A 57389-nucleotide genomic window follows, 5' to 3' on the forward strand; every position below is an offset into this window, starting at 1 on the left:
CCTGACGATGCCGAGCCCGGCCAGCGCCGCGCCGCGCTCGCCGTGCCGGGGCGTGTCGATCACCAGCGCCTGGATGCCGGCATCGCGCAGCACGAAAGCCTGATCCTCGGCGGAGCCGAGCGGGTGCAGCGCCGTGTAGCGCAAGCCAAGGAGCTGGGCGGCGATGATCGCGGCCATGGCATCGACACGATTGCCGGCCAGCATGGCGATGCCATCCTGGCGGCGCAGGCCGATCGACAGGAAGAGCCGCGCTATCTGGTGGCAGCGGGCCTCGAGTTCGCCGTAGGTCAGGCGAATGTCCTGCCCGACCAGCGCCTCGCGGTCGGCAAACGTCTTGAATGCCGAACGGTACAGCGCGGCGACGGTGGTGCAGCCGTAGAGTTGTCCTGTGTCCCCCATCTCACATCTCCTTACTGCTTTTCAATATGGGTGGCGTCGGCAAGTTCAGCGAAGCGGTCGGAATCCGATTTCATCTCCTTGAAGAAGGCTTCCGGGGTGCTGCCTTCCACGCCGAAGTCCAGCTTCTCCAGGCGCGACTTGACCTCGGGGTCGGCCAGCGCGGTGTTCAGGGCGCCGTTGAGCTTGCGCACCACGCCGTCGGGCGTGCCCTTCGGCACCAGCATGCCGACGTAGGACTGGTCATCGAAGCCCTTCAGGCCGAGTTCCGCCAGCGTGGGCACATCGGGAAGGGAGGGCAGCCGCTTCGGGCCGAATACCGCGAGCGGCTTGGTGGCACCGCTGGCGATAAAGGGCTTCTGCGCGGCCACGGTGTCGATCAGCATGTCCACGCGGTCGCCCTGGATGTCGTTCATCGCGGCGGGCACGCCGTTGTAGGGCACCTTGACGATGCGGGTGTTGGCGAGCCGGTTGAGGCGCGCGTAGTAAAGCTCGAAGACGCCGGCAGTGACCGCCATGGTGGAGCTTCCCGGCTGCTTCTTCTCCAGGTCCATGGCCTGCTTGAAGGTGTCAGCCGGATAGGACTTGCGGGCAACCAGCACCAGATTGAGGTTGACCGCCTTGCCCACGGGCGAAAAACTCTTCTCGAAGTCCACCGGAGGGTTCTTATATAGCGCGCGGGCGACCACGAGCGGCGCACCGCCCATCAGCACCGTGTAGCCGTCTGGCTGGCTGCCGGCCACGAACTGCGCGCCGATCGCCCCGGAGGCCCCCGGCTTGTTGACCACCATGACCGACTGGCCGAGCACGCGCGTCATGCGGTCGGCCAGGACGCGGGCTACGATGTCGTTTGCACCGCCCGCCTGATAGACCACCACCAGCTTGACCGGCTGCGTCGGATACGTGGCGTCCCGCTGGGCGTGAGCGGTGCCGCCGATCAGCGTCGAGGCCAGCAAGGTGGCTGTTGCCGCCAGCCACGCACGGCGCGGGGAGGGGGTTCTCGTGGGCAGGTGCATTGTCGTCATCGTCGTCTCCTTTAGCCTTATCATTGGCGTGCCATAATGGCTTAATGGTTGAACCATTCTATCGGCAAACGATGACTACAAAACTAGACCCTCGGGTAAATCCTGACGATGTGGCGCAGACGCCATTTCGGCCGATTGCGGTCCGGCGTGCGGCGGACGAGATCGCGAACCAGATCCGCAAGGAGATCGCCGGGGGACGCCTGAAGCCGGGCACGCGCCTGCCGGCGGAGCGGCAACTGGCTGCGGAGCTCGGGGTATCGCGCAATACCCTTCGCGAGGCGGTGCGCTCGCTTGAGCAGTCCGGGCTGGTGGAGACCAAGAAGGGCGCGCATGGCGGGATCTTCATTACCCGCGCCGATGGCTCAGTGGTGATCGAGGGGCTGATGGACCTCTACCGCCTCGGCGGCATTACGCCGCGCCAGCTCATCCAGGCCCATATCTCGATCGAGCCCGCCATCGTGCGCGAGGCCTGCCGGCTGGCGACGGAAGACGACGTGGCCCGGCTCTATCGCAATATCGATGCCGCCGAGGCCGCCACGGCGGCTGGCGAATTCGAGAAGCGGTTCACCTTGAACCATGAGTTCCACAAGATGCTGGCGCGCATCGCCGGCAACCCGATCCTGGTCGTCTTCATGGACGGGCTGATTTCGCTACTGGTGGAGTTCATCCTGCGGATCGGCACCTACGAGAACGAAGAAATTTTCGCGTCGCGGCGCCGATTCATGGCGCATTTCGCGCGTGGCGACGCCGAGGCTGCCGAGCAGGAGATGCTGCGATCGCTGGAGCGGTTCCTGGAGGGGTATTTCCCGCACGACTAGCGGCCGGCCAGCTTCCGCACTTCGGCATCGTGGGGCATCAGCGTGCTGCCATCGTGCGCGCGCGGCACCATGCGCGGAATCGGCTTGCCCGAGGTCCGCTCCACCAGATCCGAGTGCGGCTCTCCCTGTGTGAACAGATGACTCTCGGCCCATTGCCGCAGCGCCACCACCACGGGGAAGAGTTCCTCGCCCCGGGGCGTGAGCACGTATTCCTGATAGGCGCTGCCGTCTGAGGCGGGTTGCTGGTCGAGGATGCCGGCTTCCACCAGCCGGCGCAGCCGGTCCGCCAGCACGTTGCGCGCCATGCCCAGATTGCGCTGAAAATCGCTGAAGCGGCGCATGCCGTCGAAGGCATCGCGCACGATCAGCAGCGACCAGCGGTCGCCAATCACATTGACGCTTCTCGCCACCGGACAGGCTTCGGCTTCGGCGTGGGCTTCAGCCGCTTTGTCATCACGCATCTCATTGTCCCTCGATCGCCGCAAGTGGTTGCATTTTAAAACCACTTCCGCTAGCCTTCAACTGGTTTTAATTTGCAACTAGTTATGGGGGGGTAGATTGCGTATGCGTCGGAGCCTGATGCTGCTGTTTGCCTGCGCCAGTGGCCTGAGCGTGGCCAATGTCTACTATGCGCAGCCGCTGCTGGACGCCCTGGCGCGCGACTTCGCCATTCCGGCCTTCGCCATTGGCGGGGTGGTCACCGTCACGCAAGTTGGCTGCGCGCTGGCCCTGGTGCTGCTGGTGCCATTGGGCGATGTCTTCGCGCGGCGGCACCTGATGCTGGCGCAGGCGCTGGCTCTGGTGCTCGCGCTGGTGGCGGTGGGGCTGTCGTCCTCCACGGTTGGCCTGTTCGGCGCGATGTGCCTCACCGGCATGCTCGGTACGGCCATGACGCAGGGGCTGATTGCCTACGCCGCAGCCGCTGCGCCGGCGCAGGAACGTGGCCGCGTGGTCGGCGCGGCCCAGAGTGGCGTCTTCCTCGGCTTGCTGCTCGCCCGCGTGGTGGCAGGCGTGGTCAGCGACCTGGCCGGATGGCGCGCGGTGTACTTCGGCTCGGCCAGCGCCATGCTGTTGCTGGCGGCGGGGCTCTGGGCGCGACTGCCCAGCTTGCCGGCCGCTGCCCAGCGCATCGGCTACCCGGCGCTGCTCGTGTCGATGTTCGGGCTGCTGCGCCATAACCGGGTCTTGCAGGTACGCGGCATGCTTGCGCTGCTGATGTTCGCGGCGTTCAACATCTTCTGGAGCGCGCTGGTGCTGCCGCTGAGCGCGCCGCCCTATGCGTTCTCGCACACGGCCATCGGCGCGTTCGGGCTGGTGGGGGCGCTCGGCGCGCTGGCCGGCGCCGGCGCGGGGCGGCAGGTGGATCGGGGGTTTGGCGAGCGCACCACGCTGCTGGCGCTGCTGTGCCTGATCGCGGCATGGCTGCCACTGGCCGGCATGACGGTATCGCTGTGGGCGCTCGTGCCGGGAATCCTGCTGCTCGACCTCGGCGGCCAGGCGCTGCACGTGACCAATCAGAGCCTGATCCTCAATACCCAGCCGGACGCCCAGGGCCGGCTCGTGGGCGTCTACATGCTGTTCTACGCGGTGGGCAGCGCGCTGGGCGCTTTCGGTACCTCGGTGGCCTACGCGGTGGCGGGGTGGGGCGGGGTTTGCACGCTCGGCGCGCTGGTCAGCCTGGTGGCGCTGGTGTTCTGGGCGAGGGCGCGATAGTGATTCGCATTTGCAAGTGACGAACGTTGGGTCGGTCCCACACCCCCGGGGGCTGCAATCCGCCAAAATTCGTCCACACTGCATGTTCGAGGAGCGCCGTCTCCCCTATAAAAGGAAGCCTGCCGATGCGCCACGTTCATGGAAGAGCCCGGACCACGTGGTATGTGCTGCTTGCCGTCATCCTCACGGCGGTCTTTGGCCTGCTGGCCTATAACCTGTTCGGCGGGGAGAAGCGCATCGAGCACCGGCTGGAGCGGCTCTACGCGACCGAAGACCCGCAGTTTTCCCGGGAACTGGGCGTCCTGCTGGGGCCGCCAGTGGTTGGCGGCAACGCCTATCGCGTGCTGAAGAATGGCGACGAGATCTTCCCCGCGATGCTCGGCGCCATTCGCGCTGCGCAGCAGACCATTACCTTCGAGTCATACATCTACTGGTCTGGCGAGATTGGCCGGGAGTTCGCGCAGGCGCTGGCCGAACGCGCGAAGGCCGGCGTGAAGGTGCATGTCCTGCTGGACTGGGTGGGAAGCCAGAAGGTGGACGACGCCGTGCTGCACATCATGTCGGACGCCGGCGTTGCCTTGCAGCGCTATCACCCGGTGCACTGGTACACGCTTGGCAAGCTCAACAACCGTACCCACCGGAAGCTCCTGATCGTCGACGGCAGGATCGGCTTCACCGGCGGCGTGGGCATTGCGCCGGAATGGACCGGCCACGCCCAGGACCCCCAGCATTGGCGCGACACGCATTTCCAGGTCGAAGGCCCCGTGGTGGCCCAGATGCAGTCGGTCTTCCTCGACAACTGGATCAAGGTGAGCGGCGAAGTCCCCCACGGCCCGGGGTATTTCCCGGCATTGCCGGAGGTGGGCAAGGGCATGGCGCAGATGTTCAGCAGTTCCCCCACCGGCGGCAGCGAGAACATGGCGCTGATGTACCTGCTCGCCATCACCGCCGCCACGCGCACCATTGACTTGTCGGCGGCGTACTTCGTGCCGGACGACCTGACGCGGAAGGCACTGGTCGCCGCGCTCAAGCGCGGCGTCAGGGTCCGGATCATCGTGCCGGGCGAGCATATCGACTCGGAAACCTCCCGTTCGGCGTCGCGGGCCCAATGGGGCGAGCCGCTGGCGGCCGGCGCGCTGATCGCCGAGTACGCGCCCACGATGTATCACTGCAAGGTGATGATCGTGGACGGGTTCCTGGTGTCGGTTGGCTCGACCAACTTCGACAATCGCTCCTTCCGCCTGAACGACGAGGCCACGCTCAATATTCTCGATCGGGACTTCGCGGCCGAACAGACGCGCATATTCGAGGACGACCTGGCCTTGTCCCGGCCGATCTCGCTGGCAGCATGGTCCAACCGGCCGTGGCGCGAGAAGCTTGCCGATCGGCTGAGTTCGCTGCTGGCCTCGCAGCTATAGGGCTTCAGGACTTCAGTGTCTTGCCTTCGAGGTTCCAGAGCTTGCGGTCGCTGGTCGAGACCGCCACCGCGCCATGCGCGAGCGCGCTGCGGATGTCGGTCTCGTTGCAGACAAAGCCGGACGTGACGATGGGCGGCAGCGCCTTGCGGTCCGCCTCGGGCAGGTGGGACAGCATCGGCGCCGGCATCAGCTGCACCAGGTTGGGGTCGCTCTGCTCCAGCGCCTTCACGCTGCGTGGCCATGTCGAGCGGTCGGTCACGAAGACCTTCTGCATCGTCACCATGCCGGCGCGGTTGGCGCGCTGGATGGTGGCCACGCGCGTGGACACCAGACTGGTCACCCCGATGTCCGCCAGGTAATCCACGCCACCCTTGTCCTGCGACAGCCCTTCGCAGCTGTCGATGTTGACGATGACGTACTTGCCGGCGCGGGTCAGCGTGGCAATCACGGGCTGCAGCTTGCGCAGCTCCACGTTCGCCACGATCGAGACTTCGGCCTCGCTGTCGACAAACGCATCGACCTGCTCCGCGCCGTAGAGCGTGGCGATGACCGGGTGGCGCGTCAGGCGGGCGCCGAGGGACCTGTCCATGGTGTTACTTCGCTTCGTGGGAAAGCACGTCGCTCAGGCCGAGCTTCCCGGGGTTGAGGATGTTCTGCGGATCGAGTGCCTGCTTGACCGCCACCAGCACCGGGAACGCCGTGTCCAGCGACGGCGCCATGTACGGCGCGCGCAGCAGCCCGATGCCATGATGGTGGCTCAGGGCCGCATTGTATTGGATCAGCACGGCGTTGGCGGCGTCCCAGGCGGCGCGATACCACCTCTGGCGGTCTTCCACGGCGACCTCGCCGCGCAGCGAAAAGTACAGGCAGGCGCCGTCCACGTAGGCGTGCGACTGGTGCGCGGAGCCGGCCAGCGTGCCGGGCACCGCGTTGATGGCGGCCACCACGTCGTCGTAGATCGCGGGCAGGTCCGCCCACGGCCCGGACATCTCCAGCGTATCGGCGACGAAGCCGGGGCTGCGCTTGAAGCCTTCGGCGCTCTTGCCGGTCAGGTAGCGCGTGTCGAGCCAGCGTTCGAAGATGGCCTTGTCGTCGAGCTTGTCGCCCAGTTCCGCGCAGACCCGCTCGCCGATCGCCATCACCGCATCGACCATATCCCGGGCGCCTTCGTCAGCCACCAGCAGCACGTTGGTGTCCGGCAGGCCGAACTGCACGCCGCTCTCCAGGGCGTCATAGAGCCGCAGGGCCGCCGGGTTTGCGCCGCGCTGCATGATTTCCCGGCACGCCTCCAGGCCGATGGCGAAGGTCTTGAAGCCATAGGCGATGGCGCGGCCGTAGTCGGGCAGGCGGTGCAGCTTCAGCCGCACGCGCACGATCACCCCCAGCGTGCCTTCCGAGCCGATGAACAGCTGCTGCAGGTCCGGGCCCAGCGCCGCGCGCGAGTAGCCGCCCACGGTGATGAGGCGGCCGTCGGCCAGCACCACGTCCATGCCGAAGACCATGTCCTCGATCTTGCCGTAGCGTGTGGAGAGCTGCCCGGCGCCCCGGCAGGCCACCCAGCCGCCCACCGTGCTGATGGCGTATGACGACGGCCAGTGGCCCATCGTCATGCCGTATTCCTGCTGGATGGTCTGCTCGAAGATGTCGCCGAACATGCCGGCCTCGACTTCCACGATCTGGCTGTCCTTGTCGAAGCCCAGCAGCTTGTTCAACTCGCAGACGTCGAGCACGATGCCGCCGCGTACCGGCAGCGCGGCGCCGGTGACGTTGCTGCGGCCGGCGGAAACCGTGACCGGCACCGCACTGGCGTGGGCGATGCGCATCACGGCCTGCACCTGGTCCACGGTGGACACGCGCACGATCACGCCGCGCGGCGTGGCCGGCTTGCCGCCGGTCTCGGTCATCATCGAGCCCGCCCACCAGTCGCGCGTCCACGTCACCACGTCGCCGGTGCTGGTCAGGACCGCATCCGCCACCTGGCGCAGCGCGGCCAGCGTGGCGTCGCTGAGCGGCACGGCGTCGCGCTGCAGGCCGGGGGCGTCTGGCGTCTCGGTGATGGTGGCTGCGTAGCCCGGCGGCGTGTGCGCGCCCACGACGTAGTTGCCGCGGTTGTAACCGCGCTTGATGGCTTCCTTGCTGATCATGCTGCTTCTCCCATGAGGACGGATTTTTCGAGTGCCACGGCGGCCAGGTAGTCGCTGACCTGCCGGGCGACGGCCGACTCGGACAATCCGAGTTCGGCCTGGAGGATCTGGCCCACGCGCGGTGCGGCGTGGGCGGAGGCATCGCGCGCCATCAGGCGGGCACGCATGCGGCGCGACAGCACGTCGTCCACGGTGCCGGCCAGCTCGTGGCGCACCGCGTAGACGACTTCCGCTTCGGTGTGGGGCAGGCCTTCGACAATGGGCCGGCCGAGCGCGGCATCGGCCTGGAGGATGTCGCTGACAAAGCGCGCCTCCGTGCCGTACCGCTCGCCCAGGTGCGCCGACATGCCGCCTGACGCCACGATGGCCTGTGCGTCATAGCCGGCGGCGCCGAGCAGGTAGGCGCTCTTCGTGCGGCACTTGCCGCGCTTGCCGATCACGCGCTGCGCGGCGTCGATGGTCTGCTCGGCCATATGGCGCGAGGTGGTCAGCTTGCCGCCGACGATGGTCACCAGGCCGTCATCGGCAACATGGATTTCATGGTTGCGCTTGATCTCGAGCGTCTTGCCGCCCGGCGGCGCCACCAGCGGCCGGCATCCGGCGATGCTGCCCACCACGTCTTCCGGCTGGAGGTCCGTCTTCAGCGCCGACCGTGCGCCTTCGAGCAGGAAGTCGAGTTCCTGGCGGGTGCACATCACGTTGTCGAGGTCGCCTTCGTAGTCCTCGTCAGTGGTGCCGAGGTAGGACACATTGCCCCAGCGCGTGATGGTGGCGCGGCGGCTGCGCCCCGGTACGGGAATCGTCACCGTGCAGTCGTTGCGGATCTTGAGCCAGGGAATGGCCACGTGCACGCCCTTGGCGGGGCGGATGTGCAGCGTCTTCTGTTCGCCGCGCTTGCGGCCGGTCCAGTCGCGCAGCCACACGCCGGTGGCCATGATGACCACGCCCGCACGCACGCGGATTTCCTGCTCGCCCGCGTGGACGATGGCGCCATCGACCTTGCCGTGGCCGTCGCGGGTGATCTCCATGACCTGCGCGTGGTTGGCCACGGCCGCGCCATGGAAGGCGGCGGTGCGCGCGATGTTCAGCGTCAGCCGCGCGTCATCCACCCGCGCATCGAAATACAGGAAGCCCCCGGTCAGGTGCTCCGGATTGAAGGTGGGGCAGTGCGAGAGGACCTCCGCCTTGGTCAGCTTCTGGTGCAGGATGCCTTCGCGCCAGCCGCCGGCCAGGTCGTAGGTCCAGAGCAGGCTCTCGAATGCCTTGGCGAGCCGCTTGTCGAACACGCCGTCGCGCTCCATCACGGGAAACAGGAATGGCAGGCGTTGCACCAGATGGCGCGCGTTGCGGCGCAGGCGCTGGCGCTCAAGCAGGGAATGGCGCACCAGGCTCAGGTTGCCCTGCTCGATGTAGCGCAGGCCGCCGTGCACCATCTTCGACGACTTGGACGAGGTGCCCGAGGCAAAGTCGTTCTTCTCGACCAGCGCCACACGGTAGCCGCGCAGGCTGGCGTCCAGCGCCGCGTAGGCGCCGGTGACCCCGCCGCCGACGATGAGGATGTCGAAGGCCTCGCTGCCCAGGCGGTCCAGTTGCGACCGGCGGTCGAGCCGCAGCGGTTCGGTGCTGGTCATGGCGGCGCGTTCGCGGCTCGCGCTTCGGGATGGCAGACCCATCATGTTGATCGCTTCTCCTGATTAATGCGACGCAAACGCGTCCACGTGATTGAGTTCCGACGCCACGCGGGCGTGCCAGAGCGTGCGCCGCGCGGCGCGCTCGTCCTCGCCGATGGCCGGGGTAAACACGGCGTCCGGCGCGGTGGTGGTGCGGGCTTGCTGCAGGGAGTCCCACAGCAGGCCCGACGCGCCGGCCAGATAGGCGATGCCGCGCAGGCTGGCGCGGTCCGTCTCCTGCATGCGATGGATCGGCAGGCCGGTGAGGTCGGCCTGCATCTGGAGCAGCGCGTCGCTGCCGGAGAGGCCGCCGCCCACTACGAGGCCGGAGACGGCCACGCCGGCGATGTCGCGGTTGGCCTCGATGCAGGAGGCCACGGAATGGGCGATGCCGGCGAGGATGGCGTGGGCGATCTCCGCCTGCGTGGTGGCCATCGACACGCCGTTCAGCGCGGCGCGGGCCTCGGGCTGCATCTGCGGCACGCGCAGGCCGGTGAGCGCCGGGATGAACGTGACGCCGCCCGACGAGGGCACCGTGGCCGCCAGTGCGCTGATCTGCCGGGCGTCCTGGAACCAGTGCAGTTTGTTGCAGACCCAGTTGAGCGCGGAGCCGGTGGTGGCCACGAAGGTCTCCACCGAGTAGTGGGAGACGCCCTGATGGCGCCGCGCGGTCATCGTCAGCGTGCTGTCCGATTCGCCGCTGCGCGCGGGCAGGGCGGGGCCGACCATCAGGTCCACGAAGCTGCCGGTGCCGTGCAGGCACATCGACTGCCCGGCGTCGAGGCAGCCCAGCCCGATGGCGCCGGCAAGCTGGTCGCCGGCGCAGGCGAGGATGGGCACGTCGATGCCGAGCAGGTCGGTGCGCGTGCGGCCGAAGTCATCGGCGTCCTGCCGCAACTCGGGCAGCAGCTCACGCGGAAAGTCGAGTGCATCGATCCAATCCGTGAGGTAGCGGTGCTCGCCGAGCATGTAGGCGCTGCATGACGTGGCATTCGTCGGCGTGGTCACGCAGGCGCGCTCGGTGGAGAGGTGCCAGAGCAGCCAGCTGTCCACGGTGCCAAACGCCAGGCGGCGCGCGGCCCATGCCTCGGCCACGACGGGCGTCTCGCGCAGGTGCCGTGCCGCCCACAGGTAGGGCGACCGCACGCCGGCAGGCCGGCCGACGGCGGGGCGCAGGCGCGCATCCCATGTGCCCGCCAACGCGTGCAGGTCCGGCGCGTAGCGCGTGTCCTGCCAGACCATGGCCGGCACCAGCGCGCGGCCGGTTTGCGTGTCCCACAGCACGGCCGTGGCGCGCTGCGTGGCGATGGCGAGCGCCACCACGTTGAGGTTATCGCGCGCGGCCTGCGCCAACGTGGCCCGGCACACGGCCAGCGTCTTCTCCAGCAGGACGTTGGCGTCCTGCTCGACCACGCCGGGGCGCGGTGAATCCACTTGCAGCGTGGTGTATTCCAGGCATGAGACGTGGCCATCGGCGGCCACCACGGCGGCGCGGGTGCCGGACGTGCCCTCGTCGATGGCGAGGATGACGTTCCTGTTCTGGGTCATGACTGCGATTTCTCGATCACGGGTTGCAGGAAGCCGGCCGCCTCGCGCGCATCGCGTGCGAACTGCGGGGCATCGGCTTCGTTGTCAGGGTTGATGGTGGTGCGCGTGGGGTCCCAGCGGATCGTGAAGCAGATGATGCTGGCGATGAGGGGCACCACGGAGAGGATCAGGAAGGTGGTTTCCAGCCCGTACTGGGCGCGGAACAGCGGAAACACCAGCAGGCCCAGCGCCGCGCCGATGGAGCCGAGCGCGCCGATGATGCCGTTGGCGCCCGCGCGCAGTTCGCTGCGGAACGACAGCGAGGACAGGCTCTTGCCGTTCGCGCCGGGGCCGCCCGAGTGGAACAGGATGAACAGCGACGGCACGACCACGGCGACCCACATCGGCATCTTGCCGTTGAACAGGCCGAGCACCAGCAGCATCACGAAGACGGCGGCGAAGCCGAACGCCGAGGCGCGGCGCAGCCCAAGCTTGCGGCCGATCAGCGGGGACAGGAAGCCGCCGAAGATGCCGCACACATTGAACACCAGCGCGCCGATGGTGGCGTAGACAAAGTCCTTGCCGAACAGTGCGGCGCTGATCAGCGGCAGGTACCAGCCAATCGCGAAGTACTGGATCGACTGGCCGATCTGCACCGTGGAGGCGAGGATGGTGCGGGGCAGGTAGACGCCACGGAAGATCAGCAGCACGTTGGCCAGGCCGCGACGGGCCTGGTTGGTCACGGGAACGCGCTCGGACGGCGGGGCGGCCATGAAGGCGCGGCCATAGATGCGCGTCATGGCGCGCGCGGCGGCGTCCAGCCGCTCCTTGCGGGCCAGCCAGATCGGGCTTTCGACCAGGAACAGCAGTTGCAGCACCAGGATGACGACGCCAAAGATTGCCGTGGCGGCCACCGAGTAGCGCCAGATCGTGTCGCCCACATGCCACGAGTGGAACAGCAGCGCCAGCAGCAGGTTGGAACAGACTGCCGTGTACCACATGCCCTGCCAGGTATTGAGGCGGCTCTTGAGCTTGACCGGCGTGAATTCGGCCAGCACGGCCATGGCGATGGCGAAGTCGATGCCGTACGCTGCGCCGACGAAGAAGCGGCCGACCAGGATCACATCGAAGCCGGGCGCGAACACCACCAGCAGCGCGCCGACCACGGCCAGCACCTTGGCCAGGATCAGCGGGCGCACGCGGCCCCAACGGTCGGCCATCCAGCCGCCCAGCGGGTTGAAGACGATGGCGACCCACGAGGCGAACGAGGTCAGCAGCGCCACCTGCGCGGGGGCCAGCTGCAAATTGCGCGTCATCGGCCCAAGGCCGGCGCTCAGTGCGGAATTGGAGAAAGCGTCAAGGAAGAGTCCGCCGAGGGCGAGCCACCACACCACGCCGGCGCGGCCACGTATGCCAGGACAGGAATCTATGAAGGCGATGACATCGTCGATGCCACGAAGCTTGATGGCAGAGGTTTGCACGGCGGTCTCCTTTTTTTGGTTCTGTAAGAGGCCGCAGCAAACTGCACGCGCTAAGAGACCATCTTACAGATGGTCTCTTATCTAGATCTGCCCGGCCAATGTATGTCGCCGGGCAGGGCATGTCAACGGGGAAAACCCGATAGGTGGGGCGAAGCCGGGTGCGACTAGCGCGCGTCGCGCGGCTTGAAGATCAGCCCCTGCTGCGCGACGCCGATGACGCCCTGCTCGTCATGCAGCGTGGTACGGGCCAGGCCGATGCCGCTTTCCTGCACCGTGGTCGTCGATTCAGCCGCGACCCATTCCCCGCATGGCAGCCGGTGCAGGTACATCGTCAGGTCGGCATTCGCAAACGCGAAGCGATCCAGCGGCACGGCCCAGCTGATGCCATTGCCGAAGTCCGCGGCGGCCACTGCGCGTGCCGCCGCGGTCACCGGCCAGTCGGCCACCAGCGGCACCGCCAGGCGGAACCACACGGCCGCGGGGCCGGGTGCCGTGACCGTGCCGGTCGCCACGCGGCTCTCCATGGCGGTGTAGTGGAACGAGGTCTGCGGCTCCATGCCCGGGATGAGGATCGGCGTGTGGCACGCATCGGGTGGGGGGAGGGACGGGGACTGGGGGGAGGACTGGAGATCGAGCGCGCGCTCGCGGATGTAGACCGCCGTCCCGTAGACGACCGGCACGCCTTCGTGGGACAGCTCCAGGCGCACGCGCCGTACCGATCCCCCCGGCTGCGGTTCGACCACCGCGCGCAACGGTGCCACGGGCACCGGCCGCACGAATTCGAGGGTGAGGCGAACCATCGACCAACCCGGCTCATGTGCCATGGCGCGGTCCGCCATCGAGGCCAGCAAGCCGCCGGGCGCGCCGCCGTGCTGGGCGCCGGGATGCCAGGGGCCGCGTGACAGCTCGGTGGGGATGACGGTATCGCCCGAGACTTCGAAAATGCTGTGGGGAATGGGCACAGAAGCAGTAGCCAAGACGGTCTCCGTGAGGCGCGGTGCGCGCCCCGGACGCCGGGGCGCTATGGCCGCCAACGATACACCACGACATGGCTGGCCCGCAGGCCGCACCGTTCTGTGCGGATACCGGCCATGAACCTTTCAGCCGTGAAAGTCGGTTGGTGCATTGCAATAAGCGAAGCGGCTTCGCGCAGGCCGCAACGGCCTGCCAATCGGCAATGCGGATCTGCTGCGTTGCAATATCGAATTGTTGCAAGATGAGGTGGTAATTGACGCCTTCATTGCGTTGACATTGCCGAAGGCAAGGTCTTACCCTCCGATCCACGCTAACTAGACGTTCGCATATAGAACGCAAGTTCGATATGTGGTCATTTCGGATTTCAGGAGACTTGCCTTGAACAAGGTTGCTGGGTTCTTTACGGAACTGATGCGCCGGTATTTGCCGGACCCCTTCGTGTTTGCCATTGGCCTGACGCTGCTCTCCATGGTGATGGCGATGCTGGTCGAGGGGCAGGCCGCCAACACGATCATCCTGAACTGGGGCAAGGGGTTCTGGAACCTGCTCGCGTTCACCACGCAAATGGCCGTGATCCTGGCGATGGGCTATGTGCTGGCCACCGCGCCACTGGTCGATCGTTTCCTGAACAGCATCGTCGCGCGTGTGCATTCGCCGCGCGGGGCCATCATCGTGGCGACGCTGGTCGGTGGTATCGGCAGCTATCTGAACTGGGGCTTCGGCCTCGTGATCGGTGGCATCATCGCCCGCAAGCTGGCGATGAAGGTGAAGGGCGTGCACTACCCGCTGATCATCGCATCTGCCTATAGCGGCTTCACGATGTACGGGCTGGGCCTGTCCGCCAGCATTCCCGTGCTGATCTCCACGCCGGGCCACCCGATGGAAAAGCTCATGGGCGTGGTGGCGCTCAAGGACACGATCTTCTCCCTGCCGATGCTGCTCACCAGCCTGGCCGTGATCGTCACGCTGCCGCTGCTCAACGCCATGCTGCATCCGCGCGATGCCAAGGATGTGGTGGAGATCAAGGAAGAAGCGGAGGAGGGCCGCGCCGCCGCCGCCGGTGGCCATAGCATGGGCATCGAGAACACGCTGGCCGCGCGCATGAACAACAGCCGCCTGCTGAGCCTGCTCATCGGCCTGTGCGGCTTGGCCTACGCGGTGCTGTACTTCACGCAGGGCGGCACGCTGGATCTGAACCTGATCAACTTCCTGATCCTGTTTATCGGGGTGCTGCTCCTGGGCACGCCGGCTCAGTACGTGGCTAAGCTCAACGAGGGCATCAAGACGATTTCAGGCATCATCCTGCAATATCCGTTCTATGCCGGCATCATGGCGATCATGGCGGGCTCGGGGCTGGTGGATACCATTTCGCGCGTGTTCGTGGATATCGCCACGCCGCAGACGCTGCCGTTCTGGGGCCTGGTGAGCTCGTTCGTGATCAATTTCTTCGCGCCGTCGGGTGGTGGCCACTGGGTGATTCAGGGGCCATTCATGATCGACGCGGCGAAAGCCATCGGCAGCTCGGTGGCGCAGACCTCGATGTCGGTGATGCTGGGCAACGCGTGGAATGACCTCGTGCAGCCGTTCTGGATCCTGCCGGCGCTGGCGCTGTCCAAGCTCAAGCTCAAGGACGTGATGGGTTATACGGTGATCATGATGTTCTGGGTTGGCGCCATCTATATCGTGGCGTTGCTGGCCTGGGGCATGCTGACGCACTGATGCTGTACTGACCGATGTACTGACAACCAACGCGGAGACAATCGCATGCCGTTCCTGATCGAGACGTTCGACAAGCCGAATCACCAGCACGTGCGGCAGGCCAACCGGCCCGAGCACCTGGATTACCTGGAAGCCAACAAGGCGCTGCTGCTGGCCTGCGGCGCCAAGCTCAACGATGACGGCAGCGATGGCGGTGGCGGCCTGTATATCGTCGACGTGGACTCGCGCGAGGCGGCGCAGGCATTTATCGAAGCCGATCCGTTCCACAAGGCGGCGCTGTTCGCCGAGGTGAAGATCGTGCGGTGGCGCAAGGCCTATCTGGACGGCGTCCGTCATATCTGAGCGAAGGCGTAGGCATGAAGCGATGGAAGCAACGGCCCGAAGGCGCCAACTGGGGCGACTTCGGCGAGGACGACCAGCTCGGCCGCCTGAACCTGATCACGCCGGCGCGCGTGCGAGCCGCCGCGCAGGAGATTCAAAGCGGCCGGACGTTCTGCCTGTCCCTGCCGCTGGACCTGCCCGGCGGGAACGTGCTGAACCCGCGCAGGCATCCGCCCGTGCTGCGTCCCACCTTCCGTGACGACGTGGCGTATGTGAACTTCCCGCTGGCCAAGGTCGATCCGCGCGCGCTGGACGTGCTCAGCGACGACCAGGTGCTGCTATCCATGCAGTACTCCACGCAGTGGGATTCACTGGCCCACGTTGGCGCGCTGTTCGACGCCGATGGCGATGGAGTTGCCGAACGCGTCTACTACAACGGTTTCCGACCGAATGCCGATATCGTCGGTCCGGTCGACTATGCCGAGGCCGACCACTTCGCGGCCCATTCCTGCGGGCACGACCACAGCCATGCCGACGCGCTGGGTATCGAGACCTTTGCTGCCCACGGGATTCAGGCGCGTGGCGTGCTGGTGGATCTGGCGGAGCACTATGGCCGCGAATGCCGCACGGTGGGTTACGACGACCTGATGCGCGTGGTTGACGCCGACGGCATCGAAGTTGGCAGTGGCGACATCCTCGTGCTCCGCACCGGCTTTGCCGAGATGCTGGTCGAGATGGCCGGCGAGCCCGATGCCGAACGGCTGCATCACAGCTGCTGCGCGCTGGACGGGCGCGACGACAGGCTGTTGCAGTGGATCACCGATTCCGGCATCGCCGCCATCGCCGCCGACAACTACGCCGTCGAACGTTATCCGGCCCGGCCCGTACCGGCGGAGCAGGGCCCCGTGCCGATGCTGCCACTGCATCATCACTGCCTGTTCAAGCTCGGCTTGCCGCTCGGCGAACTCTGGTACCTGCGCGACCTGGCCGCCTGGCTGCGCGCCGGGGGCCGCCATCGGTTTTTCCTGTCGGCGCCGCCGTTGCGGCTGCCCGGCGCCATGGGGTCGCCCGTGACGCCCGTTGCCACGACCTGATTCCTCTCTCTTCTCTAGGAGCCCACCATGCTGTTCATGGTTGAAATGACTGTTCGCATTCCCCAAACGCTCGACCCGGTCGTCGCCGACAAGATCAAGGCGGAAGAGAAGGCGTACTCCCAGCAGCTGCAACGCGACGGCAAGTGGCGCCACCTCTGGCGCGTGGCCGGCCTCTACGCGAACGTGAGCGTCTTTGACGTCAAGGATGCCGACGAACTGCACACGCTGCTGACCGCGCTGCCGCTGTATCCGTACCTGGATCTGAAGGTGACCGCGCTGGCGCAGCACGCCTCGGCCATCGCCCAGAACTGAGCCCCGGAGACCGCCATGCCTTTTGCTGAACTTGCGGACGTGAAGCTCCATTACCGGTTCGACGGGGATGAGAGCCTGCCCGTGCTGGTGCTGTCGAACTCCCTGGGCACCAGCCTCGACATGTGGCAGCCGCAGATCCCGGCGCTGACGCAGCGTTTCCGCGTGCTGCGCTACGACACGCGCGGCCACGGGCAGTCGTCCGTCACCGAGGGGCCGTACAGCATCGCGCAACTGGGCGGGGACGTGATCGCACTGCTAGACCATCTCGGCCTGCAACGCGTGCATTTCTGCGGGCTGTCGATGGGCGGCATCACTGGCATGTGGCTGGGCGTCCACCATGGTGACCGCCTTGACAAGCTGATCCTGTGCAATACGGCGGCTTATATCGGGCCGCCCGAGAACTGGACCAACCGTGCTGCCGCGGTAGAGCGCGACGGTGTGGCCTCGATTGCCACTGCCGTGGTCGACAAATGGCTCACGCCGGATTTCGCGGCGCAGCAGGCGGATCTGGTGCAGACGTTGCGGACGATGCTGGGCGCGACGGACGCGCGTGGTTACGCCGCGAACTGCAGGGCCGTGCGCGATTCGGATCTGCGCAACGACGTGCAGCGCATTGCCACGCCCACGCTGGTGATTGCCGGCACCGGCGACATCCCGACCCCGCCTGCGGATGGTCGATACCTGGCGGAGACCATTCCTGGCGCCAAGTACGTGGAACTGTACGCCGCGCATCTCTCGAACCTGCAGCAGGTGGAGGGATTCAATCAGGCTGTGCTGGCGTTTCTGGATCGCTGATGCGTGACGCGGGCTCCCGCCGGGAGCCCGGCGGGCAGCGCTGGCAAGACATCACCGGATCTTGCCGAATCCCCCAGTGGCCCACTGCAAGCCGCTTTCCCGCGTCAGGCGGAAGTCCGGCCGCACTTTGACAGTAGCGAGCACGTCTCCGAACTGACCGACCGCCGTGAGCGTGCCGAACGGCTCGTACTCGTCCGGCGTGATAACAAGCTGGACAGTGACCGCGTCCGATCCGACTTCAACGGTCACCTGCTTGTTCAGTTGCGCGTGTAACTGCTGCTCGTGTCGGCGGATGACTTCCGCAGCGGTCTTCACCAGGGTCTGGTGCGCGGTCGCATCCAGCGGTTTCGGATCGACCTTGTTTCGGCCCATTGTCCACGGGCCGACCAGTGCGGGCTCCGTGCTGCCCTCCCTGATCATCTCGACCGCCCACCCATCTCCATCCTCGTTCTTGAGGACCCGGGCGGTCCAGCCCTTGTCTCGCCAAAGTCTGGGCTCATGGATGGGGGAGGATTCACCCTCTGAAGGGACTGTGTCGCTGTGATTCATGGATCTCGTATTCAATGCATGCGGACGTCGCCGCTGGCGCGCGGCAGCCGCTGCCATGGTGGCTGCTAAACGCCGCATTGTAATGGGATCAGTGTCTCGCCGAAATGGCGCCCACTGCCTTTGATGGCCGGCAGGGTAGCCCATGGTCCAATACCCGCGATTTCCTGAGTTGAATATCTTTGTGGAGTAAGCGAACGTCCTATGGAGCCAACAACATGAAATACTCCCTGCTCGTTGTGTTGGTCGCAGCCGCCGGATGCGCCACGCCGCCGCCGCCGGCACCTCTTCCCCCGCCGCCGCCGGCCAATGCCAGCAAGGTGGGCCAGAGCCAGATGCCGCCCAAGGCGGCAGCACAGTGCATCGGATCGAAATGGACGCAATCTTCCGGACAGCCGGCCATGATCCAGTACGTGTACGCCAACGACACGGCATTCGATGTCTTTGTCCCGGGCCAGACCCCGCCCGCCGGCACTGCCGCGATGGTGAGGCCAGCGCCGACAGGGACGGGTTCAACGCTGTACTTCCGCGGCAACGACGCCGCGGCGTCCAGTGTCTTGAGCCAGTGCCCCTAAGCGTGGCAATGTCGGCGTAGCGAAGCGCGTCAGGGGTGGCCGATGGCTGGCTTTCCCCTGGCCCGCCTTTGACCGTATGTCATCGGTTTCCCGAATCATTCGTAAGTTTGGTTGACCTGCCCGGGTATGGCCTGTATAAGAATCCTTGCAGGATCATCAAGCAGACCGCAGAGTTCTTTGGCGAATCGCCACCTTCCTTGTTTCTTCCTTGACTATCGTGCCTCGCCGGTATTTTCGTCGTGCGAGAATTTTTTGGGAATGTGACATGGCAACAGGTACAGTAAAGTGGTTTAACGACGCCAAGGGCTTTGGTTTCATCACGCCGGAAGCGGGTGGAAATGATCTTTTCGCGCATTTCTCCGAAATCCAGGGCGATGGCTTCAAGTCGCTGCAAGAGGGACAGAAGGTGAATTACGTTGAAGGCAGTGGCCCGAAGGGTCCGACTGCGACGAAGATTCAGCCTTCCTGAACTGACTCGGCTGGCAACAGCTGTAAAGTTGTAAAAAAGCTCCGCAAATGCGGAGCTTTTTTATTGTGGCGGGTTTTTCCCTAGGGGAAATAGCCCCGCCGCGAGTTGAGCGGAAGGAGTAGAGTCGATGAGTAGTCGCAAAAATCCGATACCTTCCCTCTCTAAGGCGATTCAAGTATGCACGGTGCCTCCCCGCCCTTCAGCTTTCTCTGCACATTAGACGCCGAGGTCGAGCGCCTGGCCTACCATGTGGCGGTCAGTTTCCGGGACGGCAACCACCCAGCGGGTGTGCAATTCACAAGCTTCGTTGGCACCGGAAGACGTTCCTTTTCCGTGCGCAGCCCCGACAGCGATCTCCAGCCCGCGACCGGAGAGACTTGCGAACAGCTGTGCCGCATCGCCATTGGCCAGGTCCTGCGCGATCAGCTCTACAACAAGACGGTCGATGGCGATCACGTACTCGATCTTGACGTGTTGCCATGGGACGGCGAACTGAAGCCCGTGGGCGCAGGCAATATCGCAAGGCGCCCGGCACGCCGATATTCACCGGTCTAAGATGCCGGGCCCGATATATCCCTGAGGCAGGCAGTAAGAGCGTATGCTGGTGCTGCCAATCGGCAATCCATGCATCAGGAGCATCTCATGGCCAAGAGCCAACTACGCGGCAATCGCGAAGCAAAAAAACCCAAACAACCCAAGAAGCCGGCCGTGCCGGCAAGCCCGATCGGAGCGGTGCATTCGCGGATCGGCAACGACGGCGTCGGCAAACGGAAGTAAATCGGCGGAAGCCGACCGATGAGGGAGGCGCATCATGATCCATCAGGACTTTAGCCCGACATTCCAGGGGCTCCCACTTACCGCCGAGCAGGAATCGGAAGTTCGTCATTATTTGAACCGGAAGGCGCGGCTTGGCCGGCCGTGGGACACCCTGGCATTGCGGGGCATGCTGGAAGACATGCTGCTGCCGCCTGCGGCCGAGGATAGCGACGCAGGCGATACGCGGCTGGAGCGTGTCGCTGCGGCGGAACGCGCGGCGGCGTTCGTCGACGACGCGATGGAACCCATTGAAGCGTACGAGGAATGGAACGCAGCGATGGAAACCGAGGGCATGAAAGGCGGCCAGCGCTGACCTGGGCCATCGACGGCCCGAGCGCGGAGCCTGACCACCGCGAAGCTGGCACAGACGCGCTTGCCGGCGTCGCCATGACGGGTGCCTGCGGCACATCATTCGGCCCCGCCGAAAGCACTATCACCGCACTGGGGGTTGCCATGCTCGGCAGCGCTTGCCTCGCCGGGACGGCGTACCGCGGCTGGTGCCGTTGACGGAACGGAAACTCCAGGTCTTCCAGTCGGCTTGGCCGATATCAGCTCGGGCGGCGCAACGTCCTCCGTAGGTATCGGTGATCCAGGTCGCGGGTTTGTGGAGTTCCATCCCTCAACGAAGGAAATAGATGCTAGAGGCCCTTCGCCGCGCTATCTCGTTTCTGCCTACGCCGTCGCCATGGCACGACAAAGCGCCGGTCCGGGGCGAACTGTTTGGTATCGAACGGCTGGAGCAGCATGCACAAAGCCTGGCGGCCGCGCAATCCGTGACCGCCAGGCCGCCCGGGGTCCCTACGCTGCAGAGCCGCCTCAAGGACAATGCCGCGGTCTTGCTGCGCGCCTACCGGGCCAGTGCGTCCGAATTGGAGCAGGGGCGCAGCGTGGTGCCCGCCGCAGAGTGGCTGCTCGACAACTACCACCTCGTCGAAGCGCAGGTCCGTGAGATTCGCGACGCCTTGCCGGCGGGCTACTATCGCCAGCTGCCGAAACTGAGCAGCGGACCGTTTGCTGGTTATCCGCGCGTATTTGGCATTGCCTGGGCGTTTGTCGCCCACACCGACAGTCACGTCGACGCCATCGCACTGCGGCGCTTCATCGTGGCCTATCAGCGCGTGACACCGTTGACCATCGGGGAACTGTGGGCGGTTGCCATCACGCTGCGCATCGTTTTGATCGAGAACCTGCGACGGCTGGCTGACCAGATGACGGCGGGCCGCACCGCCCGTGCGGATGCCGATGGCCTGGCGCGTCGTGTGCTGGTGGCCGGTTGCGGCCGTTCGGCGCTGGACGCCGATATTGCAGCGCGTTCCGTTTTGCCTTTGTCGGAGCTGTTTGCCGCGCAACTGGCCAAGCGGCTCCGTGACCAGGACCCCGTGACCACGCCGATCCTTGGCTGGCTGGAGGCGCGGCTCGGGCGGCAGGGCGTCTCCGTCGAGGACGTGGTACTGCATGCCCAGCAGCGGCAAGGTGCGTCCAATGTCACGGTCCGCAACGTCATCACCAGCCTGCGGTTGATATCAGATCTCGACTGGACCGAGTTGTTCGAGGATGTGAGCCTCGTCAACCAGGTGTTGTGTGCGAACAGCACGTTCGCGCTCATGGATTTTCCGTCGCGCAACCTCTACCGCAGCGCTATCGAACGCCTGGCACGCGGCGCCGCGCTATCCGAACTGGAGATCGCCGACCGCGCCGTGGTGGCCGCACGTTCCGCCGCTGGAGCCGGGGCCGATGCCGGTCGCGTGGAATGCGCGACAGACGCCGGCTACCACCTGATCGGCGAAGGGCTCGGTGCCTTCGAGGCGTCGATAGGCTACCGACCCACCGTCGCGCAGCAGCTCAGTCGCTTTCATCTCCGGCTCGGCATCGGCGGCTACCTTGGTGCGACGTTGCTGGTCACCGTCATGCTGCTCGTCATCTCGCTGTGGTGGCTGGGCGTGCCAGTGCTGGCAGCGGCGGGCGGGTGGCCCATGCTGCTCTCGCTCATCGCGCTGATCTGGCTGATTCCCGCCAGTGAAGTCGCCTTTGCACTGATCAACCGGGCCATCGCGTGGCACTTCGGGGCGGTCATCCTGCCCGGCCTGGAGCTCTCTGCCGGCGTGCCCCGATCCCTGCGGACCCTGGTCGCCGTGCCGACGCTGTTGTCCGGCGAGCCCGAACTACGCGCGCAGATCGAGGGGCTGGAAGTGCACCATCTCTCCGGCGCCGGGGGAGACCTGAGTTTCGCCCTGCTGACCGACGGCGTGGACGCCGATCAGGAGGTCATGCCGGGCGATGCGCATCTGCTCGAAGTCGCCGCCGACGCCATAGCCCTACTGAACCAGCGCCATGGCCCAGGGCCAGCCGGAGACCGCTTCCTCCTGCTTCATCGGCGCCGCATCTTCAATGCGGGCGAGGGCGTCTGGATGGGGTGGGAGCGCAAGCGCGGCAAGTTGCACGAGCTGAACCGCCTGCTGCGGGGTGCCACCGACACGAGCCATGTGTCGGTGGGCGGCGTAGCGCCGCACGTACCGGCGGACGTCCGCTATGTCATTACGCTGGACGCGGACACGCGCCTGCCGCGAGACGCCGCACTGCGGCTGATCGGCAAGATCGCGCATCAGCTGAACCGGCCCCGGTTCGACACCGCGCTGCAGCGGGTCACTGGTGGCTATGCGGTCCTCCAGCCTCGGGTGACGCCGTCGCTGCCGGTGGGTCGGGAAGGGTCGTTGTTCCAGCGGGTCTTTTCCGCGCCAGGCGGCATCGATTCCTATGCCACCGCGGCTTCGGATGTCTATCAGGACCTGTTCAACGAAGGTTCGTACGTCGGCAAGGGCATCTATGACGTCGACGCCTTCGAGGCCGCACTGTCCGGCCGCATCGCCGATAACACCGTGCTCAGTCACGACCTGCTCGAAGGCATGTTCGCGCGGACGGGCCTGGCGTCGGATATCGAGGTCGTGGAGGAGTTTCCCGCGCGCCATGACGTGGCCGCCAAGCGGCAGCACCGCTGGACGCGCGGCGACTGGCAACTCCTCGGCTGGATCTTCGGACGCCATGCCGGACGCCATGCGGTGCCTGCCGTGGGCCGCATGAAGATGTTCGACAACCTGCGCCGGTCGGTCCTGCCGATATGCCAGTTGGCCGCGCTGGCGACGAGCTGGCTCGCGCCAGCGCCGCTTAACCTGCACGCCACGCTGCTGGTGCTGGCCGCCATCAGCATCCCGATCCTGCTGCCGGGCCTGCTCTCGCTGCGACGCCATCACACGGCGGTTCGATGGCTCAGCCACGCGGCAATGTGGCTGGCTGATTTGCGCACTTCGGCCATGCGGATCCTGTTCACCGTGGCATTCCTGCCGGACCAGGCGTGGAGCACCGGCGATGCCATCGTCCGGACGCTTACGCGGCTGCTCCGTACGCGGCGCCACCTGCTCGAATGGACGACTGCCGCGCAGTCGAAGCGCAATCCCCGGCTCGATCTCGTGGGGTTCTACCGTCGAATGCTGGGCGGGGTCCTGCTTGCCGTGGCGGTGGCGGCCATCGCGATCGGCGTCGCGCCGTCCGGGTGGCCGCTGGTGGCGCCATTTGCCTTGTTGTGGCTCGCCGCGCCGGCTCTCGCACTGTGGGCCAGCCGGGCGACCCGGGCAGCGCCCCGGCTCACACTGTCCGAGGCGGAAGCCGGGGAGCTGCGCCGGTTCGCGCGCCGCACGTGGCGCTACTTCGAGGTTTTCGTCACGCCGGCGGACAACATGCTGCCCCCGGACAACGTACAGGAGAGCCCCCGGCAGGTGGTGGCAAACCGGACTTCCCCGACTAATATCGGCTTGTATTTGCTGTCCGCCGTGGCCGCGCACGACTTTGGCTGGGCGGGGATGACCGAAACGGTGGAGCGGCTCGAGGCCACCTTCGATTCGCTGCGTCGGCTGTCGCGCTACCGTGGGCATTTTTTCAACTGGTATGACACCCGGGACCTGCGGGCGCTCCCGCCCGACTATGTGTCGTCCGTGGACAGCGGCAACATGGCCGGCCACCTCATCGTGCTTGCCAACGCCTGCGAGGGCTGGGCCCGCCTGCCAGCCGCCGCAGCGGAGGCCCCGGAGGCACGCGACGGCATGCAGGACAGCGTTGCGCTGGCCCATGAGGCGCTACGGAGCCTGCTTCAGGCAGGCAGCGAGCAAGGACGCGAAGTCGAGGCGTTGCTGAACGAGATCGACGATCATCTGCACGGCGCGCAACGGATGGCCACATTGATGCCCACGTTGCGGCGACTGGCCGATCACGCCACACGGTTATGCGCGGACATGCGCCCGGCCGCCGGCAATGACGCGCTGGGTGACCTCTCGTTCTGGCTTGGCGCACTGTCCAGGCGGGCTGTGGAGCACGAACGCGATGACGGCGCCCATGCCGCTGCGTTGCCGGGTCTGGGCGTCCGGCTTTCCGCGCTCGCGGCCGAGGCCCGCGAGATGGCGATGTCAATGGACTTCTCCTTCCTGTTCAACGGGGAACGCAAGCTGCTTTCGATTGGCTTTGCGATGGACGATAACCGGCTCGACACCAGTTGCTACGACCTGCTCGCCTCGGAGGCGCGACTGGCCAGCCTGTTCGCCATCGCCAAGGGTGACGTGCCCACGCGGCACTGGTTCCGCCTGGGGCGTGCCGCCACCCCGCTAGGCAGCGGTTCGGCGCTGATCTCGTGGTCGGGCTCCATGTTCGAATACCTGATGCCGTCATTGGTGATGCGTGCGCCGAAAGGCAGCCTGCTCGAGCAGACCAGCTGGCTGGTGGTGGAGCGCCAGCGCGCCTACGGCCGCTCGTTGAGTATTCCCTGGGGCATTTCGGAGTCCGCGTACAACGCGCGCGATCTCGAGTTCACGTACCAGTATTCGAACTTCGGCGTGCCCGGCCTCGGCCTGAAGCGGGGCCTCGCCGAGAACGTGGTGATCGCGCCATACGCCGCCGCGCTCGCCGCCATGGTCGACCCGCCGGAAGCGCTGCGCAACTTCAGGCACCTCGTGCGCACCGGCGCGCTGGCCCGCTACGGCTTTTATGAAGCCATCGACTTCACGCGTTCGCGCTTGCCGGAGAACCAGGACTACGCCATCGTCCGGGCATTCATGGCCCACCATCAGGGCATGTCGATTGTCGCCATCGCCAACACGCTGCTGCACGGCATCATGCGCGAGCGCTTCCATCAGGAGCCGATGATCCAGGCGACCGAACTGCTGCTGCAGGAGCGTATTCCGCGCAATGTTGCCATCGCACCCCCGCGTGCCGAAGACGTCAGGGCCTCGGCGATCGCCCCCACAGTCCAGGATTCGACGGCCAGGCGGATGTCTGGCGCGGTCGTCGGGCCACCCGTCACTCATCTGCTCTCGAACGGGCGCTACACCGTCATGCTGACGGCGGCGGGAGCAGGCTACAGCCATTGGCGCGATCTCTCGGTCACCCGGTGGCGGGAGGATGCCACCTGCGACGAAGCAGGGTCTTTCATTTTCCTGCGCGACAACGAAGACGGAAGGGTCTGGTGCGCCGGCGCGTGGATTCCCGGCAGCGATGACGTGGATGAGGACAACGAGGTGCTGTTCGTGGAGGATCGCGCTGCGTTCCATCGGCGCGATGGCGCGCTGACCACCACGCTGGACGTATTGGTATCGGGCGAGGACGACGGCGAGGTGCGGCGCGCGTCGCTGTCCAACAGCGGTCGCCGGACCCGCGAGATCACGCTGACCTCCTACGCTGGGCTGGCCCTCTCGGCGCAGGCGGCCGATGTTGCGCATCCGGCGTTCTCCCGGCTGTTCATCCAGACCGAGTACCTGGCCGAGTTCGGCGCGCTGATCGCAACCCGCCGGCCGCGTTCGCAAGCCGATCCGCAGATCTGGGCCGCGCATTTCGCGGTGGTGGAGGGCGATGTCTGCGCCGACCCGGAGTATGAATCCGACCGGGCGCGCTTCCTTGGGCGCGGTCGGACCGTCATGACGGCGAGCGCAGTGCAAGACGGCGGTCCGCTCTCGAATACGACCGGCACGGTGCTGGACCCCATCTTTGCGCTGCGGCAGCAGGTGCGCATCGCGCCGGGCGGCGTGGCGCGCGTGGCGTTCTGGACCGTCGTGGCGGCGTCGCGCGCCGAGTTGCTCGATCTGATCGATAAACACCACGACCGCAGCGCCTTCGACCGCGCCCGGACCCTGGCATGGACCCAGGCCCAGGTCCAGTTGCGTCATCTGGACATCAAGTCGAACGAGGCCGCGGATTTCCAGCGGCTGGCGGCGGCCATCCTGTACGCGGACCGCCGCCTCAGGGCGCCATCCGGGGCGATCGCGCGCGGCGCCGGTCTCCAGTCCGGGCTGTGGCCGCATGCTATCTCCGGCGACCTGCCGATCGTCCTGTTGCGTATCGACGAAATCGACGATATTGCCCAGGTGCGCCAGTTGCTGCGTGCGCATGAGTACTGGCGCATGAAGCGGCTGGGCGTCGATCTGGTCATCGTGAACGAGCACGCCTCGTCGTACGTGCAGGACCTGCAGGTCGCCATCGACACGGCGGTACGCAGCAGCCAGTCGCGGCCGCGTCTGGGCGAGGAGTTCGCCCAAGGGGCGGTGTACGCGCTGCGCGCGGACCTGATGACAGCCGAAGCGCGCGCGTTGCTGCAATCCGTCGCACGCGTGGCGCTGATTGCGCGCCGGGGCTCGATTGCCGACCAGCTGGCACGGATACCCGATCCGGCGTGGGCACCGCCGGCGCCGCCGCCCCCGTTTGGGCGGGCTACAGCCATCGCGCGTTCGTCCCAGGCTCCGGCAGCGCTCGAGTTCTTCAACGGCCTGGGTGGCTTCGATCGGGACGGCCGGGAGTACGTGGTGGTGCTGGCGGACGGCGCCACCACGCCGGCGCCGTGGATCAATGTCATCGCCAACGATGGCTTTGGCTTCCAGGTCTCGGCCGAGGGCAGCGGCTATACGTGGTCCGTCAACAGTCGGGAGAACCAGTTGACGCCATGGTCCAACGATCCGGTCTCGGACCCGGCGGGGGAGGCCGTCTACGTGCGCGATCTGGTGTCGGGCGAGGTCTGGACGGCTACCGCGCAGCCCGTGCGCGATGGTGGCGAGTACATCGCCCGTCATGGCTTTGGATACAGTCGCTTTTCACACGTGGCGCACGGTATCAGGCTTGAGCTGTTGCAGCATGTGCCGGTCGATGATCCGGTGAAGATCACGCGGATGACGCTGCGCAATCTCTCCGGGGAGCATCGGCAGCTGTCCGTGACGGCCTACGTGGATTGGGTCCTCGGCCTGTCGCGAGGGGCCTCGGGCCCTTACATCGTGACCGAGTTCGACGCCGAAATCGGCGCAATGCTGGTGCGCAACCCCTGGAATCTCGCGTTTCCCGGCCGGGTCGCGTTTGCCTGCCTGGCGGGGACCACGACCAGCTGGACCGCCGATCGAAGCGAGTTCATTGGCTATCGCGGCACGCTCGCCCGACCGGCGGCGCTGGCCGGCCCGGGCGGCCCGGGCGGTGCAGCGTCGCTTTCCGGCACGGCCGGCGCGGGGATCGATCCCTGCGCGGCCCTGCAGTGCCTTGTGTCGCTCGCGCCGGGTGAATCCACCGAGGTGACCGTGCTGCTCGGGCAATGCGCCAGCGCCGATGAGGCCCGTACCATGATCGCCCGCTATCGCGGTGCGGACCTCGACGGCGTGCTCGCGGCCGTGACGGCGCAATGGACGGATCTGCTAGGCGCCGTTCAGGTCAGGACCCCGGACCGCGCGATGGACATCATGCTCAATGGCTGGCTGCTCTACCAGACGCTTGCCTGTCGCATCCGGGCCCGCTCGGCGTTCTATCAGGCCAGCGGTGCCTACGGGTTTCGCGACCAGTTGCAGGACACCATGGCGCTCACCTTCGCCCGCCCCGCCGAGACGCGGCGCCATCTGCTGCGCGCCGCCGCGCGGCAGTTCGAGCCGGGCGACGTTCAGCACTGGTGGCTGCCACACTCAGGGCAGGGCGTGCGCACGCGGATTTCGGACGATTGCGTCTGGCTGGCGTTCGCCACGGCGACCTATGTGATGGCTGCGGATGACGCCGGGGTGCTTGACGAGTGCATCCCCTTTCTCGACGGGCCGACGCTCGCTGCCGGGGACCACGACCTGTTCTTCCAACCCATGGTGGCTGAGGTCAGCGCATCGCTGTTCGAGCACTGTGCGCGCGGCATCGACCGTTGCATCGGCCTGACGGGTGAACACGGCCTGCCGTTGATCGGCGGTGGTGACTGGAACGACGGGATGAACCTGGTGGGCGCTCGCGGCAAGGGGGAGAGCGTCTGGCTGGGATGGCTTCTCGCCCGCACCCTTGCATTGTTCGCCCCGCTGGCGGACTCGCGCGATACCGTCCGCGCCGCCAACTGGCGCGCGCATGGCCTGGCATTGCGCGAGGCGCTGGAGCGGCATGGCTGGGATGGCGCGTGGTACCGCCGGGCCACCTACGATGACGGCACGCTGCTGGGCTCGACGCACAGCGAGGCCTGCCAGATCGATGCCATCGCCCAGTCCTGGTCAGTGCTGTCTGGCGTGGGCGACCCTGCCCGAAGCACGATGGCGATGGCGTCGCTCGACCGTCTGCTTGTTCGCCGCAAGGAAGGGCTCGTGCTGCTGTTCTCGCCGCCGTTCGACAGCGGCGTGGATGACCCCGGCTATCTCAAGGCCTACCCGCCCGGTGTCCGGGAGAACGGCGGCCAGTACAGTCACGCCGCGATGTGGAGCATGCTGGCCTTTGCGGAACTGGGCGACGCGGACACTGCCGTCGAACTGTTCTCGATGCTCAACCCCATCCACCACGCGCTGACGCCGGCGGCGGCGGATCGCTACAAGGTGGAGCCCTATGTGGTGGCGGCCGACGTCTATTCGGTGGCCCCCCACGTCGGCCGCGGCGGCTGGACGTGGTACACCGGGGCGGCGGGATGGATGGTGCGGGCAGGCATCGAAGGCATCCTCGGCATCCGGCGGGAGGGTGCCTGGCTGCTTGTTGCGCCACGGATTCCGGCAAGCTGGCCGGGGTTCCAGGCCACCGTCACGCTCGGTGCCGCCCATTTCGACATTCGCGTCGAGCGGGGGGGGGCCGGCGATGCGGTGTGTACCGCGATGCTCGATGACTTGTCCGTCCCCTGTGTCAACGGCGCGGTGCGCGTGCGTGTTGAGGACGGGGAGCATCGTCTGGTTCTGCGTCTCGCTGCCTGACCCCCGCTTACGCGTAGAATGCACACTGCGGCACTTTCCTGGTGCCGACCGTGATTGCAGGTGCCCGCGATTTTCGTGGGTTAAACGGGAAACAGGTGCGTCGCCCAGCCGCGACCAAGCCTGTGCTGCCCCCGCAACGGTAAGCAGGTTCGGGAACTGTCATGCCAATCCATCGGATCGGCGGCCACTGCGCGATGTTCATGGCGTGGGAAGGCGACGGATTCCCGGGTGCGCACGCTCCCACCTGTCAGCCCGGATACCGGCCTGTTGTCATCATCGAAATCTCTTGCACGGGCGGGGTCGTCCGGCTTCACGATGAAATACAACATGTTCGCGCATTCCGCTGGCCGCCCGCGTCCGGCCCAGCCTTCGTCACGTTCCGCACGGGGGCGTCGGCCACGTGTCCTGGCTGTGTCGCTCGGTGCCATGGCCGGCCTGAATCTTCCCTGCGCATTCGCCCAGGAAACCTCCGAATCGCATGACAGGTCACTGCCGCCGGTGGTTGTCAGCGACGCCGCCTATCCCGGCATGGCGCTCTCGAAACCCGAGTACACGGGCAGCCGAATGGGTCTGACGCCGCTGGAGACACCGGCCAGCGTAGAAGTGCTCGACGGCGAGACCATCCGCGCGCGGGGCGACCAGAGCGTGCGCGAGGCGGTGACCCGCGCCACCGGCATCACCGGCAATCCGTCCCCGGGCAACGGCGGCACCGCGCTGACCGCGCGCGGCTTCGCCGGCCAGGGCTCGGTCATGCAGCTGCTGGACGGCACGCGCATGTACGTGGCCTCCGGCACGGTGACCTTCCCGTTCGATACGTGGTCGGTAGACCGCATCGAGGTGCTGCGCGGCCCCGCATCGGTCATGTATGGCGAGGGGGCCATCGGCGGCGTGGTGAACGTGGTGCAGAAGAAGCCGATCCGCGGCCCGATCGAGAACGAACTCCAGATCACGGGCGGCACGGAGAAGACCGCGCGCGTGGCCTTCGACAGTGGCGGCAAGGTCAACGACAACCTGTCGTACCGCTTTGCCACGGCCTACAACCGGACGGCTGGCTGGGTGGATCGGGGCGATGCCAACAACCTGATGGTGTCGGCGTCGGTGCGGCTGGACGTGAATCCAGACTTCAACCTGACGCTGTCCTATGACGACGGCACCCAGCATCCGCAGCAATACCTCGGCACGCCGCTGGTCAATGGCAGCCTGGACCGCTCGCTGCGCAAGAAGAACTACAACGTTGGCGATGCCGAGATCAGCTATCGCGACCGCTGGACGCGCCTGAATGCCGAATGGACGCCGAATGACCGGGTGACGGTGCGCAACCAGTTCTATTACCTGACCAGCCACCGCCACTGGCGGAACAGCGAGACCTATACCTTTCTGCCGGCCACCTCGCAGGTGCGGCGCGGGGACTATCTGGAGATCCTGCACGACCAGGAGCAGGTGGGCAACCGCGCCGACCTGACGGTGCGCAGCAAGCTGTTCGGGCTCGACAACACCACGACGGTCGGCTTTGACGTCAACAAGATCCACTTCACCCACTCGAACAACTCGCCCTACGGCGGCACGTCCACCGTGCCGGCGCGCGATTTCGATCCGGGCCTGTTCTTCAGCCCGCCGGGCATCGTCACGTCGCCACGCTTCCGCAGCAACACCACGCAGTACGCGCTGTTCGGCGAGCACCGTATCGCCTTCACGCCGCAGTGGTCGGTGATCGGCGGCGTGCGTTTCGACCATGCCGACCTGACGCGCATTGACCTGGTGGCCGGTTCGGCCTGGGACAAGACCTTTGCCAACACCACATGGCGCGTGGGCACTGTCTACCAGTTCAGCCCGAGCCTGGCCGTCTATGCCCAGTACGCCACGGCCACCGACCCGTTGGGGGCGCTGATCACCACCTCCGACGCCCAGCGCAATTTCAACCTCGCCACTGGCAAGCAGGTGGAAGTGGGCGTGAAGCAGGCGTTCTGGGGCAATCGCGGCGAATGGACCTTCGCGGCCTACGAGATCCGCAAGAACGACCTGCTCTCGCGCGATCCCGTCAACCCGACGATCACGCAGCAGGTGGGCGAGCAGTCGTCGCGCGGGCTGGAGGCATCGGCCAGCGTGGAGGTGCTGCGCGGGCTGCGGTTCGACGTCAACGGTACCGTGCTGCGCGCGCGCTATGACGACTTCAACGAATCGGTGGGCGGCGTGCTGGTCTCCCGTGCCGGCAACGTGCCGACCAGCGTGCCGCAGCAGGCCGCCAATGCCTGGCTGACGTGGAACTTCATCGCGCAATGGACGTTCGGCGCGGGCCTGCGCTATGTCGGCGGGCGTTACGCGGACACGGCCAACCGCGTGCGCGTGCCGAGCTATACGACGGTCGATACGGCCCTGTCGTGGCGCGTCTCGAAGCAGGCGGCGCTGACGCTGCGCGTCTACAACCTGTTCAACAAGGACTATGCCGAATCGGTCTCGAACGGAGGCCAGCAATGGTTGCTGGGCCGACCACGCTCGGCGGAACTGTCGGCCAACTTCTATTTCTGAGGCCGGGAAATGTGGCGCAAGGTGCGGCGCTGGCTCTACCTGATCCATCGCTGGATGGGGATCGCCGGCTGCCTGTTGATCGCGATGTGGTTCGGCTCGGGGCTGGTGATGATGTACATCGGCTTTCCCGTGCTGACCGAGGCGGAGCGGCTGGCTGGCCTGCCGCCGCTTGATGTGCGCGCGGTGGCTACGACGCCGGATGCCGCCATGGCGGCGGCCGGGCTGTCCAGTTTCCCGCGCAGCCTGCGGCTTGAGATGGCGGGTGACCTGCCCGTTTATCGCATGGTCGATGACAAGGGGCGACCTCATACCGTGGCGGCAACTGATGGTCGCGTCATCGGGGCCGTCGATGCGGCCACGGCGCAGGGCACTGCCCAGCGGTTCGCCGGCAAGCCCGCGCGCTGGATCGAGACCGCCGAACGCGACCAGTGGACCGTGCCGAACGGCCTCAACGCGTGGCGCCCGCTGCACCGCATCGCCATCGATGATGGACGCGGCACCGAGCTATATGTCTCGGCCAAGACCGGCGAGGTCATGCGCGATACCCATCGCACCGAGCGGTTCTGGAACTGGCTCGGCGCGGTGCCGCACTGGTTGTATTTCACGCCAATCCGCAAGGACCCGCCGCTGTGGCGCCAGGTTGTGTTGTGGACGTCCGGTCCCTGTGTGGTGGTGGCCATCACCGGCGTCTGGATCGGCTGGCTGCGGCTGCGCGTGCGGCGGCGCTTCGCGCACGGCAGCATGGCGGGTGTATCGCCATACCATGGCTGGATGGCGTGGCATCACGTGGCCGGGCTTGCCGGCGCGTTGTTCCTGCTGGGTTGGCTGATCTCGGGATGGCTCTCCGTCAATCCGAACCAGTGGTTCAACGGGCGCGGCTTCGACGGCGCGGCCTTGCAGCGCTACGCCGGGCATGCCAGGGCCTCGTTCCCCGCGCCGGACTGGCTCGGCATGCTGGCAGACGGCGGCGCCCGGGAGATCCGCATGACCTGGGTGGGCAACGTCCCCGCGTTGCAGGTGGCCTCTGGCCAGGGCGAGATCACGGTCCTCGATCCGCGCAGCGGTGCGCCGGTGCACTGGGACCGGGCCATGCTGACGCGAACTGCCGGCACCCTGATGCCAGACGCCAAGGTCGTGGCCAGCTTCCTGCAAACGGACGCCGATACCTACTGGTATAGCCACCACAACGCGCGCAGGTTGCCCGTATTGCGGTTGACCTTCGACGACGCCGACCACACCTGGGCCTATGTCGATCCATCGACGGGTCAGGTCATTGGCCGGAGTGACGATAGCCGCCGCCTCTACCGCTGGGTGTTCAATGCTGCACACTGCTATGACTTCGCTTCGCTCACGCAGCAGCGCCTGGCGTGGGATGTGGTGATGTGGGTGCTTTCGATGGCAGGGCTGGTGATGTCGGTCAGCGGGGTCGTGGTGGGCTGGAGGCGGCTGCGACGCTGACGGGATAATCCGTCCACAAGCTAGGGTTACCACGGATCGGTTCTCTATCCTCTTGATTCGCCTGGTTTTTCCGACGTGAAGTGATTTTCGCCTAACTCCTGCACGCCCCACGCGGCTTGCCACGCGCTTGGAATCGCGCATAATGCAAACGTTTGCATAAAGGAGACGGTATGGAAACACCACAGTCCAACCCAGCCCAGAAGCCTGTCAGCGCATCGAGCCTGATCGAGAACGAATGGTCAGTCACGGAAGTGGTCAGGCGGGCGATGGCGCAGACGGAAGACCCCCGCCTGCGCACGGTGATGGCAGCGCTGGTCAAGCACCTGCACGACTTCCTGCGCGAAGTCCGGCCGACCGACGAGGAGTTCGAGATGGGGCTCGAGTTTATCGCCGCGCTTGGGCACGCCACACACGCCACGAATAACGAAGTTGTGCTTGCGGCCGATGTGCTTGGCCTGTCCACGCTGGTCACCACCATGAACAACGGCACGAGCGAAGGGCGCACGCCCGGCGCATTGCTGGGGCCGTTCTATCGCGCCCATGCGCCGCATTACGCGTGCGGCGACTGCGTGGTGCAAGATGACGCACCGGGATTGCCGCTGTTCGTCAGTGGCACGGTTCGCGGTACCGATGGCGCGCCGATACCGGGTGCGGTCGTGGAGGTCTGGCAAGCGTCGCCGGTTGGCCTCTATGACAACCAGGACCCGAAACAGCCCGACCGCAACTTGCGCGGCCTGTTCCACACCCATGCCGATGGCGGCTATTACTTCCGTACAGTGCGGCCCGCGGGCTATCCCGTGCCCACGGGCGGCCCTGTAGGCAAGCTGCTGGCCGCCCAGAACCGGCATCCCTACCGTCCCGCGCATATTCATTTCATCGTGGCCGCACCAGGCTATCGCACGCTGGTGACGCAGGTGTTTGCCGATGATTCCGACATCCTCGAAACCGATGTCACGTTCGGCGTGCACCGCCAGCTCGTGGGCGCGTTCCGGCTGGTTGAAGCTGGCCGCAGCCCCTGGGGCGACCTGCCGGCGCCGTTCTACACCATGGCGTTCGATTTCGCGCTCGAACCCGGGGAGCAAACCTTCCCGAAGCCGCCCATCGACTGACGATCCAATCCTCTTCCACTCATCACCAGACCATGACTCCTTCCCCTCTCTCCGGCAAGGTTGCCGTGATTATCGGCGGCACTGGCGGCATCGGCTTCGCCACGGGCAGGGCGCTGGCCGATATCGGCGCCAGTGTCGTGCTGACCGGGCGCGATGCGGACCGCACGGCAAGTGCCGTGAACGCGTTGCCAGCGGGCAACCATCTGGCGGCACGCGCGGAAGTCGGCGACAGCGCCACATTGCGTCAGCTTGCCGACGACGTGCATCACCACTATGGCCGCGCGGATATTCTCGTCAACACGTCAGGCTTCACGCGTGCAATTCCGCATGGGGATCTAGACGCCCTAGACGATGCCCTGATCGACGAGATGTTCGCCATTAACTGGCGCGGCCAGTTCGCGGCAATTCGGGCGTTCGCGCCGTTGCTGCGCGCCAATGGCGACGGCCTGGTCGTCAACGTGGGATCCATTGCGGGGCGCACCGGACAGGGCAGCAACGTGGCGTACTGCGCCGTAAAGGCCGGGCTGGATGTCATGGCGATGTCGCTCGGTCGCGCATTGGCACCGGCCATCCGAGTGCTCAACGTCTCTCCGGGCGTCGTCGACACGGGCTTCGTGCCGGGCCGCGACAGCAGCTTCAATGACCGCGCGGCGAGCACCACGCCGCTGCGCCGTATCGGCCAAGCACAGGACGTGGCGGACGCCATCATCGCGTGCGCCACCTCGCTGCGCTTTGCCACAGGCACCACCATCGTCGTCGACGGTGGCCGCCAGCTCGGCTGAGCTCCTGATCTTCTTTTCCCATCCCTCGCTCAACTGACCATGCACGCACGCAAGACGATCATCACCTGTGCTGTGACCGGCAACATCGTCACGCCTGAACAGCATCCGGGGCTTCCCGTCACGCCCGCCCAGATTGCCGATGCCGCGCTCGAAGCGGCGGAAGCCGGCGCCGCAGCCGCCCATATCCATGTGCGAGATCCGGAAACGGGCCGGCCGTCGATGTCGCTCGACTACTACGCCGATGTCATCGACAGGATTCGCGCGAAGCACCGCAGCCTGATCATCAACCTGACCACGGGGCCCGGCGGACGCTTTGTGCCCGATGAAGACGAGCCACGCGTGGCGGCCCCTGGTACCACGTTATTGCATCCGCTCAAGCGGGTGGAACATATCGCGGCGCTGCGACCCGATGTCTGTTCCCTCGATCTGAATACGATGAACTCGGGCGGCGACGTTGTCATCAATACGCCCGCCAACGTGCGCAAGATGGCAGGCGTCATCCGCAGCGCAGGCGTGATGCCGGAGCTGGAGATCTTCGATTCCGGTGACCTGAACATGGCGCTCGATTTCATGCGCGAGGGGGTGCTGGACGGCCCCGGCCTGTGGACCTTCGTGCTGGGCGTGAAGTACGGATTCGCCCCGAGCCCGGAGACCATCTTCTACGCCCGCAGTATGCTGCCGCAGGGTGCGCACTGGTCCGCATTCGGCATTGGCCGCGCCGAGTTCCCGATCGTCGCCCAGGCCTGGCTCGCGGGCGGCCATGTGCGGGTAGGACTCGAAGACAACATCTATCTGGAGAAGGGCGTACTCGCCCCGAACAATGCTGCGCTGGTGGCCAAGGCGCGCGACATCGTCAAGTCGCTGGGAGGAGACATCGCTTCGTCATCGGAGGCCCGCACCGTGCTGGGCCTGCGCAACGCCTGACATTTTCATTCATCGCACACCGCATTCGATATCACCATGAATACCATCCAGGTTCATCAGAAAGCCTCCAGTATCGACACGCTCGAACTCGCATTGACCGGCATGCCGCGTCCCGAGGCCGGCACGGGCCAGTGCATCATCGAAGTCGCCAGCGCGGGCGTGAACCCCAGCGACGTGAAGGCGACGCTCGGCATGATGCCGCATGCCGTATGGCCGCGCACGCCGGGGCGCGACTACGCAGGCGTCGTGATCGACGGCCCCTCGCAGTGGATCGGCCGGCAGGTCTGGGGCAGTGGCGGCGAGCTTGGCATTCGTCGCGACGGCACGCATGGCAAGTATCTGCGTATTGGCGTGGACGCAGTGCGCGAGAAGCCGGCGACGCTGTCGCTGCTGGAAGCCGGTGCCGTCGGGGTGCCGTTCATCACCGCGTATGAGGGCTTGCGCCGCGCCGGCATGCCGGGCGCCGGCAGCACGGTGCTCGTTTGCGGCGGCAATGGCAAGGTAGGCCAGGCCACGATCCAGATCGCGACCGCACTGGGCGCACGCGTGTTCGCCGTGGAGCGCGGTGCCGAGCCCTACCGTGGTCACGCCAGCGGAACGGTGCGCATGATCGATGCCAGCCGGGAGACGCTCTCCGCCGTCGTGCGGGAGGAAACCGGCGGGCATGGTGCGGATATCGTCTACAACACGGTGGGCAGCCCCTATTTCGAGCAGGCGAATCTGGCCATGGCGATTGGCGCCACGCAGGTCTTCATCTCCACGATTGAAAAGCCGGTGCCGTTCGACATCTTCGCGTTCTACCGTGGCCAGCACACTTACGTGGGCGTCGATACGCTTGCCATGGACAGCGAAGCCGGCGCAAAGATCCTCGATGCGCTGGCGCCGATGTTCACATCAGGCGCCCTGAAGGCGTTCCCGGTGCTTCCGGACTACACGTACGCGCTGTCCAATGCACGGGACGCCTATCGCGCCGTGCTGCAAGGCGCCACCGAGCGCGTGGTGCTGACGCCATGAATACGACCCGATTCGCACAGGCGCGGGCCTACCATCCCGCCAATCATGAAGGCATGCACTGCCTGCGTCTGCAAGGCCACGAGGCGGGCCCCTCCGACGCCCTGTGGCTGGGTGTGTCGATCATCCAGCCGGGCGGCCATACCTCGCTCGACGCCTCGCCGATGGAGAAGCACTACGTCGTGCTGGAGGGCGAGGTCTGCATCCGCACGCCGGATGAGTCCGTGACGCTCGGGCAGTTCGATTCCGTTCGGCTGGCGCCCGGGGAGGCACGGCAGGTGAGCAATTCCTCCAACCGGCCCGCGATGCTGCTGCTGGCCATGCCCTATCCGGCCACGACCACGGCCACCGCCAAGCCCTGATTTTTTTGTTGCTCTGCTGCAAACGTTTGCAAAGATCCACTTCATCACAACACGAGGAGACCCAGATGCAGAGAGTTTTCAGGCGACGTCATGTGATTCCACTGGCGCTGATGTCCACTGTCATCGCCCGGGAAGCGATGGCGGAAGACAGCGTGACGATCTACGGCCGGCTCAACACGGCCATCGAGTACTCGCGGGCCAGCACGGCAACGGACGGGACGAAGCTGGGCAGCACCGTGCGGCAGACCAACAATCGGTCGGTATTCGGCTTCCGGGGCGTGGAGCACCTTGGCGGCTCGCTCCAGGCCGTGTGGCAGATCGAGAGCAACGTCTCGCTGGACACCGGACAGGGCCAGATTGCGGGCCGCAATACGCGCGTGGGCCTGCAGGGCGACTACGGGCTGCTGTTCATGGGCCACTGGCAGACGCCCTATACCGAGTCGACGGCGGGCTACGATCCGTACTACCCGACCACCGCCGGCTACATGGCGTTGATCGGCAATGGCTCGACGTCGAGTTCCGACAACGTGCAGGACACGAGTTCGTTCGATCGGCGCCAGAAGAACATCATCCAGTACCGCTCGCCGCAACTGGGCGGCGCCAGCCTCTGGCTCGGCTGGGGATTGCCGGAAGAGAAGACGACGGTGCCACGCAATCCGGCGCTGTACTCCGCCGCGTTGGTCTACGAGCGAGGCCCGCTCGGCGCCACGATTGCCTATGAAGTCCACTCGCACTACCAGGCAGCCGGACGCAATGACGATGCGCTGAAGGTAGCCTTGGCCTACCAGCTGTTCCCGGGTACGCGCCTGGCCGCGCTCTATGAACACCTGCACTACCGCACGGATACGGGCGATCTGCAGCGCAATGGGTACTACGCATCGCTGGTGCAGAAGCTTGGGACCGGCAGCGTGCGGGTGGGGGTGGCCTATGCCGCCAACGGCACGGGGTCGTCCACGGACACGATCGGCTTCTTCCGTAGCGGCTCGGAGACCAATGCCATGCAGTTCACGGTGGGCTACGACTACCCGCTATCGAAGCGCACCGCGCTCTACGCCTACTACAGCCGCATCCATAACAAGAAAAACGCGATCTACGACTTCGCCATCAACGAGCTCGGTGTCAGCGCCGGTGCCGATCCGCAGACCCTTGCGCTCGGCATGCGGCACTTTTTCTGACGTCCGCGCACGCCATTTGCACCGTGAGGAGACAACCATGAGACGACAGTTTTTCCGCCCCATCACCGCCTTTGGGCTGATCGCGGCGCTTTGGCTGCCGCACGCGGCCATCGCGCAATCCCAGTATCCCGCGAAGCCGATCCGGCTGATCGTGCCGTTCTCGGCAGGCAGCGCCACCGATATCCTGGCGCGCATCATTGGCGGCAAGCTGGGGGAGGGCGGCCAATGGCAGGTGGTGGTGGACAACCGGCCCGGCGCCGGCGGCACCCTCGGCGCCAGCACGGTTGCCAAGTCGCCGCCTGACGGCTACACGCTGATCCTGGTCTCCGTGGGCCATGCCATCAACGCCACGCTCTATCCGAAGCTGGGCTACGACACGCTCAAGGACTTCGCGCCGGTGTCGCTGGTCGCTTCGGTGCCCAACGTGCTGGTGGTCAATGCCGCCAGTCCGTACAAGTCGATGCGCGACATCGTGGCCGCCGCCAAGGCCAAGCCAGGCACCCTGAATTTCGATTCCGCCGGTTCGGGCAGCTCCACGCACCTGAGCGGTGAGATGTTCAAGATGCAGGCAGGCATCGACATCGTGCACATTCCGTACAAGGGCACCGGCGAAGCGCTGACGGACGTGATGGCGGGGCGCGGCGACATGATGTTCGCGCCGACCGTATCGGCCATGCCGTTCGTCAGGCAAGGCAAGTTGCGCGCGCTGGCCGTGACCACGCCAGCCCGCGCCGGCGCATTGCCCGATGTGCCAACCGTGGCGGAGGCGGGGCTGCCCGGGTATGCGTTCGATTCGTGGTTCGGCGTACTGGCGCCGGCCGGCACGCCGAAGGAGGTGATCCAGGCGCTCAACACCGAGATCGGCAAGGCGCTGGCGTCGCCCGATGTGCGCGAGAGGCTGGCCGCGCAGGGGGCCGAGGCACGCGGCAGCACGCCGCAGGAGTTTGCCAGCTATATCCAGGCCGAAATCGGCAAGCTGGCGCCCGTGGTGAAACAGTCCGGCGTGCGGGCAGGGGAATAGCCGGCGCGGCGGCGGCAGGCGCTAGAATGGCGCATTCCAATAGCCAACGTGGCGTCTGCCTGCCCATGTCCGAGCGCAAACGCGTGACCATCAAGGACCTCGCCGCCGAGGTCGATGTCCACTATTCGACGGTGTCTCGCGTGATGAACCCCGCCACGCGCCATCTTGTGGCCGAAGAGGTGGCCACGCGAATCCTGAAGCTGGCCGAATTGCGCGGGTTCCGTCCGAACCGCATCGCGGCGGGGCTGCGTACGCAACGCTCGGGGCTGATCGGCGTGGTGTTGCCGGACATCGCGAATCCGGTGTTCCCGCCCATCCTGGCGGGGATCGAGGCCGTTCTCGGCAGGCACGGCTATGTGCCCATCGTCGTCAATGCTGGCGTGGAGCGCGCCAGGCAGCGTTTCGTGATCGACCAGTTACTGGCCCGGCAGGTGGAAGGGCTGGTGCTGGCCACGGCGGAACGCGACGATCCCTTGCTCGACTACTGCTTCCAGCTCGGCATTCCGGTGGTGATGGTGAATCGCGGCGAGCATACCGGCCGGGCGTCCTGCGTGGTCAGCGACAGCCAGCTGGCGATGGCGCTGACCGTCGATCATCTGGTATCGCTCGGCCACCGCAGCATCGGTCACATCGCCGGTCCCGCGAGTACCTCCACGGGCGAACTGCGGCGGGAAGGCTTCATGCAGGCGGTCAAACGCCATCGGTTGCGGCGCGGCGCGTATGCCGTCGTCGAGGCCGAGAGCTATACCCGGGAGGCCGGCCGCAGGGCCTGTGCCCAGTTGTTCGAAGCGCTGCCCGGCCTGACCGCCATTGCCGCAGGCAATGATCTCGTGGCCATGGGTTGCTACGACTTTCTGCGCGAGCGCGGCTTGCGCTGTCCGGAAGACGTCTCCGTGGTGGGCCACAACGATATGCCTTTCGTCGATGCACTGACGCCGCCGCTGACGACCATTCGCATCCCGGTGCATGACATGGGCGAACAGGCGGCCGAACTGCTGCTGCGCAGGATCGAGAAGCCACAGACTGCCACCGTCGTCATCGAATTGCGGCCGGAACTGGTGGTACGCGGCTCCACGGGGGCGCCGCCTGGGCAGGGTTGATCGATGCTTTCCTAGGAGAGCGCCGGACGATTGCCCAGGAACGCATCGCGCAGCAGGGTGCGGATGCCAGACGCTTCCAATGGACGCGGATTCGGGTACTGATCCTGTCGTGCCAGTTCGCATGCCCGCTCCAGATCCTCTTCTTTCAGGCCGATATCGCGCAACGCGGTAGGGGCGCCGAGCGAGGCGGCGAGGTCGAAGACCGCCGCCGGTGCATTGCCATCGGTGGCACCCAGCGCACGGGCGATGGCTTCCATGGCGGCCGGCGCGGCAGCGGCGTTGTAGGCAAGCGCGTGCGGCAGCACAATCGTATGGACCTCCGCGTGCGGCAGATTGAAGGTGCCACCCAGCGTATGACACAGCTTGTGGTGCAACCCTGCCGTGACGCTGCCGAGCACGGCGCCGCACAGCCACGCCCCGTAGAGCGCATCGCCGCGTGCGGCGAGCGTTTCGGCACCGTCCTCGCCACCTTCCCGGGCAATGACCGGCAACGCACGACCCAGCGCCGCGATGCCTTCGCGCGACATCCAGTCGCTGACCGGGTTGCGATCGCCCGCGTACAGGCCCTCGGCCGCATGGGCGATGGCATTGATGCCGCTGGTCACACTGACCATGCGCGGCAGACGCAGGGATAACTCCGGATCGTAGATGACAGTGCGTGGCAGGACACGGGCATCGCGTCCGGTGCGCTTGAGGCCGGCGTCGGTCAGGCCGTAGATCGGCGTCGCTTCCGAGCCGGCGTAAGTGGTGGGCACAGCGATGACGGGCAGCGCGGACTCCAGCGCAATCGCCTTGCCGAGACCGATCGTCGACCCCCCGCCGATGGCCAGCGCGCAGTCGGCGCCGCGCTCCGCCGCCACGGAGCGCGCCTTGCGGGCCTGTTCCACGGGCACGTGCATGACGGCGCCATCGAAGGTGCCCGCGCTGCGGTCGCCCAGCAACGCGCTGGCGCGCTCCGCGAGCGCACGTTGGCCGGGCGTGCAAAGCACGAGCACGCGCTTGACGCCGAGCGCATCGGCTTCATCGGCCAGTCGGGCCAGCGCGCCCGCGCCGAAGACCACGCGTTGGGGGCGGGACTGATAGACGAAAGGGTTCATGACGGCGGCATCTATTCGAGTGTGATGTTGCGGGCCTTGATCAGGCGGCCCCAGCGCGCGGACTCGTCCTGGATCAGCTTGTTGGTCTGGGTGGCGTTCCCTGCCACGATCTCGAAGCCGCCAGCGCTCAGCTGCTTCGCGATGGCAGGGTCGCGTAGGGTGGCGGTCACCGCCGCTGACAGTTTCTCCAGCACGGCCGGCGGGATCTTGGCCGGCGCGATCATGGCCACCCACGAGTATGCTTCGAAGCCCTTGTAGCGTTCCGCCACGGCGGGCACCTCGGGCAGACGGGCGTCGCGCTGCGGGGACGTCACCGCCAGCGCGCGCAGCTTGCCGGCCTGTACATAAGGCAGGATCAGCGGCAGGCTGGCGATCATCGAGTCCACGTGGGCGCCCAGTAGGTCGTTGATCGCGGGTCCGCCACCCTTGTAGGGGGTGTGGATACCGCTGGTGCCAGCGGCTTCGAAAAACGCTTCCGCCACAAGCTGGTTGGAACTCCCGGCGCCTACCGATGCGTACGAGACCTTCTTCGGCGTGCGCGTGGCACTGACGTAATCCTGGAGGGTCTGGTAAGGCGAACTGGCCGGCACCACGAGCACCATGGGCGAGCGGACCATGTACGACACACCCGTCAGGTCGCGCTTCCCGACATAGGGCAGTTTCGGATAAATGTGGGACTCGGTGGCGAAGGAATCGAACACCATGCCGAGCGTGTAGCCATCGGCGGGGCTCCGGGCAATCTGGCCGGTGCCTATGGTGCCGCCGGCGCCCGCGCGGTTATCTACCACCACGGTCTGCGCCAGGCGGGTGTGCAGGCCATCCTGCACCTGCCGTGCGACCTTGTCGACGGTGCCGCCTGCTGCATACGGTACGACGATCGTGACCGTCCTGGCGGGCCAGTCGTCGGCCATGACGTGGCCCGTTGCGCACATGAGGAGCGCGATGGCCAGCATGCGGCGGGGGCGCCCGCGCATCGAGCGCAGGGCGGCTGAGAGGTAGGTTGTCTCCATTGCGGTGCCTTCCAGTAGGGTTTCGACAATCCGGATGACGGAGGCTGCATGCTTTGCGATTTTCGCAAAGACTTGCCTCTCTGGGCTGAGGTGTTGATACTATTCCCGTCGGTTTGCCGTGGAAAGCCAATCCGGGCGCGTAATGCCTTTGCGGAGAGCGCACAAATGGAATTCATTCGCTTTGCTGAGAATCTGGCTGTCTTCGTCGATGTGGCACGTGAAGGGAGCTTCTCGGCCGTTGCGCGGCGGCGCGGGCAGGTCGCATCGTCAGTGTCGCGCCAGATCGACGTGCTGGAGCGGGAAATGGGCGTGGCGCTGTTCACCCGCTCCACGCGGGCGCTGGTCTGCACCGAGGCGGGCGATCTTCTCTACCAGCGGGCCGCGCGCATCCTCCAGGAACTCAATGAAACGCGCGACGCGGTGACGGCGCTGGAGCAGGGTGTCAGCGGCCGATTGCGCGTGGCGTGCCTGCCGGCGTTCGCGCGGCGGCACGTCGTACCCCACCTCGGTTCCCTCTACGCGCAGTATCCGGACCTGACCGTTGAGCTGGAGTTGACCGAGCGTGTGGTCGATCCGGTGCTCGAAAGGTTTGATGTCGTGGTGCGCGTCGGGCAACAGGCCGACAGCAGCCTGATCGCCCAGCGAGTGGCCAGCCAGCGATACGTGATCTGCGCCACGCCAGACTACCTGCGCGCTCACGGCAGACCCGTGCACGCGGATGAACTATCGCGCCACCGCCTTATCGACCGGGGCCACAGCACGAGCATGCGCGGCTGGCGCGAACTCCTGGAATCCACCCACGCCGCGCAGGCGCTGTTCGCGGTGGAGTGCGACGATTGCGATGCACGGCGGCTGTCGGTACTGCAAGGGCTGGGCATCGCCCTGATGCCGGACTGGTCGGTCGGCGAGGATATCGGGGCGGGGCGGCTGGAGGAATTGCTGCTGGATGGCCTCCGCCCGCAGGCACAAGGCGGCATCTATTTGCTGCGCGCCCAGCCGCGCGCATCGGCAAAGCTCCGGGCCTTCACATCGCACCTGAACCAATGCATTGGCGCCCCACCTTCATGGCAGCTGGCGATGACGCGCACCGAGACCTGCCCCCGGTGATTCTGACGCCTCTCTCATCGTGAAGGGGATGGCTATTCCGGCAACACGGCTACGGCCTCTATCTCGAACAGCATGCCGTCGATCGCCAGCCTTGGCACGGGAATCAGCGTGCAGGCGGGTGCCGGCCAGTCGCCCAGCAAGGCCTGCCAGGCGCGGCTGAAGATGGCCAGCCGTTCCATTGAATGATCGACGACCAGCACCGTGATCTTGGCTATGTCGGGGATGTCTGCGCCGCCGGCCTGCAGCGCCACGCGCAGGTTGGACAGTGCGCGGTTGACCTGCGCCGTGAAGTCGGCCCGCAGGCCGCCGCACATGTCCTCGCCACCCTGGCCCGCCGCGAAGATGAGCTTCGCAGGGCGGATCGCTACCGCGACATGTGAATAGCCGTTCAGGCGCGGATCGTAGAGATCGGGCGGGTTCATGAACTGGAGGTACGGGGCGCGCGGCGATTCGAGCTGCATGGCAGGGTCCTGGGTGGAAAGGGATGCCAGTGTCAAACCTCAAGTGCGATTGAGGTCAAGCTCGAGTGCGATACCATGCGCGCTGCAAGGGCTTTCCTTGTCCGCTATGGTCTTGTCATGAGCCGCCCCCCGAAAATCGACAAAATCGACCCGTTGGAACCACCCGTGCGCCCGATGCGCGCCCGCGACCCGCTGACCATTGGGCAGGTGGTCGAACGCAGCGGCGTGGCCGCTTCCGCGCTCCATTTCTATGAATCGAAGGGCTTGATTTCGAGCACGCGCAGCGCTGGCAACCAGCGCCGCTATCCACGCGGCATCCTGCGTCGGCTGGCTGTGTTACGCATTGCCCAGCGCATGGGCGTGCCGCTTGCGGTCATCGCCGAGGCGTTCGCGCGTTTGCCGGCGGGCAAGGCACCGACCGTGGCCGACTGGCGCCGGCTGTCTGCTTCCTGGCGGGAGGATCTCGACGCCCGCATCCGCGCGCTGACGATGCTCCGCGATCAACTCGACGGCTGCATTGGCTGCGGCTGCCTGTCGCTGAAGGCGTGTCCGTTGCGCAATCCACAGGACGTGATGGCGGGGCGGGGGCCAGGTGCCCATGTGGGCGAGGGGACGCCTTGACCCGCATATCCATGCGTTTGCCAGCCATGTCCGGCATAGTTGTCTGCCAGACATCTCCCTGTGATGCTCATCGCCTGGTGTTCACCATGAATCTTCCCCACCTGGAGCGGCAGCTCGCTTTCCTTAGAGAAATTGACCGACTGAAGAGCGTCGTGCGGATGTCGCCGCCTATCGATCGATCGCGTCGAGAAAATAGTGCCGAGCATTCCTGGCATCTCGCCATGTATGCGCTCGTGCTGTCGGAGCATGCGGCAGCGCCGGTCGATGTGGTCCGCGTTGTGAAGATGCTGCCGGGATCAGCGTAGAGTGACTCATAAGGCCGTCCCGTTGCTTCCGCGCATACGTACTATCACCTAATGCTGCATTGCGACAATCCTTCTGCTACAATTAGTGAAAACCCCATAAGGGTAATCCCTCAAGGAAGGACGCCATGAACACCCAATCCGACATCAAGATGACCGATCAACTCGAACGCGACCTGATCGAGCGCGAACTGGGCACGCAAAGCCTGGGTTTTGCCAACGACGTGAAGCGCGTCGTGGCTGCCGTGCAGAACGTTTTCTCCCGTCTGCAATCGGAAGCGCGCAAGGCCAAGGTCGTCTACGCGAACGGTTAATCCGGTCGGAACACCCGTAGTGCCTGCGGCGCCTTCCCGGCGCCGCCATTGAAAAACCGACCCGCCGCACACCCCTTCGAGGTGTGCGGCGGGTCGGTTTTTGGCTTATATGGGTGCTTAACGAGTCACTTCGATGCGATCGACGCGATCCGGGTAGAAGGCCAGATGGCCGGCGATCTGGGCGACCGCCTGATGGGGCGATTCATAGGTCCACCCCGCGTTGCCTGAGCGGGTGCCGCCGGCGGGAATACTGTAGTACGCCGCATTGCCCTTATACGGGCAGTGGCTGGTGTGCTGGGTGCGCGTCAGTTGCGACATGTCCACGTCTTCGCGCGGAATGTACTGGACCGGCGGGTACGAGGCCTCGGCGAGTGTCAGGGCCCGGCGGGTGTCGGCAATCACGCGGCCCGCTACGCTCACCACCACGCGGCCGGCCTGGGGCGTGATCGTGATCGGATGATCCGGGCCGGGAATCCGGACTAACTTGTCAGCGGATTTGTCGGTCATGGCAGACCTCCCTAAGAAAGGAGGCGCGGCGATCAGGCCGCGCCTCAAAGAAAAAGCCGCCACGGAGGTGACGTGAGGCCGAAAGGGAGAGAAGAGCCTCGGCCTCGGTATGGACGATAGCAAGCGCGATCGGCGCGGCATAGCGCGCGCAGGGGAACACACTCTTGTAGTCCCTAGAACAATCCAGGCCAACATTCCAAAACAAAGCCCCGCACGGGGCGGGGCTGCTGGGGCTGCTGGGGTTTGGGAGGCTCAAAAACTATCGGCAAATCAAAGCGATAGTGACTGGCCGCCAGCCGATTGTTCCTCGATCCACAGCGACAGCCGCACTTTGTACGCCTGCTGGATATGCCGCCGGGCAATCTGCTCGGCCTGCGCCGGGTTACGGGCCTCGAGTGCCTCCACCAGCGCCAGATGTTCCTCGTACGACCCCCGGGCGCGGCCCGGCACGGCCAGTGTGGAGCGGCCAAGCAGCGCCATCGACTCATGCAGCGAGCGCAAGGTTTTCAGAAGATATCGATTGTGCGCGCAGCGGTGCAGCGTCTCGTGGAACAGGCGATTGTTGACGGCCAGCTTGTCGGGGTCTTCAGCGAAGGCCAGATCGCGCTCGACAATATCGCGCAACAACGAGATTTCCACGTCGGTGGCATGGCGGGCGGCCAGGGCGGCCGCGGTGGATTCAAGCACCTCGCGCATGACATACAGCTCGCTCACCATGCTGGCGTCGAGCCGCGTGACCATCATGCCGCGATTGGGCTCGTTGACGACGAGCCCTTCGGACTCGAGCCGCGAGAGCGCCTCGCGCACCGGCGTGCGCGACAGCCCTAGCGATTCGGCGAGTTCCACCTCGCGCAGGCGCGTGCCGGGTGGCAGGTGGCCGGCCTGGATCGCGCCCCGGAGTTGTTGGTAGGCCCGTTCGGAACGCGGCAGCGACGCGCTCTGGTCGCCATCGGCGCCGGCAAGATCCGCAGGAAGCATGGATGCGTGTGAGTGGGGATGACAGCAAAGACAGCCATCATACCCGCTCGGGCAGGCCACTCGCCAGCCACCAGGCCCGAATACCCGATATCAGGCCGGCGGCGGCTCCGTGCGCCGGCTGCGCCGCCGCCGCGCCAGCATGTTCAATCCCTCCACGCCGGTCGAGAAGGCCATCGCCGCATAGATATAGCCCTTCGGCACGTGGTGGCCCAGCCCGTCGGCAATCAGTGTCATGCCGATCATGATCAGGAAGGCCAGCGCCAACATGATGATGGTGGGATTCGCGTTGATGAAGTTGGCCAGCGGCGCGGCTGCGAACAGCATCACGGTCACGGCGGCGATCACGGCAACGAACATGATCGGGACGTGGTCGGTCATGCCCACGGCGGTGATGATGCTATCGATCGAGAACACGAGGTCGAGCACGAGGATCTGGCCGATGGCCACCGCGAAACTTGGCGCGGCGCGGGCGACGATGCCTTCCTCGCCATGCCCGGGTTCGGGCGAGACGTGCTGATGGATCTCGCGCGTGGCCTTCCAGACCAGGAACGCGCCCCCGGCAATCAGGATGATGTCGCGCCAGGAAATGCCTTTGCCAAGGATCGTGAAGACCGGCTCGGTCAGCGCCACGATCCAGGCAATCGTCGCCAGCAAGCCCAGGCGCATCACCAGCGCAAGAGTGATCCCCAGCCGCCGCGCCTTCTCGCGCATGGCTTCGGGCAGCTTGTTGGTCAGGATGGAGATGAAAATCAGGTTGTCGATGCCGAGCACGACCTCCATGGCCACCAGTGTGGCCAGGGCGGCCCAGGCGGCCGGATCGCGCGCCAGCGCGAGTAGCGATTCCATGCGAACTCCTTGGTTGGGGTGGGCTGGGGCAGGGCTACCCGAAAGCGGACTACCAGGATCATGGTAGCGCACGCCGGCGGCGCAGGGGAGAGCAGTTAGGGTGAGATTGAGGTTGTGAAACGCCAAGACTGGAATATAGTATGTGATATATCAAAACAATACCGGTCATCACAACCATCGAGGAGACAACCCATGAAGATCTGTATCTATGGGGCAGGGGCGATTGGCGGCTACATGGGCGCGCAGTTGGCGCTCGCGGGCGCCGACGTGAGTTTCATCGCACGCGGGCCGCACCTGGCGGCCATGCAGGCCAACGGCGTGCGCCTTCATATCGAGGGCGAGGAGCGCGTGGCGCGCGTGCGCTGCACCAGCGATCCGCGTGAGCTGGGGCCGCAGGACTACGTGTTCATCACGCTCAAGGCGCACCAGGTGCCCGGCGTGGTGGACTTGATGCAACCGCTGCTCGGGCCGGAAACGGCCGTGGTGACCGGTGTCAACGGCATTCCCTACTGGTACTTCCACAAGCACGGTGGCGAGTTTGCCGGGCGCACGCTGGAGAGCGTGGACCCGGGCGGCAAGCAGTGGCGCGGCCTCGGGCCGGAGCGGGCCATCGGCTGCGTGCTGTATCCGGCGGCGGAGATCGAGTCGCCGGGCGTGATCCGCCATGTCTACGGTAAGAAGTTTCCTATCGGCGAGCCGGACGGCAGCCGTTCCTCGCGCGTGACGCAACTGGCCGAGCTGATGGTCAAGGCGGATCTCGACGCGCCCGTGCGCGACAACATCCGCGATGAGATCTGGCTCAAGCTGTGGGGCAACCTCTGCTTCAACCCGATCAGCGCGCTGACGCATGCCACGCTGGACATCATCACCGCCGACCCCGCCACGCGCGCGCTGTCCCGCCAGATGATGCTGGAGGCCAAGGCGATTGCCGAGCGCTTTGGCGTGCACTTCCGCGTGGATGTGGAGCGCCGCATCGACGGCGCCGGCGCGGTGGGGGCGCACAAGACCTCGATGCTGCAGGACCTGGAGGCCGGCCGGGCGATGGAAATCGACCCCTTGCTGACCGTGGTGCAGGAGATGGGGCGGATGATCGGCCAGCCCACACCGATGGTCGATGCCGTGCTTGGCCTGATCAAGCAGCGCGACAGGATGGCGCAGGGCGGCCAGACTGCGCCGCCCGGGCCGGTAGCGCGCGCGGCATGACGCGGGAGAAATCCCCGGCGATGTGGTGATCTTGATATACCATATACGAAAGGCCGGACCCGCCCTTTTCTCACCCGTTCGGGTTCTTGACGCGCGATCATCGACGAAATTGATGAGCAAACCGCATGGCGCCATGCCAAACTGGTCACCATGCGTCCGCGCGTCAGGCCCCGGCAGAGAAGCAGGGCGGGACGCCGCCGGAGGCCGCCTCGGCCCCCGGGGCGCCGGTCATAGACGAGTGCATTCATGTCCGCCCAAACACCCGAAGTCCAGCCCGCCGGCCTGACCCTGTCGCTGCAGCCGATCAACGCGGGCGCCAGCCTGCGCGACCAGGCCTATGCGATGCTGCGCCAGGCCATTGCCGATGCCGATATCTATCAGTCGCGGGAGGAAGTGCGACTGGACGAGCGCGTGCTGTCCGAGGCGCTGGGCGTGAGCCGCACGCCGATCCGCGAGGCGATGACGCTGCTCGAGCAGGAAGGCTTCCTGCGCACGGTGCCGCGCCGCGGCATCTACATCATGCGCAAGACCAAGCGCGAGATCGTGGAGATGATCCAGGTCTGGGCCGCGCTGGAAAGCATGGCGGCCCGCCTGGCCACGCTCCATGCCACTGACGAGGAAATCGGCAAACTGCGACACATGTTCGACAGCTTCCGAGACTCCACGCCGGCCGAGCACATCGAAGAGTATTCCGACGCCAACATCGTCTTTCATCAGGCGATCGTGCAGCTATCGAAGTCGCAGATCATCATGGACGCGATCAAGAACATCTTCGTCCATGTGCGTGCAATTCGGAAAATGACGATCTCGCAGAGCGACCGGGCCGCGCGGTCGATCGTCGATCATCTGCGGATTATCGAGGCGCTGGAGAAGCGCGATACGGAGCTGGCCGAGAAGCTGGTGCGCCAGCATTCGCTCGATCTGGCCGACTACGTGGAAAAGAACTGCGACTTCCTGGACTGACTGCCGGCCACGTCATGCACGCCCCGTCGCCCGGCCCATGACGGGGCGCGGGCATTGTTCCGCGATGTGGCCGAATCTTCTAGCGCCCCAACAGCTTTACGGCACGTTGGGGCTTTTTCTTTGGCACGTTTCTTTGGCACTTTTCCTTGGTTATTTGCCGATCTCGCAGGGGCGAGGGGCTGTCCTTGGAACGGCCTCTGCGTCATCCGCAACACCTCCCCGGTTCACACAGCCTCTGCCAGCGTAGGCACCGCAAGGCTTTATGCGCATTTGCTGCGATGCAGCGTCGAAACTTCCATGATTCGGGTTTAAACCCTCTTGCATCTTGCTGATATACCACATACTGTATGTCAAAAGAGCGAGACACATATCAGGAGACGAGCATGGCCGAGGCTACCAACCAAAGTCAGACCAGCACCATGGCGCAACGCAAAGCCCTGGACGGCATTCGCGTCCTGGACCTGACGCACGTTCAGGCCGGCCCCTCGGCTACGCAGTTGATGGCCTGGATGGGCGCCGACGTGATCAAGGTCGAATTGCCCGGACGCGGTGACATCACGCGCAGCCAGCTGCGTGACGTGCCCAACGCTGACAGCCTGTACTTCACCATGCTGAACAGCAACAAGCGTAGCCTGACGCTCAATATGAAAACGCCGGAAGGCAAGGCACTGCTGGAAGACCTGATTCAGCAGAGCGATGTGCTGATCGAGAACTTCGGTCCGGGCGTGCTGGCCCGCGCCGGATTCGACTGGGAACATATCCAGGACCTGAATCCGCGCATGGTCTATGCGTCGATCAAGGGCTTCGGTCCCGGCCCCTACCAGGACTGCAAGGCGTATGAAAACGTGGCTCAGTGCATGGGCGGTGCCGCATCGACGACAGGCGAAGCCAGCGGCATGCCATTGGTGACGGGCGCGCAGATCGGCGATTCGGGTACGGGCGTGCACTGCGTGGTCGGGATCCTGGGCGCACTGCTGCAGCGCGAGCATTCGGGGCGCGGCCAGCGCGTGGAAGTCGCCATGCAGGACGCCGTACTGAACCTGTGCCGCGTGAAACTGCGCGACCAACAGCGCCTGGATGCCGGCCCGCTGCGCGAGTACCCCAACGATCAGTTCGACGACCACGTGCCGCGCGCGGGCAATGCGTCGGGCGGCGGCCAGCCGGGCGCTGCGCTGCGCTGCGCGCCGGGCGGTGCCAACGACTATGTCTACGTCATCATCCAGCCGCAGGGCTGGGAGCCGCTGATGCGCCTGTGCGGCCGCGAAGATCTGATCACCGATCCGGAATTCGCCACGCCTGAAGTGCGTCTGAAAAAGCTCGCCGCGTGCTTCGGCATCATCGAGCAATGGACCCTGGGCCACACCAAGTTCGAGGTGATGAACGCGCTCAACAAGGTGGATGTGCCGTGTGGCCCGATATTGTCGATGAAGGACCTGATCGGGGACCAGTCGATGTACGAGCGCGGCTTCCTGATCGAGCTGGAGCACCCGGTGCGCGGCAAATACGTGCAGCTCGGCTCGCCGATCACACTGTCCGACTCGCCGGTGAACGTCGAGCGCTCGCCGCTGCTGGGGGAGCACACCAACGAGATCCTCGAATCGCTGGGGCGGTCGCCGGCCCAGATTGCTGCGCTGCGCCTGGCGGGAGCGATCTGACCCGAGGCGTCCGGCCCCGGCCGGTGCCTCGTCTCCACAGCCCCTGACGGGGGTCTCTCCATTCTCTGCTGAAAGAGCAGGCGCGGCACGCTCGCGCCTGTCAGAGGAGTTCTGCCGTGCAAACCTGGATTCGCTTCCGCCGTCCTGATGGCGACGCCGCTTATGGCCGGCTTGACGAGGGTGATGCCGACCGCGTCATCGAATGCGATGGCCCTGGCTATACCGATCCTCGCCCCACGGGCAATAGCTACAGCTACGCCTCGCTGGACCTGCTGGCCCCGTGCCAGCCGGGCAAGATCGTGGCGCTGTGGAACAACTTTCACGCCCTCGCGGCCCGGCTGGAGAAAGCGGTGCCCGTGCATCCGCTGTTCCTGCTGAAGCCGGCAAGTTCGCTGGCCGGCCCCGGCGACGGCATCCTGCGTCCGAGCGGGTATACCGGCAAGATCGCCTACGAAGGCGAACTCGGCATCGTCATTGGCCGCGAATGCCGGAATGTGCCGCTCGCCGAGGCTGCCTCGCACATCTTCGGGTACACCATCGTCAATGACGTCACGGCGAGCGAGCTGCTCAATGCCGATCCCAACTTCCCGCAGTGGACGCGCGCCAAGGGTTCCGACACCTTCGGTTGCGTCGGTCCGGCCATTGTCTCCGGCTTTGACTGGCGAAGCGCCAGCGTGGTAACGCGTCTGGACGGCGTCGAGCGCCAGAACTACCCGTTGTCCGACATTGTTTTTTCGCCCGAGGAGCAGGTCAGCCTGCTGTCGCGGGACATGACGTTGATGCCGGGCGACGTGATCGCCGTCGGCACCTCGATCGGGGTCGGGTCGATGAAGGAGGGTTCTGTGGTGGAGGTGTCGATCCGCGGGATCGGCTCGCTGGTCAACCATGTGCGCGGCTGAACGAGCCAGTTTGCGAAGGCGGGAAGCTCGGTAGTTTCCCTTATCTGGTTGCGTAATTTCGGGGAAATGCTGCGGCGCATCGACGAAAGTTCGCATCAGTGCTTGCTGAATGCTGATATATCACATACCGTATTTGCCAAAGGTCGCTGCCTGTAGCGAATCGTCAAGGAGGAGACATCGTGAAGTCCGAAGTAGCCAGGCGGGCGCGAGAACGACCGCTGAGGACACCTTGAAGCAGAAGTTTTCCAATCCCCGTCAATTTGTATAGAAGGATGCAACCATGGCAGAAGTCGGAAACGAGCTGCAGCGTCAGGCTGGCGAAGAACATCAGGCACAAACCGATGGTTTTCATCTGGTCATCGAAGCGCTGAAGCTGAACGGCATCGAGAACATCTACGGCCTGCCCGGTATTCCGGTCACGGATCTGGCCCGTCTGGCGCAGGCCAACGGCATGCGCGTTATCAGCTTTCGTCATGAGCAGAATGCCGGCAACGCCGCAGCGATTGCCGGCTTTCTCACGCAGAAGCCGGGCGTTTGCCTGACCGTGTCTGCGCCCGGCTTCCTGAACGGGCTGACGGCGCTGGCGAATGCGACCACCAACTGCTTCCCGATGATTCTGATCAGCGGCTCGAGCGAGCGCGAGATCGTCGATCTGCAGCAGGGTGACTACGAAGAGATGGACCAGCTGGCTATAGCCCGTCCGCACGCCAAGGCTGCCTTCCGCGTGCTGCACGCTGAAGACATTGGTGTCGGTATCGCGCGTGCCATCCGCGCCGCCGTGTCGGGCCGTCCCGGCGGTGTGTACCTGGACCTGCCGGCCAATCTGCTGGGCCAGTCGATGGAAGCCGAGCGTGGCCGCAAGTCGTTGATCAAGGTGGTGGACCCGGCCCCGCGCCAACTCCCTGCACCGGACTCGATCGACCGTGCCGTCGCGCTGCTGAAGAGCGCCAAGCGCCCGCTGATCCTGTTGGGCAAGGGTGCCGCGTACGCTCGCGCCGATGCGGATATCCGCGCGCTGGTCGAGAAGACTGGCATTCCGTACCTGCCGATGTCGATGGCCAAGGGCCTGCTGCCCGATACACACCCGCAATCGGCCTCGGCCGCACGTTCGTACGTGCTGGCGGAAGCTGACGTGGTGATGCTGGTCGGCGCCCGCCTGAACTGGCTGCTGTCGCACGGCAAAGGCAAGACCTGGGGCAAGCCGAAGCAGTTCATCCAGATCGACATCTCGCCGACCGAGATGGACAGTAACGTGGCCATCGCCGCGCCCGTAGTGGGTGACATTGGTTCGTGCGTATCGGCAATGCTCGACAAGATCGGCAACGGCTTTGCCAAGCCGGACGCCGATTGGCTGAACGCGGTGGACGAACGCAAGGACAAGAACCTGGCGAAGATGGCCGAGACCTTGTCCAAGGATGTGTCGCCGATGAACTTCCATAGCGCGCTGCGCGCGCTGAAGGACGTCGTCAAAGCCAATCCGGGCATCTCGTTTGTCAACGAAGGCGCCAACACGCTGGACTACGCCCGTGCCGTGATCGACATGTACGAGCCGCGCAAGCGCCTGGACGTGGGCACCTGGGGCGTGATGGGTGTGGGTATGGGCTACGCGGTCGCTGCGGCGGTCGAAACCAGCAAGCCGGTCCTCGCGCTGTGCGGTGACAGTGCGTTCGGCTTCTCGGGCATGGAGGTGGAAACTATCTGCCGCTACAACCTGCCGATCTGCATCGTCATTTTCAACAATAACGGCGTCTACAAGGGTATCGACGTGAATCCGACCGGCGGCAACGATCCGGCGGTCACGATGTTCGTCAAGGGGGCGCGCTACGACAAGATGATGGAAGCGTTCGGTGGGGTTGGTCACAACGTCACCACACCGGCGGAACTCGAAGCCGCGGTGAACGAAGCCTTGCGGTCGGGCAAGCCCACGCTGGTCAACGCCGTCATCGATCCGGCTGCCGGCACCGAAAGCGGTCGTCTGACCAATCTGAATCCGCAGAGCGCGGCCAAGAAGTAATCCACCCCAGTTTCACCCTCTATTCCATCAGGAGAGCGATTGTGAACCTCCCACTCAACGGCATCAAGATCATCGACTTTACGCACGTGCAAGCCGGCCCCGCCTGCACGCAGCTTCTCGCATGGTTCGGCGCAGACGTCATCAAGGTGGAACGCCCCGGCTCCGGCGACGTCACCCGCACGCAATTGCGCGACATTCCCGACGCGGACGCGCTGTACTTCACCATGCTGAACAGCAACAAGCGCTCGCTGACGCTGGACACCAAAAAGCCGGAAGGCAAGAAGATCCTGGAGCAGTTGATCCGCGAATCGGATGTGCTGGTCGAGAACTTCGGCCCCGGTGCGCTTGACCGCATGGGGTTCTCCTGGGAGCGCATCAAGGAACTGAACCCGAAGATGATCGTGGCATCGGTCAAGGGCTTCAGCGACGGCCACCACTATGAAGACCTGAAGGTCTACGAGAACGTGGCACAGTGCGCTGGCGGTGCCGCGTCGACCACCGGTTTCTGGGACGGCCCGCCGACCGTGTCGGCCGCCGCCCTGGGTGACTCGAACACCGGCATGCACCTGGCCATCGGCATCCTGACCGCGATCATCGGCCGCCAGCAGACCGGCCAGGGTCAGAAGGTTGCCGTATCGATGCAGGACGCCGTGCTGAATCTGTGCCGCGTGAAGCTGCGCGACCAGCAGCGACTGGACCGCCAGGGCTATCTGGAAGAGTATCCCCAGTATCCGCACGGCACGTTCAGCGACGTGGTGCCCCGTGGTGGCAACGCCGGCGGTGGCGGCCAGCCGGGCTGGGTGCTGAAGTGCAAGGGTTGGGAGACCGATCCCAACGCCTATATCTACTTCACCATCCAGGGCCACGCCTGGGAGCCGATCTGCAAGGCACTGGGCAAGGAAGAGTGGATCAGCGATCCGAACTACAACACGCCCAAGGGCCGTCAGCCGCATATCTTCGAAATCTTCAAGACCATCGAAGAATGGCTTGCCGACAAGACCAAGTACGAGGCGGTGGACATCCTGCGCAAGTTCGATATTCCCTGCTCGCCGGTGCTGTCAATGAAGGAAATCGCGGCGGATGAATCGCTGCGCAAGAGCGGTTCGATCGTGGAAGTCCCGCACAAGGAACGTGGCACCTACCTGACCGTGGGCAGCCCGATCAAGTTCTCGGCCATGAAGCCGGAAATCACCGGTTCGCCGCTGCTGGGCGAGCACAGCGAGGAAGTGCTGGCCAGCCTGGGCTATGCCGCCGAGGAGATCTCCCGTCTGCGTGAGTCGCAGGTGATCTGAGCCAGGCGCCAGCACTGCCAGCGCCCAATGTGACAGCGGGTCACACCTGGAGCGCCGGGGAATGCGTAGACGGGACGTAACGCACCCTGGCGCTTCATGGTTTGGACGCCAAGCTGAGGGACCGGCATGGCCGACGGTGCCACAATGACAGCCCGGACCCCTGGTGGCGAACCTCGCCACCCTCCCATTCGCCTGGAAAGCTCAGGAAAGACCAAGACCATGCAGACCGCGATCGACTATGAACAGCTGGTGTCGGCCATCGGCGACGCCGTGATCATCTCCGGCGCCGACGGTGCCATCACGTTATGGAACCCGGCCGCCGAGTACATGTTCGGCTACACCCGGGAGGAGGCCCTGGGCAAGTCGCTGGATCTGATTATTCCCGAGCGCCTGCGTGCGCGCCACTGGGAGGGCTACGACAAGACCATGGCAACGGGCCAGACCCGCTACGGCCATGACTTGCTCAAGGTCCCGGCGATCAACAAGAACGGCGAAGCGATGTCGATCGCTTTTACCGTGGCGCTGCTGCACGGGCAGGGCGGGGAAATCACCGGCATCGTGGCGGTGATCCGTGACGAGACCGTGCGCTTCCAGGAAGAGCGGGCGCTGCGCAAGCGCATCACGGAACTGGAAGCCAGGACGGGCGCCGAGGCCGGAGCCGGCTGACTCACCGGACGCAGTTGCAGCATGGCGCAGGAACGATAAGGCCGGGCGATTCTCCCGGCCTTTTCCGTTTCTACGTTCACGCGCTGGCCAACGCCAGGTTTCGTGTGAGCGGGGCGCGTTCCGATGCCTGCTTCATTGCCGCCGCCATGGTCGCACCCAGCTCCGCTGGCGACCCGGCGACATGGATGCCGGCTTCGCGCATGGCGTTGACCTTCGCTTCCGCCGTGCCCGTCCCGCCCGAGATGATCGCGCCGGCGTGCCCCATGCGGCGTCCCGGCGGCGCCGTGGTGCCGGCGATAAAGCCCACCACCGGTTTGCGCCTGTGCGCATCGCGCAGAAACTGGGCTGCCTCTTCCTCCGCCGATCCGCCAATCTCGCCGATCATGATGATGCCTTCGGTCCTGTCGTCGGCCAGGAACATCTCCAGGCAGTCGATGAAGTCGGTGCCGTTCACCGGATCGCCGCCGATGCCGATGCAGGTCGATTGCCCCAGTCCGGCCGCCGTGGTCTGCGCCACGGCCTCATAAGTCAGCGTGCCCGAGCGCGACACCACGCCGATCTTGCCCGGTGTATGGATGTGGCCGGGCATGATGCCGATCTTGCATTGCCCCGGCGTGATTATCCCCGGACAATTCGGGCCAACCAGGCGGCTGCCGGACCCCGACAGCGCACGCTTGACCCGCACCATGTCCATCACGGGAATGCCTTCGGTGATGCAGACGATCAGCGCGATGCCGGCATCGACCGCTTCCAGGATGGCATCGGCGGCGAATGGTGGCGGCACATAGATGACCGAGGCGTCGGCGCCTGTGGCATTGGCGGCAGCGGCCACGGTATCGAAGACCGGGAGGCCCAGGTGCGATTCACCGCCCTTGCCGGGCGTGACGCCGCCCACCATCTTCGTGCCATAGGCCAGTGCCTGTGCCGAATGGAATGTGCCTTGTGCGCCGGTAAAGCCCTGGCAGA

At 65.7% G+C, this 57389-nt stretch carries 51 protein-coding genes, 1 pseudogene and 1 riboswitch (2 of these 53 only partly in view); of the genes and pseudogenes, 35 read left to right on the plus strand and 17 right to left on the minus strand.

Translation table 11 applies throughout. The features are described 5' to 3' along the window. Together SB751_RS12690 and SB751_RS12695 are read right to left on the minus strand one after the other, a co-directional pair. Positions 1 to 399, minus strand: partial view of an AMP-binding protein gene (locus tag SB751_RS12690; RefSeq protein WP_410748106.1) — the 5' portion only. The gene continues 1170 nt to the left of window position 1, outside the view; only the first 399 of its 1569 coding nucleotides appear in the window; the start codon lies at positions 397 to 399; its stop codon lies beyond the left edge, outside the window. 11 nt (positions 400 to 410) lie between these two features. Then, on the minus strand, positions 411 to 1421 hold the full coding sequence (locus SB751_RS12695; protein ID WP_144197033.1) for a Bug family tripartite tricarboxylate transporter substrate binding protein: 1011 nt from the start codon (positions 1419 to 1421) through the stop codon (positions 411 to 413). Between the two features lie 71 nt (positions 1422 to 1492). On the opposite strand from SB751_RS12695, the gene SB751_RS12700 reads away from it, so the two are divergent. After that, positions 1493 to 2239, plus strand: a complete 747-nt coding sequence (locus SB751_RS12700; protein ID WP_186296805.1) for a FadR/GntR family transcriptional regulator — start codon at positions 1493 to 1495, stop codon at positions 2237 to 2239. On the opposite strand, the gene SB751_RS12705 is transcribed toward SB751_RS12700, so the two are convergent. Then, positions 2236 to 2700, minus strand: a complete 465-nt coding sequence (locus SB751_RS12705; RefSeq protein WP_211942813.1) for a winged helix-turn-helix transcriptional regulator — start codon at positions 2698 to 2700, stop codon at positions 2236 to 2238. The two genes, SB751_RS12700 and SB751_RS12705, sit on opposite strands and share 4 nt — an antisense overlap. Before the next feature lie 103 nt (positions 2701 to 2803). Here SB751_RS12705 and SB751_RS12710 point away from each other — a divergent pair, with 103 nt between their 5' ends. Both SB751_RS12710 and SB751_RS12715 read left to right on the plus strand, forming a co-directional pair. Next, positions 2804 to 3952 carry an MFS transporter gene (locus SB751_RS12710; protein ID WP_144197036.1) on the plus strand — a complete coding sequence of 383 codons (1149 nt, stop codon included), beginning with the start codon at positions 2804 to 2806 and terminating at the stop codon, positions 3950 to 3952. A 125-nt stretch (positions 3953 to 4077) separates the two neighbouring features. Then, the gene (locus tag SB751_RS12715; protein WP_144197037.1) at positions 4078 to 5370 is read left to right on the plus strand and encodes a phospholipase D-like domain-containing protein; all 1293 of its coding nucleotides are present in this window, start codon (positions 4078 to 4080) and stop codon (positions 5368 to 5370) included. A 4-nt stretch (positions 5371 to 5374) separates the two neighbouring features. Here SB751_RS12715 and SB751_RS12720 read toward each other — a convergent pair whose 3' ends face one another. From SB751_RS12720 to SB751_RS12745, 6 genes are all read right to left on the minus strand, one after another. Next, positions 5375 to 5959: a glycerol-3-phosphate responsive antiterminator gene (locus tag SB751_RS12720; RefSeq protein WP_144197038.1), complete on the minus strand. Its 585-nt coding sequence runs from the start codon at positions 5957 to 5959 to the stop codon at positions 5375 to 5377. 4 nt (positions 5960 to 5963) lie between these two features. After that, entirely contained in the window at positions 5964 to 7514 is a 1551-nt protein-coding gene (locus SB751_RS12725; protein ID WP_144197039.1) for an FAD-binding oxidoreductase, read from the minus strand. Next, the gene (locus SB751_RS12730; RefSeq protein ID WP_144197040.1) at positions 7511 to 9190 is read right to left on the minus strand and encodes a glycerol-3-phosphate dehydrogenase/oxidase; all 1680 of its coding nucleotides are present in this window, start codon (positions 9188 to 9190) and stop codon (positions 7511 to 7513) included. The genes SB751_RS12725 and SB751_RS12730 overlap by 4 nt, the downstream gene beginning before the upstream one ends. Positions 9191 to 9208: 18 nt before the next feature. Next, complete coding sequence (locus SB751_RS12735; protein WP_144197041.1) at positions 9209 to 10732, minus strand: FGGY family carbohydrate kinase; 1524 nt, start codon at positions 10730 to 10732, stop codon at positions 9209 to 9211. Further along, entirely contained in the window at positions 10729 to 12192 is a 1464-nt protein-coding gene (locus SB751_RS12740; RefSeq protein ID WP_144197042.1) for an MFS transporter, read from the minus strand. The genes SB751_RS12735 and SB751_RS12740 overlap by 4 nt, the downstream gene beginning before the upstream one ends. Before the next feature lie 164 nt (positions 12193 to 12356). Next, positions 12357 to 13169 (minus strand): thioesterase family protein, encoded by an 813-nt coding sequence (locus SB751_RS12745; protein WP_250025902.1) that lies wholly within the window; start codon positions 13167 to 13169, stop codon positions 12357 to 12359. Positions 13170 to 13545: 376 nt separating this feature from the next. On the opposite strand from SB751_RS12745, the gene SB751_RS12750 reads away from it, so the two are divergent. From SB751_RS12750 to pcaD, 5 genes are read left to right on the plus strand one after another with little or no spacing between them, the layout of a single operon-like run. Beyond that, on the plus strand, positions 13546 to 14886 hold the full coding sequence (locus tag SB751_RS12750; protein WP_144197044.1) for a short-chain fatty acid transporter: 1341 nt from the start codon (positions 13546 to 13548) through the stop codon (positions 14884 to 14886). A 45-nt stretch (positions 14887 to 14931) separates the two neighbouring features. Further along, entirely contained in the window at positions 14932 to 15228 is a 297-nt protein-coding gene (locus SB751_RS12755) for a YciI family protein (protein WP_144197045.1), read from the plus strand. Between the two features lie 14 nt (positions 15229 to 15242). Then, complete coding sequence (locus tag SB751_RS12760) at positions 15243 to 16301, plus strand: cyclase family protein (protein WP_144197046.1); 1059 nt, start codon at positions 15243 to 15245, stop codon at positions 16299 to 16301. Positions 16302 to 16328: 27 nt separating this feature from the next. Beyond that, positions 16329 to 16613: a muconolactone Delta-isomerase gene (catC, locus tag SB751_RS12765; RefSeq protein WP_144197047.1), complete on the plus strand. Its 285-nt coding sequence runs from the start codon at positions 16329 to 16331 to the stop codon at positions 16611 to 16613. A 15-nt stretch (positions 16614 to 16628) separates the two neighbouring features. Further along, positions 16629 to 17408 (plus strand): 3-oxoadipate enol-lactonase, encoded by a 780-nt coding sequence (gene pcaD / locus SB751_RS12770; protein ID WP_144197048.1) that lies wholly within the window; start codon positions 16629 to 16631, stop codon positions 17406 to 17408. A 51-nt stretch (positions 17409 to 17459) separates the two neighbouring features. Here pcaD and SB751_RS12775 read toward each other — a convergent pair whose 3' ends face one another. Further along, entirely contained in the window at positions 17460 to 17957 is a 498-nt protein-coding gene (locus SB751_RS12775; protein WP_144197049.1) for a hypothetical protein, read from the minus strand. A 215-nt stretch (positions 17958 to 18172) separates the two neighbouring features. Between SB751_RS12775 and SB751_RS12780 the strand changes: the two genes are divergently transcribed. From SB751_RS12780 to SB751_RS12855, 16 genes are all read left to right on the plus strand, one after another. Continuing rightward, positions 18173 to 18529, plus strand: coding sequence for a hypothetical protein (locus SB751_RS12780; protein ID WP_144197050.1), 357 nt, complete (start codon positions 18173 to 18175; stop codon positions 18527 to 18529). A 265-nt stretch (positions 18530 to 18794) separates the two neighbouring features. Then, entirely contained in the window at positions 18795 to 18998 is a 204-nt protein-coding gene (locus SB751_RS12785) for a cold-shock protein (RefSeq protein WP_144197051.1), read from the plus strand. A gap of 177 nt (positions 18999 to 19175) precedes the next feature. After that, complete coding sequence (locus tag SB751_RS12790) at positions 19176 to 19553, plus strand: hypothetical protein (RefSeq protein WP_144197052.1); 378 nt, start codon at positions 19176 to 19178, stop codon at positions 19551 to 19553. A gap of 87 nt (positions 19554 to 19640) precedes the next feature. Then, positions 19641 to 19775, plus strand: coding sequence for a hypothetical protein (locus SB751_RS12795; protein ID WP_280527751.1), 135 nt, complete (start codon positions 19641 to 19643; stop codon positions 19773 to 19775). A gap of 34 nt (positions 19776 to 19809) precedes the next feature. Then, positions 19810 to 20127: a hypothetical protein gene (locus SB751_RS12800; protein WP_144197053.1), complete on the plus strand. Its 318-nt coding sequence runs from the start codon at positions 19810 to 19812 to the stop codon at positions 20125 to 20127. A gap of 322 nt (positions 20128 to 20449) precedes the next feature. Beyond that, positions 20450 to 29020 (plus strand): GH36-type glycosyl hydrolase domain-containing protein, encoded by an 8571-nt coding sequence (locus SB751_RS12805; protein ID WP_410748107.1) that lies wholly within the window; start codon positions 20450 to 20452, stop codon positions 29018 to 29020. 41 nt (positions 29021 to 29061) lie between these two features. Continuing rightward, a riboswitch (cobalamin riboswitch) is annotated at positions 29062 to 29303 on the plus strand. A gap of 143 nt (positions 29304 to 29446) precedes the next feature. Beyond that, positions 29447 to 31546, plus strand: a complete 2100-nt coding sequence (locus tag SB751_RS12810) for a TonB-dependent receptor (protein ID WP_313816308.1) — start codon at positions 29447 to 29449, stop codon at positions 31544 to 31546. 9 nt (positions 31547 to 31555) lie between these two features. Beyond that, positions 31556 to 33004 carry a PepSY domain-containing protein gene (locus tag SB751_RS12815; RefSeq protein ID WP_144197056.1) on the plus strand — a complete coding sequence of 483 codons (1449 nt, stop codon included), beginning with the start codon at positions 31556 to 31558 and terminating at the stop codon, positions 33002 to 33004. A 170-nt stretch (positions 33005 to 33174) separates the two neighbouring features. Then, positions 33175 to 34113: an intradiol ring-cleavage dioxygenase gene (locus tag SB751_RS12820; RefSeq protein WP_144197057.1), complete on the plus strand. Its 939-nt coding sequence runs from the start codon at positions 33175 to 33177 to the stop codon at positions 34111 to 34113. 32 nt (positions 34114 to 34145) lie between these two features. Continuing rightward, positions 34146 to 34895 (plus strand): SDR family NAD(P)-dependent oxidoreductase, encoded by a 750-nt coding sequence (locus SB751_RS12825; RefSeq protein ID WP_144197058.1) that lies wholly within the window; start codon positions 34146 to 34148, stop codon positions 34893 to 34895. A gap of 39 nt (positions 34896 to 34934) precedes the next feature. Further along, positions 34935 to 35819: a 3-keto-5-aminohexanoate cleavage protein gene (locus tag SB751_RS12830; protein ID WP_144197059.1), complete on the plus strand. Its 885-nt coding sequence runs from the start codon at positions 34935 to 34937 to the stop codon at positions 35817 to 35819. Positions 35820 to 35855: 36 nt separating this feature from the next. Beyond that, a complete protein-coding gene (locus SB751_RS12835; RefSeq protein WP_144197060.1) occupies positions 35856 to 36833 on the plus strand; it encodes a zinc-binding alcohol dehydrogenase family protein in 978 nt (325 codons plus the stop codon). Then, positions 36830 to 37192, plus strand: a complete 363-nt coding sequence (locus tag SB751_RS12840; protein WP_410748108.1) for a cupin domain-containing protein — start codon at positions 36830 to 36832, stop codon at positions 37190 to 37192. The genes SB751_RS12835 and SB751_RS12840 overlap by 4 nt, the downstream gene beginning before the upstream one ends. 110 nt (positions 37193 to 37302) lie before the next feature. Then, positions 37303 to 38367, plus strand: a complete 1065-nt coding sequence (locus tag SB751_RS12845) for a porin (protein ID WP_377731613.1) — start codon at positions 37303 to 37305, stop codon at positions 38365 to 38367. A 37-nt stretch (positions 38368 to 38404) separates the two neighbouring features. After that, complete coding sequence (locus SB751_RS12850; RefSeq protein ID WP_144197063.1) at positions 38405 to 39388, plus strand: tripartite tricarboxylate transporter substrate binding protein; 984 nt, start codon at positions 38405 to 38407, stop codon at positions 39386 to 39388. A gap of 65 nt (positions 39389 to 39453) precedes the next feature. Next, positions 39454 to 40488, plus strand: coding sequence for a LacI family DNA-binding transcriptional regulator (locus tag SB751_RS12855; protein WP_244844529.1), 1035 nt, complete (start codon positions 39454 to 39456; stop codon positions 40486 to 40488). A gap of 11 nt (positions 40489 to 40499) precedes the next feature. Here SB751_RS12855 and SB751_RS12860 read toward each other — a convergent pair whose 3' ends face one another. Together SB751_RS12860 and SB751_RS12865 are read right to left on the minus strand one after the other, a co-directional pair. After that, complete coding sequence (locus SB751_RS12860; RefSeq protein WP_250025908.1) at positions 40500 to 41585, minus strand: maleylacetate reductase; 1086 nt, start codon at positions 41583 to 41585, stop codon at positions 40500 to 40502. An 11-nt stretch (positions 41586 to 41596) separates the two neighbouring features. Then, positions 41597 to 42595 (minus strand): tripartite tricarboxylate transporter substrate binding protein, encoded by a 999-nt coding sequence (locus tag SB751_RS12865; protein ID WP_144197066.1) that lies wholly within the window; start codon positions 42593 to 42595, stop codon positions 41597 to 41599. Between the two features lie 165 nt (positions 42596 to 42760). Here SB751_RS12865 and SB751_RS12870 point away from each other — a divergent pair, with 165 nt between their 5' ends. Beyond that, on the plus strand, positions 42761 to 43702 hold the full coding sequence (locus SB751_RS12870; RefSeq protein WP_211942827.1) for a LysR family transcriptional regulator: 942 nt from the start codon (positions 42761 to 42763) through the stop codon (positions 43700 to 43702). A gap of 32 nt (positions 43703 to 43734) precedes the next feature. Here SB751_RS12870 and SB751_RS12875 read toward each other — a convergent pair whose 3' ends face one another. Continuing rightward, a complete protein-coding gene (locus SB751_RS12875) occupies positions 43735 to 44163 on the minus strand; it encodes a RidA family protein (RefSeq protein WP_144197068.1) in 429 nt (142 codons plus the stop codon). A gap of 174 nt (positions 44164 to 44337) precedes the next feature. Between SB751_RS12875 and soxR the strand changes: the two genes are divergently transcribed. From soxR to SB751_RS12890, 3 genes and pseudogenes are all read left to right on the plus strand, one after another. Then, a complete protein-coding gene (soxR, locus tag SB751_RS12880; protein ID WP_144197170.1) occupies positions 44338 to 44784 on the plus strand; it encodes a redox-sensitive transcriptional activator SoxR in 447 nt (148 codons plus the stop codon). Positions 44785 to 44870: 86 nt separating this feature from the next. Beyond that, positions 44871 to 45074: pseudogene (locus SB751_RS12885) on the plus strand (HD domain-containing protein); the annotation flags it as partial. Between the two features lie 140 nt (positions 45075 to 45214). Beyond that, entirely contained in the window at positions 45215 to 45400 is a 186-nt protein-coding gene (locus SB751_RS12890; protein ID WP_144197069.1) for a hypothetical protein, read from the plus strand. A gap of 117 nt (positions 45401 to 45517) precedes the next feature. On the opposite strand, the gene SB751_RS12895 is transcribed toward SB751_RS12890, so the two are convergent. The 3 genes from SB751_RS12895 to SB751_RS12905 form a co-directional block, all read right to left on the minus strand. Further along, the gene (locus SB751_RS12895; protein WP_144197070.1) at positions 45518 to 45907 is read right to left on the minus strand and encodes a DUF427 domain-containing protein; all 390 of its coding nucleotides are present in this window, start codon (positions 45905 to 45907) and stop codon (positions 45518 to 45520) included. A gap of 270 nt (positions 45908 to 46177) precedes the next feature. Next, a complete protein-coding gene (locus SB751_RS12900; protein WP_144197071.1) occupies positions 46178 to 46885 on the minus strand; it encodes a GntR family transcriptional regulator in 708 nt (235 codons plus the stop codon). 90 nt (positions 46886 to 46975) lie between these two features. After that, positions 46976 to 47731: a TerC family protein gene (locus SB751_RS12905; protein ID WP_144197072.1), complete on the minus strand. Its 756-nt coding sequence runs from the start codon at positions 47729 to 47731 to the stop codon at positions 46976 to 46978. A 192-nt stretch (positions 47732 to 47923) separates the two neighbouring features. Here SB751_RS12905 and SB751_RS12910 point away from each other — a divergent pair, with 192 nt between their 5' ends. The 7 genes from SB751_RS12910 (at position 47924) to SB751_RS12940 (ending at position 56423) form a co-directional block, all read left to right on the plus strand. After that, positions 47924 to 48934: a 2-dehydropantoate 2-reductase gene (locus SB751_RS12910; protein ID WP_211942828.1), complete on the plus strand. Its 1011-nt coding sequence runs from the start codon at positions 47924 to 47926 to the stop codon at positions 48932 to 48934. Positions 48935 to 49180: 246 nt separating this feature from the next. Then, positions 49181 to 49897, plus strand: coding sequence for a GntR family transcriptional regulator (locus tag SB751_RS12915; protein WP_092299721.1), 717 nt, complete (start codon positions 49181 to 49183; stop codon positions 49895 to 49897). Positions 49898 to 50280: 383 nt separating this feature from the next. After that, complete coding sequence (frc, locus tag SB751_RS12920) at positions 50281 to 51552, plus strand: formyl-CoA transferase (RefSeq protein ID WP_244844530.1); 1272 nt, start codon at positions 50281 to 50283, stop codon at positions 51550 to 51552. Between the two features lie 116 nt (positions 51553 to 51668). Beyond that, entirely contained in the window at positions 51669 to 52451 is a 783-nt protein-coding gene (locus SB751_RS12925) for a fumarylacetoacetate hydrolase family protein (protein WP_144197074.1), read from the plus strand. 280 nt (positions 52452 to 52731) lie between these two features. Next, positions 52732 to 54465 carry an oxalyl-CoA decarboxylase gene (oxc, locus tag SB751_RS12930; RefSeq protein WP_144197075.1) on the plus strand — a complete coding sequence of 578 codons (1734 nt, stop codon included), beginning with the start codon at positions 52732 to 52734 and terminating at the stop codon, positions 54463 to 54465. A gap of 41 nt (positions 54466 to 54506) precedes the next feature. Then, complete coding sequence (gene frc / locus SB751_RS12935; protein ID WP_144197076.1) at positions 54507 to 55757, plus strand: formyl-CoA transferase; 1251 nt, start codon at positions 54507 to 54509, stop codon at positions 55755 to 55757. A gap of 219 nt (positions 55758 to 55976) precedes the next feature. Then, entirely contained in the window at positions 55977 to 56423 is a 447-nt protein-coding gene (locus tag SB751_RS12940; protein WP_144197077.1) for a PAS domain-containing protein, read from the plus strand. Positions 56424 to 56499: 76 nt separating this feature from the next. On the opposite strand, the gene sucD is transcribed toward SB751_RS12940, so the two are convergent. Beyond that, positions 56500 to 57389 carry the 3' portion of a succinate--CoA ligase subunit alpha gene (gene sucD / locus SB751_RS12945; RefSeq protein ID WP_144197078.1) on the minus strand. It continues 34 nt past the right edge of the window, so only the last 890 of its 924 coding nucleotides appear in the window; its start codon lies off the right edge, out of view; it ends in the stop codon at positions 56500 to 56502.

This window comes from Cupriavidus sp. SIMBA_020 (assembly GCF_046535395.1).
Lineage (GTDB): Bacteria > Pseudomonadota > Gammaproteobacteria > Burkholderiales > Burkholderiaceae > Cupriavidus > Cupriavidus campinensis.

Bases quoted from the DNA above. Each gene is read 5' to 3' on its own strand.
- SB751_RS12905 (WP_144197072.1), bottom strand. From the start codon at position 47,731: ATGGAATCGCTACTCGCGCTGGCGCGCGATCCGGCCGCCTGGGCCGCC.
- SB751_RS12785 (WP_144197051.1), top strand. From the start codon at position 18,795: ATGGCAACAGGTACAGTAAAGTGGTTTAACGACGCCAAGGGCTTTGGT.
- SB751_RS12695 (WP_144197033.1), bottom strand. From the start codon at position 1,421: ATGACGACAATGCACCTGCCCACGAGAACCCCCTCCCCGCGCCGTGCG.
- SB751_RS12860 (WP_250025908.1), bottom strand. From the start codon at position 41,585: ATGAACCCTTTCGTCTATCAGTCCCGCCCCCAACGCGTGGTCTTCGGC.
- SB751_RS12780 (WP_144197050.1), top strand. From the start codon at position 18,173: ATGAAATACTCCCTGCTCGTTGTGTTGGTCGCAGCCGCCGGATGCGCC.
- SB751_RS12915 (WP_092299721.1), top strand. From the start codon at position 49,181: ATGTCCGCCCAAACACCCGAAGTCCAGCCCGCCGGCCTGACCCTGTCG.
- SB751_RS12720 (WP_144197038.1), bottom strand. From the start codon at position 5,959: ATGGACAGGTCCCTCGGCGCCCGCCTGACGCGCCACCCGGTCATCGCC.
- SB751_RS12760 (WP_144197046.1), top strand. From the start codon at position 15,243: ATGAAGCGATGGAAGCAACGGCCCGAAGGCGCCAACTGGGGCGACTTC.
- SB751_RS12775 (WP_144197049.1), bottom strand. From the start codon at position 17,957: ATGAATCACAGCGACACAGTCCCTTCAGAGGGTGAATCCTCCCCCATC.
- SB751_RS12715 (WP_144197037.1), top strand. From the start codon at position 4,078: ATGCGCCACGTTCATGGAAGAGCCCGGACCACGTGGTATGTGCTGCTT.
- SB751_RS12850 (WP_144197063.1), top strand. From the start codon at position 38,405: ATGAGACGACAGTTTTTCCGCCCCATCACCGCCTTTGGGCTGATCGCG.
- SB751_RS12895 (WP_144197070.1), bottom strand. From the start codon at position 45,907: ATGACCGACAAATCCGCTGACAAGTTAGTCCGGATTCCCGGCCCGGAT.
- SB751_RS12805 (WP_410748107.1), top strand. From the start codon at position 20,450: ATGCTAGAGGCCCTTCGCCGCGCTATCTCGTTTCTGCCTACGCCGTCG.
- SB751_RS12795 (WP_280527751.1), top strand. From the start codon at position 19,641: ATGGCCAAGAGCCAACTACGCGGCAATCGCGAAGCAAAAAAACCCAAA.
- SB751_RS12940 (WP_144197077.1), top strand. From the start codon at position 55,977: ATGCAGACCGCGATCGACTATGAACAGCTGGTGTCGGCCATCGGCGAC.
- SB751_RS12865 (WP_144197066.1), bottom strand. From the start codon at position 42,595: ATGGAGACAACCTACCTCTCAGCCGCCCTGCGCTCGATGCGCGGGCGC.
- SB751_RS12825 (WP_144197058.1), top strand. From the start codon at position 34,146: ATGACTCCTTCCCCTCTCTCCGGCAAGGTTGCCGTGATTATCGGCGGC.
- SB751_RS12700 (WP_186296805.1), top strand. From the start codon at position 1,493: ATGACTACAAAACTAGACCCTCGGGTAAATCCTGACGATGTGGCGCAG.
- soxR (WP_144197170.1), top strand. From the start codon at position 44,338: ATGCGCGCCCGCGACCCGCTGACCATTGGGCAGGTGGTCGAACGCAGC.
- SB751_RS12845 (WP_377731613.1), top strand. From the start codon at position 37,303: ATGTCCACTGTCATCGCCCGGGAAGCGATGGCGGAAGACAGCGTGACG.
- SB751_RS12755 (WP_144197045.1), top strand. From the start codon at position 14,932: ATGCCGTTCCTGATCGAGACGTTCGACAAGCCGAATCACCAGCACGTG.
- SB751_RS12815 (WP_144197056.1), top strand. From the start codon at position 31,556: ATGTGGCGCAAGGTGCGGCGCTGGCTCTACCTGATCCATCGCTGGATG.
- pcaD (WP_144197048.1), top strand. From the start codon at position 16,629: ATGCCTTTTGCTGAACTTGCGGACGTGAAGCTCCATTACCGGTTCGAC.
- frc (WP_244844530.1), top strand. From the start codon at position 50,281: ATGGCCGAGGCTACCAACCAAAGTCAGACCAGCACCATGGCGCAACGC.
- SB751_RS12875 (WP_144197068.1), bottom strand. From the start codon at position 44,163: ATGCAGCTCGAATCGCCGCGCGCCCCGTACCTCCAGTTCATGAACCCG.
- SB751_RS12830 (WP_144197059.1), top strand. From the start codon at position 34,935: ATGCACGCACGCAAGACGATCATCACCTGTGCTGTGACCGGCAACATC.
- SB751_RS12820 (WP_144197057.1), top strand. From the start codon at position 33,175: ATGGAAACACCACAGTCCAACCCAGCCCAGAAGCCTGTCAGCGCATCG.
- SB751_RS12730 (WP_144197040.1), bottom strand. From the start codon at position 9,190: ATGATGGGTCTGCCATCCCGAAGCGCGAGCCGCGAACGCGCCGCCATG.
- SB751_RS12900 (WP_144197071.1), bottom strand. From the start codon at position 46,885: ATGCTTCCTGCGGATCTTGCCGGCGCCGATGGCGACCAGAGCGCGTCG.
- SB751_RS12855 (WP_244844529.1), top strand. From the start codon at position 39,454: ATGTCCGAGCGCAAACGCGTGACCATCAAGGACCTCGCCGCCGAGGTC.
- SB751_RS12725 (WP_144197039.1), bottom strand. From the start codon at position 7,514: ATGATCAGCAAGGAAGCCATCAAGCGCGGTTACAACCGCGGCAACTAC.
- SB751_RS12710 (WP_144197036.1), top strand. From the start codon at position 2,804: ATGCGTCGGAGCCTGATGCTGCTGTTTGCCTGCGCCAGTGGCCTGAGC.
- SB751_RS12705 (WP_211942813.1), bottom strand. From the start codon at position 2,700: ATGCGTGATGACAAAGCGGCTGAAGCCCACGCCGAAGCCGAAGCCTGT.
- SB751_RS12890 (WP_144197069.1), top strand. From the start codon at position 45,215: ATGAACACCCAATCCGACATCAAGATGACCGATCAACTCGAACGCGAC.
- SB751_RS12870 (WP_211942827.1), top strand. From the start codon at position 42,761: ATGGAATTCATTCGCTTTGCTGAGAATCTGGCTGTCTTCGTCGATGTG.
- catC (WP_144197047.1), top strand. From the start codon at position 16,329: ATGCTGTTCATGGTTGAAATGACTGTTCGCATTCCCCAAACGCTCGAC.
- SB751_RS12735 (WP_144197041.1), bottom strand. From the start codon at position 10,732: ATGACCCAGAACAGGAACGTCATCCTCGCCATCGACGAGGGCACGTCC.
- SB751_RS12810 (WP_313816308.1), top strand. From the start codon at position 29,447: ATGGCCGGCCTGAATCTTCCCTGCGCATTCGCCCAGGAAACCTCCGAA.
- SB751_RS12910 (WP_211942828.1), top strand. From the start codon at position 47,924: ATGAAGATCTGTATCTATGGGGCAGGGGCGATTGGCGGCTACATGGGC.
- SB751_RS12800 (WP_144197053.1), top strand. From the start codon at position 19,810: ATGATCCATCAGGACTTTAGCCCGACATTCCAGGGGCTCCCACTTACC.
- SB751_RS12840 (WP_410748108.1), top strand. From the start codon at position 36,830: ATGAATACGACCCGATTCGCACAGGCGCGGGCCTACCATCCCGCCAAT.
- SB751_RS12790 (WP_144197052.1), top strand. From the start codon at position 19,176: ATGCACGGTGCCTCCCCGCCCTTCAGCTTTCTCTGCACATTAGACGCC.
- SB751_RS12835 (WP_144197060.1), top strand. From the start codon at position 35,856: ATGAATACCATCCAGGTTCATCAGAAAGCCTCCAGTATCGACACGCTC.
- oxc (WP_144197075.1), top strand. From the start codon at position 52,732: ATGGCAGAAGTCGGAAACGAGCTGCAGCGTCAGGCTGGCGAAGAACAT.